At 38.6% G+C, this 56,387-nt stretch carries 70 protein-coding genes, 1 tRNA gene and 3 pseudogenes (2 of these 74 running past the window's edge); 4 read left to right on the plus strand and 70 right to left on the minus strand.

Annotated features, from left to right (window positions below):
• Positions 1–222, minus strand: the 5' portion of a protein-coding gene (locus Ami3637_RS05180) for a DUF5685 family protein (RefSeq protein WP_162361631.1). Its footprint begins 684 nt before the window's first position; only the first 222 of its 906 coding nucleotides appear in the window; its start codon is at positions 220–222; its stop codon lies beyond the left edge, outside the window.
• A gap of 204 nt (positions 223–426) precedes the next feature.
• Between Ami3637_RS05180 and Ami3637_RS05185 the strand changes: the two genes are divergently transcribed.
• Together Ami3637_RS05185 and Ami3637_RS05190 are read left to right on the plus strand one after the other, a co-directional pair.
• Positions 427–1,560: a M20 metallopeptidase family protein gene (locus Ami3637_RS05185; protein WP_162361632.1), complete on the plus strand. Its 1,134-nt coding sequence runs from the start codon at positions 427–429 to the stop codon at positions 1,558–1,560.
• Positions 1,561–1,753: 193 nt separating this feature from the next.
• Positions 1,754–2,278 carry a transcription repressor NadR gene (locus Ami3637_RS05190; protein ID WP_162361633.1) on the plus strand — a complete coding sequence of 175 codons (525 nt, stop codon included), beginning with the start codon at positions 1,754–1,756 and terminating at the stop codon, positions 2,276–2,278.
• A gap of 81 nt (positions 2,279–2,359) precedes the next feature.
• On the opposite strand, the gene Ami3637_RS05195 is transcribed toward Ami3637_RS05190, so the two are convergent.
• The 15 genes and pseudogenes from Ami3637_RS05195 to Ami3637_RS05265 all read right to left on the minus strand — a co-directional run bounded on the left by Ami3637_RS05195 (position 2,360) and on the right by Ami3637_RS05265 (position 22,898).
• Positions 2,360–4,036, minus strand: a complete 1,677-nt coding sequence (locus Ami3637_RS05195) for an MBL fold metallo-hydrolase RNA specificity domain-containing protein (RefSeq protein ID WP_162361634.1) — start codon at positions 4,034–4,036, stop codon at positions 2,360–2,362.
• 204 nt (positions 4,037–4,240) lie between these two features.
• Complete coding sequence (gene gltA / locus Ami3637_RS05200; RefSeq protein WP_162361635.1) at positions 4,241–5,632, minus strand: NADPH-dependent glutamate synthase; 1,392 nt, start codon at positions 5,630–5,632, stop codon at positions 4,241–4,243.
• Positions 5,625–6,473: a sulfide/dihydroorotate dehydrogenase-like FAD/NAD-binding protein gene (locus Ami3637_RS05205; protein WP_162361636.1), complete on the minus strand. Its 849-nt coding sequence runs from the start codon at positions 6,471–6,473 to the stop codon at positions 5,625–5,627. The genes gltA and Ami3637_RS05205 overlap by 8 nt, the downstream gene beginning before the upstream one ends.
• 1 nt (position 6,474) lies before the next feature.
• Positions 6,475–10,016, minus strand: a pseudogene (nifJ, locus tag Ami3637_RS18915) (pyruvate:ferredoxin (flavodoxin) oxidoreductase).
• Between the two features lie 18 nt (positions 10,017–10,034).
• Positions 10,035–11,114 (minus strand): 4Fe-4S binding protein, encoded by a 1,080-nt coding sequence (locus Ami3637_RS05215; protein WP_162361637.1) that lies wholly within the window; start codon positions 11,112–11,114, stop codon positions 10,035–10,037.
• A 74-nt stretch (positions 11,115–11,188) separates the two neighbouring features.
• A complete protein-coding gene (locus tag Ami3637_RS05220; protein WP_162361638.1) occupies positions 11,189–11,338 on the minus strand; it encodes a hypothetical protein in 150 nt (49 codons plus the stop codon).
• Between the two features lie 344 nt (positions 11,339–11,682).
• Positions 11,683–13,791, minus strand: a complete 2,109-nt coding sequence (locus Ami3637_RS05225; protein ID WP_162361639.1) for an EAL domain-containing protein — start codon at positions 13,789–13,791, stop codon at positions 11,683–11,685.
• Between the two features lie 93 nt (positions 13,792–13,884).
• Positions 13,885–15,069, minus strand: a complete 1,185-nt coding sequence (locus Ami3637_RS05230; RefSeq protein ID WP_162361640.1) for a M20 family metallopeptidase — start codon at positions 15,067–15,069, stop codon at positions 13,885–13,887.
• A 60-nt stretch (positions 15,070–15,129) separates the two neighbouring features.
• A complete protein-coding gene (locus Ami3637_RS05235) occupies positions 15,130–16,545 on the minus strand; it encodes a YfcC family protein (RefSeq protein WP_162361641.1) in 1,416 nt (471 codons plus the stop codon).
• Positions 16,546–16,725: 180 nt separating this feature from the next.
• Positions 16,726–18,084, minus strand: coding sequence for an amidohydrolase family protein (locus tag Ami3637_RS05240; protein ID WP_162361642.1), 1,359 nt, complete (start codon positions 18,082–18,084; stop codon positions 16,726–16,728).
• 253 nt (positions 18,085–18,337) lie between these two features.
• On the minus strand, positions 18,338–19,108 hold the full coding sequence (locus Ami3637_RS05245) for an IclR family transcriptional regulator (RefSeq protein WP_162361643.1): 771 nt from the start codon (positions 19,106–19,108) through the stop codon (positions 18,338–18,340).
• Between the two features lie 238 nt (positions 19,109–19,346).
• Positions 19,347–20,576: a copper amine oxidase N-terminal domain-containing protein gene (locus tag Ami3637_RS05250; protein ID WP_162361644.1), complete on the minus strand. Its 1,230-nt coding sequence runs from the start codon at positions 20,574–20,576 to the stop codon at positions 19,347–19,349.
• A gap of 111 nt (positions 20,577–20,687) precedes the next feature.
• Positions 20,688–20,762 (minus strand) — tRNA-Gly (locus Ami3637_RS05255).
• A gap of 138 nt (positions 20,763–20,900) precedes the next feature.
• Positions 20,901–21,653, minus strand: coding sequence for a lysophospholipid acyltransferase family protein (locus tag Ami3637_RS05260; protein ID WP_162361645.1), 753 nt, complete (start codon positions 21,651–21,653; stop codon positions 20,901–20,903).
• A 9-nt stretch (positions 21,654–21,662) separates the two neighbouring features.
• Positions 21,663–22,898 (minus strand): pyridoxal phosphate-dependent aminotransferase, encoded by a 1,236-nt coding sequence (locus Ami3637_RS05265; protein ID WP_202931092.1) that lies wholly within the window; start codon positions 22,896–22,898, stop codon positions 21,663–21,665.
• 93 nt (positions 22,899–22,991) lie between these two features.
• On the opposite strand from Ami3637_RS05265, the gene Ami3637_RS05270 reads away from it, so the two are divergent.
• A complete protein-coding gene (locus Ami3637_RS05270) occupies positions 22,992–23,666 on the plus strand; it encodes a M23 family metallopeptidase (protein WP_162361646.1) in 675 nt (224 codons plus the stop codon).
• 94 nt (positions 23,667–23,760) lie between these two features.
• On the opposite strand, the gene trmB is transcribed toward Ami3637_RS05270, so the two are convergent.
• From trmB to Ami3637_RS17325, 40 genes and pseudogenes are all read right to left on the minus strand, one after another.
• A complete protein-coding gene (trmB, locus tag Ami3637_RS05275; RefSeq protein WP_162361647.1) occupies positions 23,761–24,399 on the minus strand; it encodes a tRNA (guanosine(46)-N7)-methyltransferase TrmB in 639 nt (212 codons plus the stop codon).
• A 94-nt stretch (positions 24,400–24,493) separates the two neighbouring features.
• Positions 24,494–25,579, minus strand: a complete 1,086-nt coding sequence (locus Ami3637_RS05280) for a L,D-transpeptidase (protein WP_162361648.1) — start codon at positions 25,577–25,579, stop codon at positions 24,494–24,496.
• Between the two features lie 103 nt (positions 25,580–25,682).
• On the minus strand, positions 25,683–26,483 hold the full coding sequence (locus Ami3637_RS05285; protein WP_162361649.1) for an energy-coupling factor transporter transmembrane component T family protein: 801 nt from the start codon (positions 26,481–26,483) through the stop codon (positions 25,683–25,685).
• Positions 26,480–27,324 (minus strand): annotated as a pseudogene (locus Ami3637_RS18920) (energy-coupling factor transporter ATPase). Before Ami3637_RS18920 ends, Ami3637_RS05285 begins: the two are co-directional and overlap by 4 nt.
• Positions 27,309–28,147, minus strand: a pseudogene (locus Ami3637_RS18925) (energy-coupling factor transporter ATPase). Before Ami3637_RS18925 ends, Ami3637_RS18920 begins: the two co-directional pseudogenes overlap by 16 nt.
• A 389-nt stretch (positions 28,148–28,536) precedes the next feature.
• The gene (rplQ, locus tag Ami3637_RS05300; protein ID WP_162361650.1) at positions 28,537–28,878 is read right to left on the minus strand and encodes a 50S ribosomal protein L17; all 342 of its coding nucleotides are present in this window, start codon (positions 28,876–28,878) and stop codon (positions 28,537–28,539) included.
• Positions 28,838–29,017 (minus strand): hypothetical protein, encoded by a 180-nt coding sequence (locus Ami3637_RS05305; RefSeq protein WP_162361651.1) that lies wholly within the window; start codon positions 29,015–29,017, stop codon positions 28,838–28,840. Before Ami3637_RS05305 ends, rplQ begins: the two co-directional genes overlap by 41 nt.
• A 21-nt stretch (positions 29,018–29,038) precedes the next feature.
• Positions 29,039–29,986 carry a DNA-directed RNA polymerase subunit alpha gene (locus Ami3637_RS05310; RefSeq protein WP_162361652.1) on the minus strand — a complete coding sequence of 316 codons (948 nt, stop codon included), beginning with the start codon at positions 29,984–29,986 and terminating at the stop codon, positions 29,039–29,041.
• Positions 29,987–30,033: 47 nt separating this feature from the next.
• A complete protein-coding gene (gene rpsD / locus Ami3637_RS05315; RefSeq protein ID WP_162361653.1) occupies positions 30,034–30,654 on the minus strand; it encodes a 30S ribosomal protein S4 in 621 nt (206 codons plus the stop codon).
• A gap of 22 nt (positions 30,655–30,676) precedes the next feature.
• Entirely contained in the window at positions 30,677–31,075 is a 399-nt protein-coding gene (gene rpsK / locus Ami3637_RS05320) for a 30S ribosomal protein S11 (protein WP_128744733.1), read from the minus strand.
• A gap of 14 nt (positions 31,076–31,089) precedes the next feature.
• A complete protein-coding gene (gene rpsM / locus Ami3637_RS05325) occupies positions 31,090–31,461 on the minus strand; it encodes a 30S ribosomal protein S13 (protein WP_162361654.1) in 372 nt (123 codons plus the stop codon).
• Between the two features lie 95 nt (positions 31,462–31,556).
• Positions 31,557–31,670 (minus strand): 50S ribosomal protein L36, encoded by a 114-nt coding sequence (gene rpmJ, locus Ami3637_RS05330; RefSeq protein ID WP_128744731.1) that lies wholly within the window; start codon positions 31,668–31,670, stop codon positions 31,557–31,559.
• Between the two features lie 13 nt (positions 31,671–31,683).
• Positions 31,684–31,902 (minus strand): translation initiation factor IF-1, encoded by a 219-nt coding sequence (gene infA / locus Ami3637_RS05335; protein ID WP_162361655.1) that lies wholly within the window; start codon positions 31,900–31,902, stop codon positions 31,684–31,686.
• A 23-nt stretch (positions 31,903–31,925) separates the two neighbouring features.
• Entirely contained in the window at positions 31,926–32,672 is a 747-nt protein-coding gene (map, locus tag Ami3637_RS05340; protein ID WP_162361656.1) for a type I methionyl aminopeptidase, read from the minus strand.
• Between the two features lie 3 nt (positions 32,673–32,675).
• A complete protein-coding gene (locus Ami3637_RS05345; protein WP_162361657.1) occupies positions 32,676–33,320 on the minus strand; it encodes an adenylate kinase in 645 nt (214 codons plus the stop codon).
• 26 nt (positions 33,321–33,346) lie between these two features.
• Positions 33,347–34,621 (minus strand): preprotein translocase subunit SecY, encoded by a 1,275-nt coding sequence (secY, locus tag Ami3637_RS05350; RefSeq protein ID WP_162363672.1) that lies wholly within the window; start codon positions 34,619–34,621, stop codon positions 33,347–33,349.
• A gap of 7 nt (positions 34,622–34,628) precedes the next feature.
• Positions 34,629–35,069, minus strand: a complete 441-nt coding sequence (gene rplO / locus Ami3637_RS05355) for a 50S ribosomal protein L15 (protein WP_162361658.1) — start codon at positions 35,067–35,069, stop codon at positions 34,629–34,631.
• Positions 35,070–35,088: 19 nt separating this feature from the next.
• Complete coding sequence (rpmD, locus tag Ami3637_RS05360; protein WP_128744725.1) at positions 35,089–35,271, minus strand: 50S ribosomal protein L30; 183 nt, start codon at positions 35,269–35,271, stop codon at positions 35,089–35,091.
• Between the two features lie 13 nt (positions 35,272–35,284).
• A complete protein-coding gene (gene rpsE, locus Ami3637_RS05365; protein WP_162361659.1) occupies positions 35,285–35,791 on the minus strand; it encodes a 30S ribosomal protein S5 in 507 nt (168 codons plus the stop codon).
• A gap of 17 nt (positions 35,792–35,808) precedes the next feature.
• Positions 35,809–36,174: a 50S ribosomal protein L18 gene (rplR, locus tag Ami3637_RS05370; protein WP_162361660.1), complete on the minus strand. Its 366-nt coding sequence runs from the start codon at positions 36,172–36,174 to the stop codon at positions 35,809–35,811.
• Between the two features lie 17 nt (positions 36,175–36,191).
• A complete protein-coding gene (rplF, locus tag Ami3637_RS05375; protein WP_162361661.1) occupies positions 36,192–36,734 on the minus strand; it encodes a 50S ribosomal protein L6 in 543 nt (180 codons plus the stop codon).
• Positions 36,735–36,746: 12 nt separating this feature from the next.
• A complete protein-coding gene (rpsH, locus tag Ami3637_RS05380) occupies positions 36,747–37,145 on the minus strand; it encodes a 30S ribosomal protein S8 (RefSeq protein WP_162361662.1) in 399 nt (132 codons plus the stop codon).
• 61 nt (positions 37,146–37,206) lie between these two features.
• On the minus strand, positions 37,207–37,392 hold the full coding sequence (locus Ami3637_RS05385; protein WP_128744720.1) for a type Z 30S ribosomal protein S14: 186 nt from the start codon (positions 37,390–37,392) through the stop codon (positions 37,207–37,209).
• Between the two features lie 9 nt (positions 37,393–37,401).
• On the minus strand, positions 37,402–37,944 hold the full coding sequence (gene rplE, locus Ami3637_RS05390) for a 50S ribosomal protein L5 (protein WP_162361663.1): 543 nt from the start codon (positions 37,942–37,944) through the stop codon (positions 37,402–37,404).
• Positions 37,945–37,961: 17 nt separating this feature from the next.
• The gene (gene rplX / locus Ami3637_RS05395) at positions 37,962–38,267 is read right to left on the minus strand and encodes a 50S ribosomal protein L24 (RefSeq protein WP_162361664.1); all 306 of its coding nucleotides are present in this window, start codon (positions 38,265–38,267) and stop codon (positions 37,962–37,964) included.
• Positions 38,268–38,278: 11 nt separating this feature from the next.
• The gene (gene rplN, locus Ami3637_RS05400; RefSeq protein WP_162361665.1) at positions 38,279–38,647 is read right to left on the minus strand and encodes a 50S ribosomal protein L14; all 369 of its coding nucleotides are present in this window, start codon (positions 38,645–38,647) and stop codon (positions 38,279–38,281) included.
• Positions 38,648–38,662: 15 nt separating this feature from the next.
• Positions 38,663–38,923 (minus strand): 30S ribosomal protein S17, encoded by a 261-nt coding sequence (gene rpsQ / locus Ami3637_RS05405; protein ID WP_162361666.1) that lies wholly within the window; start codon positions 38,921–38,923, stop codon positions 38,663–38,665.
• A 19-nt stretch (positions 38,924–38,942) separates the two neighbouring features.
• Positions 38,943–39,146: a 50S ribosomal protein L29 gene (rpmC, locus tag Ami3637_RS05410; protein WP_162361667.1), complete on the minus strand. Its 204-nt coding sequence runs from the start codon at positions 39,144–39,146 to the stop codon at positions 38,943–38,945.
• The gene (gene rplP, locus Ami3637_RS05415) at positions 39,146–39,580 is read right to left on the minus strand and encodes a 50S ribosomal protein L16 (protein WP_162361668.1); all 435 of its coding nucleotides are present in this window, start codon (positions 39,578–39,580) and stop codon (positions 39,146–39,148) included. Before rplP ends, rpmC begins: the two co-directional genes overlap by 1 nt.
• Before the next feature lie 79 nt (positions 39,581–39,659).
• A complete protein-coding gene (gene rpsC / locus Ami3637_RS05420; RefSeq protein WP_162361669.1) occupies positions 39,660–40,541 on the minus strand; it encodes a 30S ribosomal protein S3 in 882 nt (293 codons plus the stop codon).
• A gap of 17 nt (positions 40,542–40,558) precedes the next feature.
• On the minus strand, positions 40,559–40,894 hold the full coding sequence (gene rplV, locus Ami3637_RS05425; RefSeq protein ID WP_162361670.1) for a 50S ribosomal protein L22: 336 nt from the start codon (positions 40,892–40,894) through the stop codon (positions 40,559–40,561).
• A gap of 19 nt (positions 40,895–40,913) precedes the next feature.
• Positions 40,914–41,192, minus strand: a complete 279-nt coding sequence (rpsS, locus tag Ami3637_RS05430; RefSeq protein WP_162361671.1) for a 30S ribosomal protein S19 — start codon at positions 41,190–41,192, stop codon at positions 40,914–40,916.
• Positions 41,193–41,207: 15 nt separating this feature from the next.
• Entirely contained in the window at positions 41,208–42,041 is an 834-nt protein-coding gene (rplB, locus tag Ami3637_RS05435) for a 50S ribosomal protein L2 (RefSeq protein ID WP_162361672.1), read from the minus strand.
• 15 nt (positions 42,042–42,056) lie between these two features.
• Positions 42,057–42,347: a 50S ribosomal protein L23 gene (gene rplW, locus Ami3637_RS05440; RefSeq protein WP_162361673.1), complete on the minus strand. Its 291-nt coding sequence runs from the start codon at positions 42,345–42,347 to the stop codon at positions 42,057–42,059.
• Entirely contained in the window at positions 42,347–42,970 is a 624-nt protein-coding gene (gene rplD / locus Ami3637_RS05445) for a 50S ribosomal protein L4 (RefSeq protein ID WP_162361674.1), read from the minus strand. The genes rplW and rplD overlap by 1 nt, the downstream gene beginning before the upstream one ends.
• A 30-nt stretch (positions 42,971–43,000) precedes the next feature.
• A complete protein-coding gene (rplC, locus tag Ami3637_RS05450) occupies positions 43,001–43,636 on the minus strand; it encodes a 50S ribosomal protein L3 (RefSeq protein ID WP_162361675.1) in 636 nt (211 codons plus the stop codon).
• Positions 43,637–43,757: 121 nt separating this feature from the next.
• Complete coding sequence (gene rpsJ / locus Ami3637_RS05455; protein WP_162363673.1) at positions 43,758–44,084, minus strand: 30S ribosomal protein S10; 327 nt, start codon at positions 44,082–44,084, stop codon at positions 43,758–43,760.
• Between the two features lie 482 nt (positions 44,085–44,566).
• Positions 44,567–45,517 carry a carbohydrate kinase family protein gene (locus Ami3637_RS05460; RefSeq protein WP_162361676.1) on the minus strand — a complete coding sequence of 317 codons (951 nt, stop codon included), beginning with the start codon at positions 45,515–45,517 and terminating at the stop codon, positions 44,567–44,569.
• Positions 45,495–46,739 carry a uridine kinase family protein gene (locus Ami3637_RS05465; protein ID WP_243158112.1) on the minus strand — a complete coding sequence of 415 codons (1,245 nt, stop codon included), beginning with the start codon at positions 46,737–46,739 and terminating at the stop codon, positions 45,495–45,497. The genes Ami3637_RS05460 and Ami3637_RS05465 overlap by 23 nt, the downstream gene beginning before the upstream one ends.
• Before the next feature lie 35 nt (positions 46,740–46,774).
• Positions 46,775–47,062 carry a hypothetical protein gene (locus Ami3637_RS17325; protein WP_243158113.1) on the minus strand — a complete coding sequence of 96 codons (288 nt, stop codon included), beginning with the start codon at positions 47,060–47,062 and terminating at the stop codon, positions 46,775–46,777.
• Between the two features lie 90 nt (positions 47,063–47,152).
• On the opposite strand from Ami3637_RS17325, the gene Ami3637_RS05470 reads away from it, so the two are divergent.
• Complete coding sequence (locus tag Ami3637_RS05470) at positions 47,153–47,347, plus strand: DUF378 domain-containing protein (protein ID WP_202931093.1); 195 nt, start codon at positions 47,153–47,155, stop codon at positions 47,345–47,347.
• 84 nt (positions 47,348–47,431) lie between these two features.
• On the opposite strand, the gene Ami3637_RS17840 is transcribed toward Ami3637_RS05470, so the two are convergent.
• The 14 genes from Ami3637_RS17840 to Ami3637_RS05530 form a co-directional block, all read right to left on the minus strand.
• On the minus strand, positions 47,432–47,566 hold the full coding sequence (locus tag Ami3637_RS17840; RefSeq protein ID WP_279286692.1) for a hypothetical protein: 135 nt from the start codon (positions 47,564–47,566) through the stop codon (positions 47,432–47,434).
• Positions 47,567–47,664: 98 nt separating this feature from the next.
• Positions 47,665–47,934 (minus strand): YdbC family protein, encoded by a 270-nt coding sequence (locus Ami3637_RS05475; RefSeq protein WP_162361678.1) that lies wholly within the window; start codon positions 47,932–47,934, stop codon positions 47,665–47,667.
• A gap of 93 nt (positions 47,935–48,027) precedes the next feature.
• Entirely contained in the window at positions 48,028–48,246 is a 219-nt protein-coding gene (locus tag Ami3637_RS05480) for a PHP domain-containing protein (protein WP_162361679.1), read from the minus strand.
• 17 nt (positions 48,247–48,263) lie between these two features.
• Positions 48,264–48,845 carry a PHP domain-containing protein gene (locus tag Ami3637_RS05485; RefSeq protein WP_162361680.1) on the minus strand — a complete coding sequence of 194 codons (582 nt, stop codon included), beginning with the start codon at positions 48,843–48,845 and terminating at the stop codon, positions 48,264–48,266.
• On the minus strand, positions 48,835–49,383 hold the full coding sequence (locus tag Ami3637_RS05490) for a DJ-1 family glyoxalase III (RefSeq protein ID WP_162361681.1): 549 nt from the start codon (positions 49,381–49,383) through the stop codon (positions 48,835–48,837). The genes Ami3637_RS05485 and Ami3637_RS05490 overlap by 11 nt, the downstream gene beginning before the upstream one ends.
• A 37-nt stretch (positions 49,384–49,420) precedes the next feature.
• The gene (locus Ami3637_RS05495) at positions 49,421–50,092 is read right to left on the minus strand and encodes a DUF1461 domain-containing protein (RefSeq protein ID WP_162361682.1); all 672 of its coding nucleotides are present in this window, start codon (positions 50,090–50,092) and stop codon (positions 49,421–49,423) included.
• Positions 50,093–50,268: 176 nt separating this feature from the next.
• Positions 50,269–51,195 (minus strand): ABC transporter permease, encoded by a 927-nt coding sequence (locus tag Ami3637_RS05500; protein WP_162361683.1) that lies wholly within the window; start codon positions 51,193–51,195, stop codon positions 50,269–50,271.
• Between the two features lie 2 nt (positions 51,196–51,197).
• Entirely contained in the window at positions 51,198–51,335 is a 138-nt protein-coding gene (locus Ami3637_RS18385; RefSeq protein WP_330586843.1) for a hypothetical protein, read from the minus strand.
• Positions 51,332–52,282: an ABC transporter permease gene (locus Ami3637_RS05505; RefSeq protein WP_330586844.1), complete on the minus strand. Its 951-nt coding sequence runs from the start codon at positions 52,280–52,282 to the stop codon at positions 51,332–51,334. The genes Ami3637_RS18385 and Ami3637_RS05505 overlap by 4 nt, the downstream gene beginning before the upstream one ends.
• A complete protein-coding gene (locus Ami3637_RS05510; RefSeq protein WP_162361684.1) occupies positions 52,269–53,810 on the minus strand; it encodes an ABC transporter ATP-binding protein in 1,542 nt (513 codons plus the stop codon). Before Ami3637_RS05510 ends, Ami3637_RS05505 begins: the two co-directional genes overlap by 14 nt.
• A gap of 153 nt (positions 53,811–53,963) precedes the next feature.
• Positions 53,964–55,079 carry a BMP family ABC transporter substrate-binding protein gene (locus Ami3637_RS05515; protein ID WP_162361685.1) on the minus strand — a complete coding sequence of 372 codons (1,116 nt, stop codon included), beginning with the start codon at positions 55,077–55,079 and terminating at the stop codon, positions 53,964–53,966.
• Positions 55,080–55,269: 190 nt separating this feature from the next.
• Positions 55,270–55,842: a xanthine phosphoribosyltransferase gene (locus tag Ami3637_RS05520; RefSeq protein ID WP_162361686.1), complete on the minus strand. Its 573-nt coding sequence runs from the start codon at positions 55,840–55,842 to the stop codon at positions 55,270–55,272.
• A 28-nt stretch (positions 55,843–55,870) separates the two neighbouring features.
• Positions 55,871–56,302 carry a hypothetical protein gene (locus Ami3637_RS05525; RefSeq protein WP_162361687.1) on the minus strand — a complete coding sequence of 144 codons (432 nt, stop codon included), beginning with the start codon at positions 56,300–56,302 and terminating at the stop codon, positions 55,871–55,873.
• 13 nt (positions 56,303–56,315) lie between these two features.
• Positions 56,316–56,387, minus strand: partial view of a flagellar export chaperone FliS gene (locus tag Ami3637_RS05530; RefSeq protein ID WP_162361688.1) — the end only. 360 nt of this gene lie beyond the right edge of the window; 72 of the gene's 432 nt are visible here — the last part of the coding sequence; its start codon lies off the right edge, out of view — the gene reads right to left on this strand; the stop codon is at positions 56,316–56,318.

A 56,387-nucleotide genomic window follows, 5' to 3' on the forward strand; every position in this document is an offset into this window, starting at 1 on the left:
TATATGATGAATAATACAATGTTCTTTTGCGATATCATCTTTTTCTCTTTCAAGGGCTGCTAACAGGACAGCCAGAAATACAAAATCATAACTTAAGGTAATTCTGGGCAGTTGGCCGTATCGTCTTCCGATACTCTTGCATATGCCGCAATAATATGCGCTATACACTTCATATTCGCGCATTTTCAGCTCTCCTTTATCAGGAACTACATATCCCAGCATGTAAAAATCTCCCCATTCACACTTTTTCTTCGTTATATACTCATATAGCGTTTATTATAACATATTTTTGTGAAGATTTTATGTTGCAATAATATTACAATTAAAAATTTTTTATAAATTTATTTGACATAATATAATAAAAGTTGTATTATAGTTGATAATTTGTTTATGGCAATATTAGGTCATGATAGGAGACACAAAAGAATGGCTGTTGAATTTAGCGACCAGGACATGCTTAATACTTTAATCAAACACCATCGTTCACTTCATAAAATACCGGAGATTGGTGATCAGCTATTTGAGACCAGGGAATATATCATGAGTGTGATAGGTGATATGAACTGTGAATTTACTAGTGTGGTAAACACAGGGATTTGCGCATTTTTTGATAAAGGAAAAGAATTTACCATTGCCTACAGAAGTGACATGGACGGACTGACTATTCCGGAAACCAACACCCATCGATTTGTATCAGAACATCCTGGTAAAATGCATGGTTGTGGCCATGATGCACACATGTCAATCCTTCTGGGTCTGGCTGAATATATAAATCATACGAACGACTTACCCTACAATGTATTACTTATATTTCAACCTGCAGAGGAAACCACTGGGGGTGCAAGACCTATTACGGAATCAGGTATTTTTGAGAAATATAAAGTGATAAGAACTTTTGGCTTACATTTATGGCCAAGTATTCCAAAGGGACAGCTTTCAACCAAGGGCGGCCCTCTCATGCCAAAATCTTCTGAAGTAAGTATAGAAATTAAGGGAAAAAGCACTCATGCTGCAACTTCCCACAAGGGTATCGATGCCCTCTATATTGCAACACAGTATATATCAGATATATATCAGATGCAGGAAACAGAAACTCCTGCGGATGAACGTACCCTCTTAAAAATCTGCCGGTTAAACAGCGGAACTGCCCGGAATGTAATAGCCGGACGGGCATCTCTGTTAGGCACTATGAGGGCTTTTAAACTGGAAACTTTCGATTTCATGGAATCCCGGTTGCAGGAAATCGCCAGAAGTTATGAAAATAAATATGGATGTCAGATAAAGGTTCATTGTTCTGACGGCTACCTTCCGGTTGTTAATGATATGAAGTTATATCAGACCATTAAGCCTCATTTGGAAAATCTTGAGTCTTATCACGAACTTCCGGAAGCAGTAATGATTTCCGAAGATTTTTCTTACTATGGCACAAAAGCTCCCGCTATTTTTACACTACTGGGAACAGGAACTAAAATTCCTCTCCACAGCAACAATTTTGATTTTGACGAGGATATTCTGCTGGCAGGCTACAACTATTTTAAATTGCTTGCCCACATTAATTAGCCTTAATCATATAATATAATATAACTCAACTTAAGGAAAAAACTGTCCTTTATCAGAAATACTGATTTGGGCAGTTTTTTCTTTTTTGACTTTAGTGGCCTTTTTCGTGTCTTTACAGTTGTATATTGACCGAAATATAAATCAATGTTATGATGTTTTTATATGAGATTTACTAGTACAAGGAGTGAGCTATATGAATGCATCAAAAAGAAGAGAACTAATAATATCCCATTTGAAATCTAGTTCTGTGCCTACAAGCGCTTCCAGCCTGGCTTCCCTGCTTAAAGTCAGCAGGCAGATTATAGTCAGTGACGTAGCATTGCTTCGTGCAGGAGGTCTGGATATCTCTGCAACTCCCAGGGGCTATATACTGTCAGAAAATGATACAGCTAAAAGCATACACAACTTTGAAGGTATTCTTGCCTGTAAACACACTGCTGCCCAGCTGCGGGAAGAACTTTATACCATAGTTGACTTTGGTGCGGAAGTAATTGATGTAACCATTGAACATTCGCTGTACGGGCAACTTTCTGGCAGGCTTAATCTGAATTCCCGATACGATATCGATTTGTTTCTGGAAAAGATCTCAAATAATTCTGATTTACCTTTAAGTTGTCTGACGGAAGGAGTTCATCTTCATAAGGTTGGCTGTCGAGATGAAAATACTTTTAATCTGATTAAACAGGCTTTGGAATCAAAGAATATGCTAATAAAATAATTGAACAGAATAATAAATTAAAAGCATATGCCTTTTATCTAGTGGCATATGCTTTTTAATATCCTATTTAATTATCTGGTCTTAATCCCTTTCCATACAGCATGGCTCTGGATTTTCCTGTTTGCCTACTGCAGATCCCAGATTCAATGACATCTTCTCCAATTCCAGTACAATATTACTTATTTCTGAAATTCTCTGAGGCGGAACATCTTCAGCCATAGCCAGCTGAGTATTATATAAAATTTGTTCCAGATTGTAATGAATATCTGAAATACGTTTCTTAACATTAACAAGACTTTCATGATTTACAGCTTCTCGTAGTGCTTGTTCTCTGTTTACAATCTTATGATTTTCCAGAACAAATTCTGAAATACCTTCAACTACTACAGCTTCATAGCCAAATTGGTCTTTTATTGACTGTGCCAGTGCATGTTTTGATTCAGATTCTCCATGAACCAGGAAAATCTCACTAGGTTTTTCACTGAAACCTCCCAGCCATGATAGCAGACCATCTCTGTCTGCATGGCCGGAAAAGCCCTGCAAGTTATATATTTCTGCATTTATGTGAATGTCTTCACCAAATAAAGTAACATCTTTCACACCATCTACAATCATTCTTCCCAGGGTACCTTCTGCCTGATAACCAACAAAGATTATGCTTGATTTAGGATTCCAAAGGTTATGTTTTAAATGATGCCTGATTCTTCCCGCTTCACACATACCGCTGGCAGAAATAATAACCTTTGGGTGCTTGTCCATATTTAAGAATATGGAATCCGCTGTACTTCTGGTAAACTTTAAATTCTTAAAGTCCAGAGGATTATCCCCTTTCAGAATGTATTCCTTGGTTTCTTCGTCAAACACCTGAGCATTTCTTCTGAATACTTCTGTTGCTGTTGTGGCCATAGGGCTGTCCACATAAATCATCAGATTTTCCAGTTGTTTCTTATACTCTGAATTGTCCTGATAAAAACGATTAAACTGGTATATCAGTTCCTGTGTTCTGCCTACTGCAAAGGAAGGTATAACAACAGTTCCCCCTCTTTGAATTGTTTTTAAAACAATCTTTATCATTTCATCAATACTAATTGAATTCTCCGGATGGAGTCGATTTCCATATGTACTCTCCATGATTACATAATCAGCCTTCTTGATTATGGTAGGATTTCTTAAGATTGGTCTGTCAGCTACTCCCAGGTCACCAGAAAAAACTATTTTTGATACATTGTCATTGTCCTCAACCCAGAGTTCCACTATGGCAGAACCCAAGATGTGGCCTGCATCATTAAAGACAACCTTCATTTCATCATTTAATTCCACCAGCTGATCATAGAGCACTGGTTTTATATATTTCAAAGAGTCAACCGCTTCGTTATAAGTATATAGCGGTTCAACAAAAGCCTTGCCCGCTCTTTCTGCTTTACGGTTTTTCCACTCTGCTTCTTTTTCATGAATGTAGCCGCTGTCTTTTAGCATTACTTCTACTAAATCAGCCGTTGCATCTGTACAATAAATTTCGCCTTTAAATCCTCTTTTCACCAGAAGCGGTATTCTTCCGCAATGGTCAATATGTGCATGACTTAATATGACATAATCAATCTCTGTGGGATCAAAAGGAAAGGGTTCATAGTTCATGGCCTCCATAGCCTTTCCACCTTGAAACTGTCCACAGTCCAACAATATCTTATGTTTTTCTGTTTTAATTAAATGACATGTTCCTGTAACTCCAGATGCTGCTCCGCAAAATTGAATCTTCATTCCCTGAACCTCCTAGTACTATATATTTTCAGAATGTATTGACAATTTAATTATACCATTTTATGAAAAAAAAACCATCTTTTATTAAATTATTCATAAAAAAACAAGAGACATATAGGTATCTTAGTCTTTCTTCTCTTGCTCTTATGGTCTACCTATATGCCTCCAAATGTTATAATTTATAGAAGTGAAATAATAAATTGTCTAGTTACTTTCTAAATATTTATCGATACTGTCTGCAGCATTTTTCCCAGCACCCATGGCAAGAATAACCGTTGCCGCACCTGTTACGGCATCACCACCGGCAAATATTCCCTCATGGCTGGTTTCCCCAGTCTTTTCGTCGGCACCTATTCCGCCTTTTTTATTTGGTTCAAGATTTTCCGTAGTCTCCAGAATAAGTTTATTTAATCTGGTGCCAATTGCCATTATAACTGCATCCACATCCAGAACAAAATTGGATCCCTTTTTCTCTACAGGTCTGCGTCTTCCTGAGCTGTCAGGCTCTCCCAGCTCCATTTCTACACATTCCAGCCCGCAAACATAGGCTTTGTCTGTGCCTTTAATGGCTACCGGATTAGTAAGCAGCTGGAACTTAATCCCCTCTTCTATAGCATGATGAATTTCCTCTTTACGGGCAGGTATTTCATCCATAGAACGGCGATATACAATATATACCTCTTCAGCACCCATACGTTTTGCACATCGGGCTGCATCCATTGCTACATTTCCTCCGCCAATTACTGCTACCCGTTTAGATATATGAATAGGAGTATCGTATTCTGGTATATATGCTTTCATTAGATTGATACGTGTTAAATATTCATTGGCAGAGTAAACCCCAAGCAGGTTCTCTCCTGGAATATTCATAAATTGAGGAAGGCCAGCACCTGTGCCTACAAATACTGCTTCATATCCATCTTCAAAGAGTTCATCCACTGTCATAGACATACCTACAACCGCGTTATTAACAAATTTAACACCCTTATCCGCTAATTTGGATACTTCCGCTGCTACAATGCTCTTTGGCAGACGGAATTCCGGAATGCCATAGGCCAGTACCCCTCCTTCTTTATGTAAGCTTTCAAACACGGTTACCTCATAACCTTTTGCAATTAAATCCCCTGCACATGCCAAACCGGCAGGTCCCGAGCCGACCACTGCAACTTTATGTCCATTGCCTTCTGCTTTTTCAATAACCTCATCTTTGAAATGCTCCCTGTGCCAGTCTGCAGCAAAACGTTCCAGCCGTCCAATTGCTACAGGTTCACCTTTTACTCCCTGTACGCATACGCCTTCACACTGGTTTTCCTGTGGACATACACGTCCGCAGATAGCAGGTAGTGAACTGGTATCGCTGATAATCTGATACGCCTCTTCAAATTCACCTTCTGCAATCTTTTCAATAAATTCAGGAATGCGTACTCTCACTGGACAACCTGTTGTGCAAGGTTTCTTTCGGCACTTTAAACATCTCATCGCTTCATTTATAGCCATATCTTCGGTATAGCCAGTAGATACTTCTTTGAAATTTTTATTACGAACCATAGGATCCTGTTCAGGCATCGGATTCTTTTCTTTAACCAGATTAATCATGGTAACGAACACCTCCTGTCAAACGGCATATATGTGACATATCTTCCTTTTCCTGTTCCTGATAAAAAGAATTACGCTGAATCAGCTCATCCCAGTCAACAAGCTGGCCATCAAACTCAGGACCATCTACACAGGCAAATTTGTTCTCATCTCCTATTACTACTCGGCATCCACCGCACATACCTGTTCCATCTACCATATAAGCTGTCAGAGAAACCACCGTCTTAATATCATACTTCTTAGTAAGCTGACATACAAATTTCATCATAATCGGAGGACCTACTGCTACAACTTCATCATAAGCATTTCCTGATTCAATAAGGTCTTTTAACTTATCTGTAGTAAAACCTTTTTCACCATAGGTGCCGTCATCAGTTGTAATATAAAGGTTTGTAGTTCCTGCACGGAATTCATCTTCCAGGATTACTACATCCTTTGTCTGAAAACCTGCAATCATGTCAACCTGAATACCCGCATCATGCATGCCCTTTGCTATAGGATAAGCTAAGGCATTGCCTGTGCCGCCACCTACAACAGCAACTCTTTTTAACCCTTCCATCTCAGTTGGTTTTCCAAGAGGCCCTACAACATCTGCCAAAGCATCTCCTACCTCAAATTGATCCAGCAACAGGGTGGTTTTTCCTACCGCCTGATATATAATGTCAATTGTTCCTTTTTCTGAATTATGTCCCGCCATAGTGAGAGGAATTCTCTCCCCATACTCATCTGTCCGCAATATTATAAATTGTCCGGGTTTTGCTTTTCTTGCTACTAATGGTGCTTCTATTTCAAGCCAGGTAATGGTTGAATTTAATCGTCGTTTTCCTACAATCTTATACATATTAATATTCCCCTCCTTCTTTTGGTTCTAAGCTCTTTTTCTGCTTAACCAGAGAATTATATCTTTCTAAAGCGATATCCTCTGCTTCAGCAAATAATTTCTTTGCTCTTTCTGGGAATTTTAATGTCAGGGAATTATATCGAACTTCTCCCATGATAAATTCATTGTAGCTTTCCGTAGGAACAGGACTATCAACAGAAAGAGGATTTTTGCCTTCTGCTTCCAGTTCAGGATTATATCGTAGCAGGTTCCAGTATCCGGCACGAACAGCCTTTTTCATTTCCAGCATAGATTTGTTCATACCCGCTTTAACACCATGATTAATGCAAGGAGCATAGGCAATGATTACGGAAGGCCCATTGTAACTCTCTGCCTCTCTTATAGCTTTCAAAGTCTGGTCTGGATTTGCGCCCATAGCAATCTGAGCTACATAAACATATCCATAGGACATAGCTATTTGTGCAAGGTTCTTTTTTCTCACAGCTTTTCCATTGGCAGCAAACTGTGCAACAGCACCTACAGGAGTTGCTTTTGATGCCTGACCACCGGTATTGGAGTATACTTCTGTATCAAACACCATGATGTTTACGTTTTCTCCTGATGCAATAACATGGTCAAGACCGCCATATCCAATATCATAAGCCCATCCATCACCACCAAACATCCAGATAGATGGTTTTGGAAGCATATCACAATTATCTGCTATATATTTTGCATCTTCGTTAGTGAGGTTTGCCTGACACAGTTCAACAAGGGCTCTTCCTGCCTCTTCTGCAACGTCAACATCATCCATACCTTTGATCCAGGCCCATGCTGTCTCTTTAAATCCAGGGTTCTCTGCCAATCTCATCACAGCTGACTTCATTGCATTGCGGCGGGCTTTCATGGATATAGCCATACCAAGACCAAACTCAGCATTATCTTCAAACAATGAATTGGCCCATGCAGGACCCCTGCCCTGAGTGTTTACAGTGTAAGGAGTACTTGGAGCACTACATCCCCATATGGAGGAACATCCTGTTGCATTTGCAATGAACATTCTGTCCCCATATAACTGGGTAATCAGTTTAGCATAAGGAGACTCCCCACATCCTGGACATGCACCTGAGAATTCAAGTAACGGTTTTATAAATTGAGAACCTTTTACGGTGTCTTCTTTAAACGGAATTACTTTACTTGTAACATGTTTAACTGCATAATCAAATACTTTCTGAGCCTCTTCGGAGCCTTCTTCTGCAGGAATCATCTCTAAAGCCTTATTTCTTGCAGGACAGACGCTTGCGCAGGATCCACAGCCTGTGCAGTCCATTGCTGAAACGGCAATCGCGAACAGCTTATCATCACTGCCCTTCATCTTAACGGCTTTTGCACCAGATGCTTCCACTTCTTCCTCATTCATCACAAACGGTCTGATAACCCATGAGGACATGAATAAGAGCACCAGTTGCACTGCATACAGTTTTCTGGAATCCACTTAGGAATTTCTACTGCAATACCTCGTTTTTCATAGGCGGCAGTTCCAGCTGGAATAAACCCGGAGACTGAATCCATAAACTTTGAGACAGGAATAGAATCACCACGCATTGCATTGCTTGGAATCAGTATTTCTTTTATATAATCTGTCAGAACCTTATCACGGCCATCAATAACTGGTTCACCAGCGTTATCTTCTGCATGCATCCAGTCAGCCGGAATTTCAACCTTGTGGATATTTTTAACTCCCGCATCAACGGCCTGAAGGTTCATATTAACAATTTTATCACCTTTGGCACCATAGGTTTTTCTGATAGCATCTTTCATGTATTCTACCGCTTCATCAATCGGTATAATATTGGCAAGTTTGAAGAAAGCCGCCTGAAGTACAGTATTGGTTCTTCTTGCTCCAAGACCTATGTTCATGGCAATGCTTACTGCATCACAGGTATAGAACTGCACTTTATTTTTAGCAATATATCTCTTTGCTTCTGCAGGAATATGTTCATTTAACTCTTCATCACTCCAAGGGCAGTTGAGCAGGAAGAATCCGCTTGGTTTAACATCCTGGACGATATCATACTTTTTCATATAAGAAGGATTATGACATGCAACAAAATCTGCCTGTTTAACATAATATGTAGACTTAATCTGATGATCTCCGAATCGAAGATGGCTTATTGTAATACCACCTGATTTCTTTGAATCATATTGGAAGTAAGCCTGAACTTTCTTGTCCGTATGGTCACCGATAATCTTAATGCTGTTCTTGTTAGCTCCAACGGTACCGTCTGCGCCCAGTCCCCAGAATTTACAGGATACAGTTCCCTCTGCTGTAGTATCCGGATTGCCTGAGACAGGTAAGGAGAGGTAAGTAACATCATCATTGATGGAGATAGTAAATTGCTTCTTTGGTTCTGGTATCCAAAGGTTTTCATATACAGACAAAATATCTCCCGGCTGTATATCTTTTGACCCCAGTCCGTAACGGCCTCCGACAATTTTAGCTTTTTCAAATTCCGTTCCTCTTAAGGCAGCCACTACATCAAGGTATAATGGCTCACCAATTGAGCCTGGCTCTTTTGTTCTGTCTAATACGGCTATGCTCTTTACCGTTTCAGGTAAAGCATTCACAAGATGCTTAGTGGAGAAAGGTCGATATAAATGAACCTTTACGATTCCCACCTTTTTTCCCCTTGCATTTAAATAGTCAACCACTTCTTCTGTGGCATCACAGACGGAGCCCATGGCCACGATAACTTCTGTGGCATCCTTTGCACCATAATAATTGAATGGTTTATAGTCCGTGCCAAGCTTTTCATTTATTTTATCCATATATTCAGAAACAACCTCTATGGTTTCTTCATATCTCTTGTTGCTGGCTTCTCTGTGCTGGAAGAAGGTTTCCGGCTGTTCTGCGGATCCCTGGCTGTGTGGATGCATTGGATGGTTGGCTCTGCGTCTGAACTCTGCCACCGCATCCCAGTTCACCATGGATTTTAATTCATCATAGTCCCACACTTCTATCTTCTGTTGTTCATGACTTGTTCTGAAACCATCAAAAAAATGTAACATAGGAACTTTACCAGCGATTGCTGAAAGATGTGCAACAGAAGCCAAGTCCATAACTTCCTGCGGATTATTTGATGCCAGCATGGCGAATCCAGTTGAACGGCATCCCATTACATCTGAATGATCGCCAAAAATGGATAATGCATGGGAAGCTAATGCCCTGGCTGCTACGTGCAAAACTGCTGGAGTTTCTTCTCCTGCAAGCTTATACATATTTGGGATCATTAAAAGCAACCCCTGTGAAGCTGTAAATGTACTGGTATAAGCGCCGGCCGCCAGTGAGCCATGTACTGCACCAGCTGCTCCACCCTCCGATTGCATCTCAAGAACTTTTACCTGTTCTCCAAAGATATTTTTTCTTCCTTCTGAAGCCCATTCATCTATATTCTCAGCCATTACCGAAGAAGGGGTAATCGGGTAAATAGCTGCAACTTCTGAAAATGCATATGCCACATGTGCAGCTGCCGTATTACCATCCATAGTTTTTAACATTCTCATATAATCACTTCCTTTCTTCTATATACCCAACGCTTTTCTCTGTAAATAATTAGCTTCTGGAACCACCATTTCCACCAAAGCAGTTCTCGAACACATATATGAGCACACAGAACAATTTTCACAAAGAGTAGTATCAATAACAGCATGTAAATCTTTTATTGTAATAGCGCCATTTGGGCAGTTGGAAGCACAGTCTCCACAGCCTATACAGCCTTCCCCGCAGACTCTCAGTTTTTCATCACAGTCATATGTAGATATGCAGGCAACTAATTTACTACCTACATAAGGTACCTCAACAATTAGTTCATTCGGACAGGCAGCAACACAATCCAGGCATCCCACACATTTTTCCGGATCTACATTTGCTGTTCCGTCAACAATTGAAATTGCATCGAAACGGCACACCTTTGTGCAGGCCCCAAGTCCTACGCAGCCAACCTGACATAAATCCATTGCCTCATTTCTGATTTTAGAAGCATCAGCGCAGGTTTCTACTCCCAGTGCCTTAAACTTGGCATTGGCTTTTTTACCACCTCTGCATCTCACAAAAGCAACATTCTCTTTTACTTTTGTTAAATCATGCAGTTCATCCACGATAATCTTTTTTCGACATTTAACGGTACAGGCCACACAGCCTACACACTTTTCATAATCAATAACTGCACAATTATCAACTATAGTAATAGCATTTTGAGGACAGACCTCCTCACAGTCCCCACATCCGATGCAGCCGCTTCCGCATATTTTTCTAGTGGTTTCCTCATCATTTTTAGATGCGCATGGAATAAAGTTGGTAGCCTCTTTCGGAATCATCACAATTATTTCCTGTGGGCACATTCCTATACACGCACCACAGCCATTACACTTTTCTTTATCTATCTTAACAATACCATCTTCCAATGACATTGCATCAAACTTACACCTCTCTATGCAGGAACCAAGTCCTATACATCCATATTTACATTCGCCGCTTATAAAGCCTTTGTTCCTGGCTTCGTCACAACTGCTGTATCCTGCAAATCTTTCTTTTCCAGCTGCATCCCCAGCACAACGTATAAAAGCAACCTTGTCAATAACCGTAACAGGCTCTACGCCCATAATCCCGGCAATGGCGGTAACTTTTTCCTGTGAACAGGCGGGACATAAGGCTATAGATGCTCCCTGAGCAATTTCTATGGCACAGGCAAGACAGCTTTCACATTTACATCCTCCATATCCGCCGCAATCTCCCCCGGCAGGAATTTTAGAATTTCTTTCGTTTTTTCGTCAACATTTTTGTTGATTGGCGCAGAAGTAGAATTATTTTCCCGAATGTTATCCATTTACCTTTCCTCCTACAATAGAATTAGTGTATTGCATAATATATTATGGATACTGTATACATAATAAAGCATACTTCCCCATTTAATATTTATACCTTTAGAATATCATAGGTCCATCAAAAATCAACCAGACTTTTTTAATTCTCCATTGCTCTTTTTCATATTTTTTACTGAAATCATTTAAAATTAAAGCCTTTATAAAATTAAAAAATTATAGGTCTTCGAATGGCTATAGGTTTCTTTTGTTGTTGGACAAATATTTTTAAATACAATTATGCTATATGCTATTAAACAAAAAGGACATTTATAACTACTATTTATTATAAATGTCCTACTTTGATGTTTTACTTTTTTAAATAATCGATAAAGTTTTCAACAGGCACAGCTGGACTATACAGATAACCCTGGTACTGCAGACAGCCTAAGTGTTCCAATTGAACCTGATTTTCTTTATTTTCTACGTATTCTGCCAGAACAGAAAACCCCAGGGAATCTGCTAAATATACAATGGAGGCCACTATGTTCCTACTTCTGCTGTTGGTGTCAATCTCTTTTACCAGACTACCATCCAGCTTCACCAGGTCAAACCGGTTGTTCTGAAGATATTTTATTGATGTAGCTCCCATGGAAAAGTCATCTATAGCCAGTAAATATCCCATTTGATGAATCTCAGCAAGAGTCTGGTGCAGATTGTCATTTAGCATAATCGTATCTTGTTCCGTTATTTCAATGCATATCTGGTCCTTTTTTATACTGCACGTTTTTGTAAACTCTCTTAAAAAAATCAGAAAGGACGGTTTCTGTATGGTCTGCGCGGAGACATTGATGCTAATCGTATATTGTATCCCCGTCTCTTTGTTAATCCGTTCTATATCACATGCTACCGTTTCAAATATGCATTCTTCCAGTTCTTCTAATATCTGCATTTCCTCTGCAAGTTTTATCACAAGAGGAGGATAGATTATTCCAAAGACCGGATGCTTCCACCTTAATAAAGCTTCTGCCCCGATGCATTCGCCCTCATTATTATGCTGAGGCTGGTAATACATATATACTTTTTTATTGTCAATGGAAGATTTTAAATAAGCAGCCAGAATTCTGGCTACAGTTCCAGCAGAATCCCGTGTTTCCGTTAATGTAACTACTCTGTTGCTTCCTTCACTTTTCTTAAACATAGCTACCAGTGAGTCAAAGCTTTTATAACCATCTTCCAGTATCTCACGGTCATATGCACATATAAAAGGCCGATATATCAATGTTCCCACTGCAATATTAATTAATTGAAGGATACTTCCTCTGATAGAACCTGTTGCCATGTACCCTCCCAGCAGAATAGGGGTAGTCCATTCCACCTGTACCGTGGGCACAGGAACAAGACCGGTTTTCATGGACACATACCCTATAATTAATGATACGATTGGTGTTAATATAAAAGGTATAAATAATAAAGAATTAAAGGCTACAGGCAAGCCGAATATCATCAATTCATTTATATTAAATATCATTGGAAATGCTGCTATTCTGGCTAGGTCTTTATTCCTCTTTCTTTTGCTGAAAAGGAATATAGCTACAAGAAGACATAGACAGGAACCACACCCTCCCATAAGTACAAAAATATCAAAAAACGTTTTGGAAAAGATTTCTGTAGCAGGTTGTCCCATCATCAGGTGTTTAATGTTTTCCTGTATGGCAGGTTCAAATAAACTCTTATTTACCCCGTCCAGAGCATCACTCCCATGAATTCCAAAGAACCATAGAATGCTCGAGGTGAGCACAAACAGAATTGCACTCTGAAAAGAACATCCCATATGGAAAAATATTTTATTAATTAATTCGGATATAAATGAGCTGAAACTTGTTACATGAAAAAAATCAACAAAAATAAGGTTACACGTTGTAAAGCATAGAACTACAAATAAGGATGGTGCAATGGCTGATACTGTATCATTAAAAACCATATCGGTTCCTTCCGTAAACAGCCTGAATTTATTATCAAGTTTTTCTTTTACAAAGAAATATAAATCAGAAGCGCTGATAGATATAAAAATAGCAATAAACATACCGTTTACGCCAAAATTGTCAAGAACAGACTTGGGTTCCATGATAAAAATTCCACTCATGATTGCAAAACAAATCAAAGACGTTAAACAGGATCCAATTGTGGCATCTTTAATATCCTTTATTCTATTTAAGCAGATGCTTATGGTTACAACCATATAAAGTGACAGTAATCCAAAAGTTGCCTGATGTATTATGGAAAATAAATCAATTAATACACCAGATTGGAACTTTTGAATAAATTGCTGATATTGTAGGATTGGAAGGGTTTTAAAAAGCAATGAAAAAGATCCCATCATTAATACGGGAATAGCCATAACCAAACCATTTCTGATAGATTGGAATGTATCTGTCTCTTCAATTTTATTAAAAATGTTTTTACAGATAAACCTCATACTTCACTACCTCTTTTGATAATTATATATTATATATAATATCCAAAGAAAAAGGAACCAGATTTTATCAAATCTGGTTCCTTTTTCTTTGGTCTACTTTTCAAAATCCCTTTTCATGGATTCAAACTTTTCTTTATCTGTAAATATTTTTAATACCTGCATAATTAAAATCTTTGCACCATTAACCATGCCTTCATAGGCTCTGTCAGATTTCACAGCATCGGCAAATTCTCTGGTATGGATGGCTACCGTGGGATCTGCGATCTGAACAATTGGATGAAAAGTTGGACAAACCATACTTACATTTCCCGCATCTGACGACCCGAACACTTTTTCTGTATCACCGATTTCAAGTCCCAGTTCCCTATAACTTTCTGCAAGCACTATTTCTCCAGTAGCATTTGGCTTTAAATTATCATAAGATTCTGCAGTAGGAGTTTTCTCATAAGTAGTCTGAGTAGCTATGGCTGCCCCTCTGGCGCAATCATCAATTTTCCGGGTCAGTTCATTTAAATATTCCCTGCTCATGGATCGGATATAAAACTCTGCGGATGCCTTTTCAGGAACAATATTGGGTGCCAGTCCTCCATCTCTTACTACCCCATGGATTCTTACGTCTGGTTTCACATGCTGTCTTAGCATATCTATTGCATGAAACATTAACTGTATGCCATTTAGGGCGTTATTTCCATCCCATGGAGCGGCTGAAGCATGGGCAGATTTCCCGTGAAATACATAAGTGTAAGAGTCCAATGCCTGAAGCTTTGGTGAGATAAGATTTTCTCCATATAGGTGGACCATTAAAGCCATATCATAATTATCAAATACGCCCTTTTTGACCATCGTGCATTTAGCCCCATCTGTTTCCTCAATAGGTGTGCCTATGATGTCTATATCTGCATCCAGCTCATCCTGCATATCTTTTATACTTAATCCTGTTAATATACTAATTGCCGCACTGGTGCAGTGCCCACAGGCATGACCTATTCCAGGCAAAGCATCATATTCTGTCATAATAGCAATTTTGCGGGTATGTTGTTTAGTGCCATATGTTGCTTTAAATGCTGTCTCATATCCTGCAAAGGGCAATTCAACTTCATAGCCATAACTTTTAAGTACATCTGCAATTTTGTGAGATGATTGAAATTCTTTCCCTGAAACTTCAGGATTATCTGCAAGAAAATCATTTAAATCTTTACACAGATTTTTATATGTTTCAATATTTAAATATGCTTTTTCTTTTAGTTGTTCATAATTATTCATGTCATTTCCTTTCATAAACCACTCTGCACAAAATTTGTTTTACAGACTGCATTCTTCTAAACCTTGCTTTGGTTTTTAGAATGGTCCGTATCCCATGATGTTTGCAATTACTACAACAACAATTGCAATTAGATATTCACCCACAACAAAAGGCCATATTTTCTTTGCCCACTGACCCCATGTAAGTCCTGCTACGGCCAGGGCCGCCATGAAGTAACCGGATGTAGGAAGAATGGTGTTACCAATTCCATCAGCCAGAGTGAAAATCAGACATGCTGTCTGACGGGTTACATGAAGCAGATCTGCTAAAGGCACCATGATTGGCATGGTAAGCATGGCCTGGCCGCTTCCGGAAGGAACCAGCAGGTGAAGGGTTGCCTGAACCACAAACATTCCTGCAGCACATACAGATGCAGAGGTATGTTCCAGAATGGTAGCGGCACCGTTCAGAATGGTATCAATAATATTTCCGTTGGTTAATACAACTACTATACCTCTTGCAAAACCACAAATCAAGGCTCCTGATAAGATTCCCTGTGCACCTTCCATAAATTTGTCAATGTATTCATTGGAAGACATTTTACCAATCACAGCGAAAAGAATGGATACGATGATAAATACACCGGAGTATTCAGCCATATAAAATCCAAATTTGATAACACCAACTACAAGACAGACAATAGCTCCTACAAAAGCTAACAGTATCAGTTTGTGACGGCCGGTAAACTTGATGTTTTCAATAACGGCTACTCCTTCATATCTTCTGTCACCCCAGATTCCAAGAGACGGGTCTTTGGCTACTTTATTTGCATGATGATATACGAAGGCCACTGCAGCTATGTACACAACGATAAACAGGCCAAGTCTTACTGGAAGACCGGAGAACAGTGGTAATTCTGCAATGCCCTGGGCAAGTCCGATAGTAAACGGATTCATAATAGCGGTGGTGAAACCAATGGACATACCCATAAGAACAATGGCACATCCGGTAAAAGCATCAAAACCTAAGGCCAGAGCAAAAGGAATGATAATAGGCAGATACATCAGACTTTCTTCTGCCATACCGATAAAGCTTCCTCCAAGTGCAAACAAGAGCATCAGTATAGCGATAAATGCCAGCCTTCGTTTTGAAAGCTTTTCTGCTGTAGTTGAAAGGAGTCCGTTCAATGCGCCGGTAGCATTCATTACATTGATCATTCCTCCAATGATGATGATATAGAAAACGATAGGTGCCGCTTCTACAAGACCCTGGTGGATGGATGTAAATAAATGAAACAGGTCTACAGGGGTTTTGTCTACAAGATGATAGGTTCCTTGTACCACAACACTTCTTCCATCTACATCTTTTCTGTCATATTGTCCGGCAGGAAGGATATATGATAATATTGCCATAACTACCAGTACTGCAAAAAGTAAAACAAACGTATTTATTCCTTTTTTCTTTCCTTTTGAATCTTCCTGAAGAAGTTCATTTGATTGTTCATTTCCCATATTGTTGTTTCCTTTCTTGTTTCGTTGATATATTTATATCAAACCAGCAAGCATCCTGTCAGCATTAACCCGCCAGATGCAACCAGTTCTGTCCCTTTCCTTTCACTATCAGAATTCATTATACTATTACCTCCTACATTAAATTGATAGCACACAGGAAAAGGTTTAATGTACCATCATTTATGAGTTATATGAAATAAATCTGCCAGCTCTGTTATCTTGAACCATGTTATGATCTACTGCGATTTTTCCGTTTACTATTACATAATCGATACCTTCTGGGGGCAGATCTGATTGCAGAAAATCTGCTTTATCCCTTATGGTATCCGGATTGAATATAGTAATATCGGCGTCACAGCCTTCAAAAATTTGTCCCTTGTTATGAAGATCCAGCCTCTTAGCCGGCTCTAACGTCATCTTTTTTAAGGCATCCATTAAAGATATGATTTTATCTTCACGTACATATTTTCCAAGTACTCTTGGAAATGTTCCTGCAGCTCTTGGGTGGCCATTTCCATTATTAATAATCCCGTCACTGGCTACCATACCATAAGGATTGGAAATAGCCTCGGCGATTTCCCCTTCACTCATTACAAAGGCCACTACCAACATTTCAGGATTTTCTTTTCGGATTTTCTCAAATAACTCTTTATCGCAATACCTATTTCTAAATTCACCATCCGTTATAAGGATGCTGTCATATGATTTTCCCCAGGTCTCGAAACAACCCTCATCAAATACGGTAGAACCGATTTCAGTGGAGAAAGCACAATAAGGGTATGTATCATAACTTAGTTTAGGATTCCTTTCAATCTCTCTGTTTATTAAATCCAGGGCTTCACTCATCTGACCCATGGCTGAACAACTGCTCAGATGTGAAATTTGAAATTTCATCTTTGATTGATCTGCTATACTCACCATTTCCTTTATAGCATCCATGGCTCGAACGGAATCGGATCTGTAATGAACAGAAACAAATAAATTTTTATCTTCAAAATTCCCCAGAATGTTCATTATTTCTTCCACATCCATTCCAGGATCATACTCAATTCCAAAAGAGAAACCAAAGGCACCTTCCTCAAGCTGCTTCTGCATAATATCCAGAAGATTTTTCTGCTGTCTGCCATCTGCTTTTAAATATGTATCTACTCCGGTTTTTTTCCGATATGCATTGTAGCCTGCTAACATAAGATAATTTACCGGGGATCCACCAAGCTTCTTAATAGTATTTTTAAACACATCTAAATCCTGATGCTGAACTCCGCAGTTTCCCCCAAGACAGGTCGTTACACCCATTTTCAGCATCATATCTGCTATAACAAATTTCTCTCCTTCATGAATAAAGTCTTCTTCGTGCATATGAATATCTATAAATCCTGGAGATACGATTTTTCCTTCAGCATTTATGTTCTTTTGCGCCTGCATGGTAATATGTCCAATTTCAACGACTTTGCCATCTTTTATTCCTATATCAGTCTGGACTAATCTTCCTTTTTCATAGTCAGGATAACTTCCTCCCTCAATTATTATATCTAACATTCCTAACCTTCCTTTATTTTAAATATTTTTTGTAAAAAACTTTGACCGTATCGGTCCATATTGTGGAATCAATTTTGTAATATGGACTATTGTAGAATTTTCTATAAGTATAGCATTGGTTTTTGTCACGGTCAACAAATTTTAGAAAATTTAGATATAAATATTTATTCACTATAGCTTTTAAAAATGTTTTATATACAAAAAAAATACTGTAGTTTTGCCTTTAACGGCCTACAGTATTTTAATAGATTCTTTATAAGATAATTTTTTTTAGTTCATTTGCACCTTTAAAAATTTCATCCAGATACCTTAGTTTCTGATTGTGAAACCTTTCAGATTTAATAGCGCCCAAAGCGATGCAGCCGGCAAGACTTCCATCCTGCTTAAACACCGGAACGCCTAATCCCACTGTTCCATCCAGATACTCATCTTCGCTTTCTCCATATCCCTTTTCTCTTATAGTTCGATATTCTTCCAGCAATTTTTTATGGTCCATGATAGCCCCGGGTGATACCTGCTTCAGTTCTATTTCAGGAAGGATTTCACATAACTCTTGATCGGTGTGGGAAAAAGTCATGAGTACCTTTCCATAACAGCCACTGTTTATAGGATAAACAGCTCCCGCTATATATCGTATCCGGGAGTCCTGCATTTGGGATTCATATATACTCACAACATTGGTACCTTCTAAAATTGCATATCCTACCTGTTCTCCAGTAACACTTGCTATTTTCTCGATGACCTTCCGTATTTCCATATATATGTCCATATTGTTGGCATATACCATACCAATCTGATAGGCTTTAAATCCTATGGCATATTTTCCGTCATAGCTTCGCCTTATATAATTCTGTTCTTCAAGGGTATTCAGTATCCTATGTACAGTAGGTTTGGTAAACTTTAACTTGTCACTCAGCTCCTTTGCAGAATACATATATGGTTTTTCAGTAAATGCATTCAGAACATTTAAAGTTTTTTCTATAGCCCCGAACTTTTTTAATGTTTCATCCCCATTATCATTCATAAAGTAAATTCCTTCTCTATCAATTTTATACACGTATAGTATAACAAATACCAATAGAAAAAACAAACCTGGTAAATTTATTTTTATATTGAGGTGTCAGGAGCGGGAGCCAGTTTGTGCATAAGTAATTTAAAACCCTGCAAATTGAATCATTACAGGGCTTTCATTGTCTCATTTGTTCAGTTTACATGCAATAGTAAGAATGATTAAACACATAACTCTTTAAAGTTTAAATGGTTTAGTTCCTCTTGGCATTGGTTACATCCGGCATCTGAACAGGCTGACCATAATCATAGAAATTCATTGTTCCTGTTACTGCTGTATTAACTAGGGTATTGTCAGCCTTCATTGATATATTTTCAGTTAAGTCAACATAGTCTGGTATCTTTGTTTCTTTATTATAATAGATACGATATGACAAATCTAAGTTCATGGAGCTCAGGGCTTTATTTATTTCATCCTGAACCTGGGAGGTAGTAATTGCGCTCTGGGTGGTGCCTCCTGTTATTGCTGAAGATGTTGTTCCAACAGAATCTGCTATCTGGCTTGTTAATTGTTGTATCATCTTCATGAATTTATCTTTATCAACTTTCACACATATAACAGTATACTGTTTTCCATCTTTAGTAACATCATTACCAAAGCTTGCAATGAAACCAAACTTTTTCATAGAATTATAGATATCCTGCGGGGTTTGGTTCGTGGAGCCGAAGCTGTCTATCATGGTTGCTAAATTAGGAACCTCTAAAGCCTTCCACTCTTGACCAGGCATTTTCATGTAAATGTTTTGTCCGTCAAAATAGGTCTCCGTTGCAATAGCTCCCGTTGTAAGTTCTGTACCTGAAGGCAATGTCATTGTCATTTTGGTGTAACTTTCTTTTGGAAGCTTATAGGCTCCGTCGATCTGCATCTGTAAATTTGATTTCTGGCCCTGAACATCTGCACTGACTGTGAATGTTCCCTTGGATTTTAACGTAGAATATTTTGTCGTAGCATTGGCGCAATCCGTAATATATTGATCTACAGTTTTTCCGTCTTTGCTATCTGCAAAAGTAATTATTGCGGCGGAACTAGTATTATTCCAACTCACCTGAGCACCAAAGTTTTCTGCAAAGAATCGTAAAGGAAGCATCAGTTTGCCATTTTGCAATGTAGCTGGAGCAGCCAAAGCTATTTTCTCACCGTTTTTATCTGCTGATTTTTCACCTAATTTAATTTTAATTATAGTGGTGTTCTTGGTGATAGTAGCCACCTTAGTGGTATTATCCCACTGAACATCTGCACCCATACAGTCTGAAATTACACGTGCAGGAACAAGCAGTGCCCCATTTATGCTAGTTGGAGATACGTCGCTGCTCACATTACTACCGTTGAACTGAATTTTTGGCTGTTCTGCTGCAAAAACAGGAAGTGCCATGCTTAAGACTATACTAACTATTAGTAAGGCTCTTAATGCGTTTCGTGTCATTATAAATCACCTCTTTAATATAATTTAAATACTTAAATATAATATCATAAAATTTTCCATAACCCCACTACCTTAAAATAAAAACCCTGCAAATTATTGCAAGGTTTTTCTTGGAGCGGAAGACGAGATTCGAACTCGCGACCCTCGCCTTGGCAAGGCGATGCTCTACCCCTGAGCCACTTCCGCATATGGAATTGACATGTATCGTTTTTTATTTTACCAAAAGGATTGTTAAATTGCAAGCACAAAGTTCAACTTATATTCAGATTTAATGTATTAGAATCCTCCAGGAACTAAACTCCCTGGAGGATTCTAATACATTCTTTAATTGTTTACAGCCATTTTATTATTATTCTGCTTGTCATTCTGTCCCTGGTTGCATTCCATTATCATATTCCGAACAGTAACGCCCAGATGCTTTGCTTCTTCCCTTGACATTGCAGCCGTCTCTATAGGCGGCAACACCGTTATTTTCACCTCTGCCGGATGAATCCACATTCCATTAGCTTCCATTACTCTATGAGAGCCATTTATTGCCACAGGGACAATAGGTGCTCCAGTTTTGGTGGCTATCTTAAAGGCGCCTTCCTTAAACTCTCCAGCTTCATCCTTTCTGCTTCTGGTGCCTTCTGGAAAAATTATTACAGACCGTCCTGCATTAATCAGCTTTTCAGCATCCCCAAAAACTCTTAAAGACTGTCTTGCATTTTCTCTGTCCAGAAAGAGGCAATCAAAAAGTTTCATCCAAGTGGATATAAAAGGAACATTCTCCAGACTATTTTTCGCAACCAAAGGATTGGTTTTATCCAATTGAGTAAGCATCAAAGGAATATCAAAATTACCCTGATGATTACTAGTAAATAAAACGGCTCTGTCCTTAGGTATGTTTTCCAATCCCTCTACCCTGCAGGTTACTCCTGCCATTTTAAGCAATCTGCCTGCCCAGTTTTGAACAACCAGATTAATTTCCTTAAGATCATCAAATCCTGCTGCTTTACGTTTTTTATAATAACGCTGCTTTGGATAAATTACCAGAAGGTATATCCAAAAATATATAAACCATATAATTGTTCGCATGTTAACACCCTATTTCATAGCTGCTAAAATTTTTGCAGGCAGCATTCTACATTCTTTTTCTGTTATGGAAGCTATCGATACTCTGAGCCCTTTTGCCAAAGGAACAAGAAATATTCCCTGTTGTTGAAGCTTTTTACTGATTTCATCCGGATTATCACATGGGATAGATGCGAAAAATCCCGCATCAAAAGGAACAATTTTCAAACCTGCTTTGGCAGCTTCTTCTTCAAATGCCTTACCCCTTTTTAAGAGTAAATCACAATAATAGCTTCTTTCTTTATCCACTCTTTCCAGAAGAGCCTTATCCTCATATATTTTAGACAGAACCACCATGGAAGCTCTTGGGCAGTTGGACCACGAAGCTCTGGATGAAAACTGACAGACACGTACAAATTCCTGTGCCACTTCTTTAACTGGTGTCATACAAATCATGGCACCACATCTCATACCATAAAGGGTAAATGTTTTTGAAGCACTGTATGAGATAACCGGAAGTATATTAGCAGGCAAATTTTCCAGCTTTGGTAAAAATTCTCTATACTTATCTGGATCACCTGCGAAATCGATGTATGCCACATCTACTAACAAAGTAACTTTCTTATCTTCTCCCGCAATTTCTTTTACTGTTTTTAACAGCTTGTCCCAGTCTTCAAGTGTAAGGGAGTATCCTGTTGGATTATGAGCGGGTGTATTTATAATGATAACTAAACTTTCCTGTTCTGAAAGCAGTTTCTCCACTTTCTCTTTAAATGCTGCAATATTAAAATTGCTCCCGTCGTCAAAAAGACTGTAAGTCGTTGCAGTCCTTCCCATTTCCTGCGCAATTGAACTGTAATTTGCCCAGTACCAGTCTGAAGTTAAAACCTGATCTCCTATTTTAGAATAATTGTCTATGGTATTTCTAATAGCTCCTGTGCCTCCAGGAGTGGCAACTGCCTCTGTAAAACATTTTGGCTGATACTTTCCAAAAGCAGCTTTTTTTATACACTGTTTAAATTCTGCTGTTCCTCCAATTGGTGCATATTCTGCATAATCTTCAGGAGCTAAATTCTTTAAAACTTCCACTACTGAAGAAAGTACTACTAATTTTCCTTCATCGTCAAGCAATGCTCCGATAGTAGCATTGGTTACTGCCTTTTCACCTTTTTCTGCAATCATTTCGTTAGCTAATCTACTAATGCCAAAAATTTTATCTTCTAATGGAATATTCCTTCCATTTTGTTGTGCCATTATAAATTCACTCATATATCCACCTCGCTTATATAAAATTACAAAACATTATACTACAAAGTATGAAAAACTGCAATAAGGCAATAATACAATAAGGAGGTGTAAATTATGCGACATAATATAAAAGATAAAAAGCCAATGGATAAAGCAGCTATAGCTTTGATACTTTGTTTCAGCGTTGTTGCTCTTGCTTCAGTTTTTACTGTAAAGTCAAGTCTGGACAAAATTAACTTATCAGATAATACGGACATCACTGTTCCTCAGAAAAATGAAACGAAAGATAAAAGTGTAGCAAAACGGGTTCCTACTGTAGATAGCCAAGATAATCCTCAATCAAACATTCAAAATCAAAACAATGGTAATTCTTCCAGTCCTTCAACTTGGGTTGTACCTGTAGATGGTCTTATAACATTAGAGTATTCCACAGAATTGCCAATTTATTCGAAAACCTTAAATCAATATATGGTTCATAATGGCGTAGACATTGCTGCACCACTTGATTCAAGAGTCCAGGCAGCAGCAGCGGGAACAGTTGTGGAAACCTACAAAGATGATCGCCTGGGTTATACGGTTAAAATTAATCATGGAAACGGATTCATAACCACTTACTCAAATCTTTCAGATAAAATTCTGGTGGAATCTGGTGATGTTGTAAAGAAAGGTGATGTTATAGGCGGTATAGGAGATACCAGCTTATTTGAATCAGCAGATGATTCACACTTACACTTTCAAATGGAAAAAGACGGCAGTCTGGTGAATCCTTCAGATTACATTGATTTTTAGTCCTTCAAATTTTTATTTTAAAGTCTCCAAGAACACTAAAAAAGTGATAGACCAATTTGGTATTATCACTTTTTTAATTTTTATTTTTATTTATCTAAACCACAAATTTTACATAATTTATACATTTATTAAACCCAGTAAACTTATCTTCATATTCTGTTGTAACCTCTTTTGAGGGAAATGCGGAGTTGTGAAGATCCCTGCTATATTCTAAAATTTCAAAACCATTTGCCTTTATTTCTCCTATAGAAAATTCGAACAGCGCATCATTGTCTGTTTTAAACTCTACTATTCCGCTATTCCTAATAACCTTTTCATATTCTTTTAAGAATCTTGTATGGGTAAGCCTTCTTTTTGCATGTCGCTCTTTAGGCCATGGATCACTAAAATTTAAATAAATCCCCGCTAATTCATCCTCGTCAAAATACTCTGTAACATCTCTTATAAATGCCTTTAAAAACTTTATATTAGGCAGCTGCACTGCTGCGGCCTTTTCTAAAGCCCTTAATATAACGGTATCCTGTCCTTCAACGGCGATGTAATTTCTGTCTGGATGGATTTCAGCCTGTTTTATTGAGAATTGCCCTTTGCCACATCCCAGTTCTACATAAATATCATTTTCATTATGGAAAAGGCCTTTCCATGACCCCTTCATTTTTTTCCCATCTGCCACAGAGTATTCTGCAAATGTAGCCAGTCGTTCTCCCACATTTTTTACTTTTCTTTGTCTCATAATTTTTTCCTATCTGGAATCCCGATTGATTCCATTTTTTGGAGTCCAAGTTTTCCTTTGTGTGCTTCTGACAAAAGGAAACATTATTAACTCTCTACTCGATTACAATTACGATAGTTTTTCCATGCTCATACCAGTCATATATAAATTTGGCATGAGAAGTATAATTTCTTACACATTTATGTGAAAGCGGCACTGTGCCTATACTATTTGAAAATTCGTTTATACCCGGATCGATTCTCGTTCCGTCTGCAGCATGTTTGTAAGTGGTGGATACACCGTGTATATATGCACCAGCATTGAAACGAACAGCATAAGGAGCATAACCTTGTATATCATTGGTTCCATCCTTTACATAAAAGAACTTTGGCTTTTTTTCTATGGCATAATAGTATCCAAGAGGTGTTGGCTGATGATATTTTCCTACTTTCCCCGTAGTTGCCATACTATAGGATGTAATGTTCCAATTACCTTCTTTTTTTTCAAATGTAGCTATATTCTGGTTGGTTCTGTCTACCACGATAACTTTCTTCAGGCTCATTAAACAATCATCCGAAGCCACATACTCCCGTGGGACAGAATACTCTAAATCTGTTCCTACAACTCCTATTAATGTATACTCTCCATCTTCTTCCAACACTTCTACTAATGTTCCATCCGTCAGGTACACAAATTCATTCAGTTTGTTTATATTTGCATATGCGGGTGCAGCTGCACTTCTTTCATTACCTAGTGCATCTACTTCTCCGCCCTTATATTTTGGGGCTTTTCCATTCTGATTTTTGTAATTATCAATATATGTGAGTCTATATTTACCTATGGCCTTTTCCGCAACCCCGATTTTTTCCCGCATTACATTAAATTGAAAGCGTCGATTTTGCCCATTTACAACATAAGTATAGGGTGCCTGAATCAGATATTTGGTATATTTTAAGTCAAAACCATATTGTAGTGGCTTCGTTTCTTCTTGTTTCTCTTCCAGGGCAGAACTCACCCTGGAATACTTTTCTGACTTATCACTTTTTTCATTTTTTTGTATCTCTGACGACACATTTGCCTTAACTGCAGCCGCTTTGTCTTTATCCACAAGCGCTTCTTCCGTGTCAGGTCCCACTATGAGAATAAACACTAAAATAACCAGCAGAGACAAAGCTACCAGCAAAAGATTTAAATGCTTCACTTAATCAACCCTTTGTATATATATTTTCTATATCATACAAGCCTGTCATAGTATGATTTTATGTTGATTTATATCAGCACTGCTGGCTTAATTTAAATCAACATTACATTATACGCGATTCAAAAATAATTAATGCCAAAAATAAAACAAGTATCACCGAAGTTCCATAGTCCCTGCCTGTCAGTTTCATTTCATGCAGCCTTGTTCTATGTTCTCCTCCTCTATAGCATCTGGCTTCCATAGCCATGGCAAGGTCTTGTGCTATACGAAAAGCACTTATAAATAATGGCACTAACAATGGGATCAGACTCTTTGCTCTGTTAATCAGATTTCCACTTTCAAAGTCTGCTCCTCTGGCCATTTGTGCCTTCATAATTTTATCCGTTTCTTCAAGTAATGTGGGAATAAACCTAAGGGCAATAGTCATCATCATAGCCAGTTCATGTGCTGGTACACCTATTTTTTTCAGAGGATTTAATATATACTCAATTCCGTCTGTTAAGCTTATGGGCTTTGTGGTCAGGGTGAGTACTGATGATCCGAATATTAATAAAACCAGTCTGATTCCCATAAAACAGGCGTTATAAAGGCCTTCCTCTGTTATGGTTAAGAATCCTATTTTAAACAAAGTGTGACCACCTGTCATAAACATATTGATAAAAAATGTAAAAGTTATAATGAGAAAAACCGGTTTTAATCCCTTTGCAATAAAGCTAAAGGGAACCTTTGAAATACCTATTACCATAGCCAGCGCTAATGCAGAAATGGCAAAACCAATAAAATCACTTACAACAAACAGCGCAACTATATATATAAACGTCCCAACAATTTTTACCCTGGGGTCCAACCTGTGAATAAGGGAGTGACCTGGATAATATTGTCCTAATGTAATGTCTCTAATCATAATCTCTTCATTAATTCCTCCACAGCCTCATCCATATTTAAAACATCTGGCTTAATTTGAAACCCCTTATCTCTGAGCTGATAAAGAATCTCCGCAACCGGTGGTACACTAAGGCCTATGGTTGTTAACTCATCTCTTCTTGCAAATACCTGCCTTGGAGTTCCTGACATAGTCAGCTTTCCCTTATCCATGACCAGAACTTTATCCGCAAGGTTTGCAATATCCCGCATATTATGAGACACTAAAATCAAGATGTTACCTTGGTCCTTATGAATCATTTTAATCTCCTGGAGTAGTTCTTTATGAGCCTTAGGGTCCAGACCTGCAGTGGGTTCATCTAAAATAAGTACTTCCGGTTTCATAGCAATAACACCTGCTATGGCAACCCTGCGTTTCTGCCCCCAGATAATTCAAAGGGCGACCTTTCAGCTATTTCTTCATAGTCAAGCCCTACGAGACTAATGGCCTCTCTTACCCGGTTCTGCACTTCCTCCTGACTAAGACCTAAATTTAAAGGCCCAAAAGCCACATCCTGCTTTACGGTTTCTTCAAACAACTGATATTCAGGATATTGAAAAACTAAACCAATCTTTTTTCTAACATCTTTCATGGAAATACCCTGGCCGGTAATATTTATTCCGTTTACAATGATATCTCCAGATTTGGGTTTTAATAACCCATTGAATTGCTGCAGTAAAGTAGATTTTCCTGAACCGGTGTGTCCAATTACTCCAACAAATTCTCCATCATTTATTTCAAAACTCACGTCATCCAAAGCTATGGATTCAAATGGCATGCCTTCATTATATACATATCTTAGATTCTTTACTTGTATTGACATAAATACTCTACCATTTCCTCTGTACGAATAATATCTTTAGGAATAGTTATTCCCTTTTTTCTTAATCGGTCTGCTAAATCAACAGCAACAGGGACATCTAATCCCAATTCCCTGATCTTTTCTACTTCAGAGAATATTTTTACGGGAGTCCCATCCAGAATCACTTCCCCCTTATCCATGATTATGACACGATTGGCATCTGCTGCTTCTTCCATAAAATGCGTTATAAGAATAACCGTAATGCCATCCTCATGCAGTCTTCTTATAATTTCCATTACCTCGGATCTTCCCTGAGGGTCCAGCATAGCCGTAGGCTCATCAAAAACAATACAATCAGGCATCATTGCTATGACCCCAGCAATTGCAATTCTTTGTTTCTGGCCTCCTGAGAGCAGATGAGGTGCTTTTTTTCTATGCTCATACATATTAACCGCTCTAAGGGCTGAATCCACCCGTTCACGGATTATCTCCGGGGGAGCCCCAGGTTTTCTGGCCCAAAGGCTACATCATCTTCAACAATGGAAGATACCAGCTGGTTATCAGGATTCTGAAAAACCATACCTGCAGCCTGTCTTATATCCCATATATGCTGGTCATCTTTTGTATCAAATCCCTTAACATATACGGCTCCACCTGTGGGCAGCAATAAGGCGTTAATATTTTTGGCTAAAGTTGATTTCCCAGAACCGTTTTTACCTATTATCGCAACAAAACTTCCTTTATCAACATCCAGACTAATATCTTTTACAGCCTCGACTAAAATCTGATCAACCTCTCTGGTATAACAAAATTTTAAATTTTCGATTTTTATGATTTGTTCCATTTATCTATTCCAATCAAGCTTTGCTTGTTATATTCAAAATCATTTTCTTTAAAATGAGATTATATACTGTTTATCGTTTATTACCATTATACAATAATCATTTTCTATTTAAAAGTATCGATCTATATTATCTTTTAATTCTGCCTTCCGTGCTAAACACTAGATAGGCAGTAAAACTCTGCAAATCAGAGATTTGTGAGCTTCTTGCATGAGACCTACCTACCATTTGCTCTCGCAAATCGGGTTAGGGCTTCATGTTACACGATGAAAATCTACAATCAACTTCGTTTCTTGTGATTTTCTAGCCTAAATTGCGCCATCAGTGCTAAAGCACTGGACACAATGTTAAAAAAGGGTGCGCAAGTAACCTGCGCACCCTCAGTTCTTAATTATACAAGCTCTAAGAATACTACTTCTGCGCAGTCTCCCTGTCTTGGTCCTAATTTTAAGATTCTTGTGTAGCCACCGTTTCTTTCAGCATACTTTGGAGCTATTTCTTCAAATAGCTTTGTTGCAACGTCTTCGTCGTATACATATGCAAGAACCTGTCTTTTAGCATGAAGATCACCACGCTTTGCAAGTGTGATTAACTTTTCAGCTTCTCTTCTAGCTTCCTTTGCTCTGCAGTCAGTTGTAGAAATACGTCCTTCTCTGAAAAGGTCAGTAACAATATTTCTAAGCATTGCTTTTCTATGAGCAGTAGGTCTGCCTAGTTTTCTGTATCCTGGCATAACTCTTCTCCTTTCCTGGCTTGTCTTTTTTGCCTATTGCTTTGTCATCCAGCTTTCTCCAGTACTCGCATACCATTTGTATGCTCCGTTCCTCGTAAACTGTTTTCCTCGCATCAGGCAAAAAATCCTTCGCCACCAATTATCGCTTATTCGTTATTGCTTATTCATCACTCGGTCTTAGACCAAGGCCTAATTCTTCAAGTTTGTGTTTTACTTCATCTAAGGATTTCTTACCCAGGTTTCTCACCTTCATCATATCCTCTTCGGATTTGTGAGTAAGTTCCTCTACTGTATTTATTGCAGCTCTCTTTAAGCAGTTGAATGAACGTACTGACAGCTCAAGCTCTTCAATAGTCATTTCAAGAGCCTTTTCCTTCTGGTCTTCTTCCTTTTCAACCATGATTTCCATAGAATCTGTTGCATCTGTAAGCTCAATAAACAGGTTCAGATGTTCCTGCATAATTTTAGCTCCAATGGACACGCCTTCTTCCGGAGTGATTGATCCGTCTGTCCAGATTTCCAGGATAAGCTTATCATAGTCTGTTACCTGGCCAACTCTTGTATTTTCAACTGTAAAGTTCACTTTTTTAACTGGTGTATATATTGAATCCACAGGAATCACTGCGATTGGTGTGTTTTCAGTCTTGTTCTGTTCAGCAGGAACATAGCCCCTGCCTCTTGCCAAGTTTATTTCCATAACCAGTGTTGCGTTTTCTTCTAGTGTTGCTATATGCAAATCGGGATTGAAGATTTCCATTTCCATATCGCCGATAATATCTGCAGCAGTTACTTCTTTTGGTCCTACAGCATTAATAATAACTCTCTTAGTATTTTCGCCATTCAGTCTGACAGCTAGTTTCTTGAGATTTAATATTATTTCTGTAACATCTTCTTTTACTCCAGGAATTGTTGAAAATTCATGAAGAATACCGTCAATTTTAACGGATGTTACAGCGGCACCTGGAAGGGAGCTAAGAAGTATCCTTCTTAAGCTGTTTCCAAGTGTAGTTCCATATCCTCTTTCAAGAGGTTCTACTACAAATTTACCATAATTCGCATCTTCTTCTGAGAATATACACTCTATTGTTGGTTTTTCGATTTCTATCACTAAAAAACCCTCCCTTTTCTTCCAAAATATCCCATAATATTAAGATATTATTTGGAATATAATTCGACGATTAGATGCTCTGCAATCGGAGTATCGATATCTTCTCTTCTAGGAATAGCAACAACCTTTCCTTCAAGCTTTTCAACATCAACAGTAATCCATGATGGTACACTGATTGCCATTTCTTTAACTTCCTTGAATTTAGGTGAGTTCTGACTCTTTTCCTTAACTCTGATCACATCTCCAGCCTTTACTTCAAGTGAAGGAATATCAACCTTATTTCCATTTAAAGTAAAGTGTCCATGTGTTACAAGCTGTCTTGCTTCTTTTCTTGATGATGCGAATCCCATTCTGAACACAACATTATCAAGTCTTGTTTCAAGCATAATCAGAAGGTTTTCACCAGTGATTCCCTTCTTCTTAGCAGCTTTATCAAATAAATTTCTAAACTGAGTTTCTAATAAACCATAGAATCTCTTAGCTTTCTGCTTTTCTCTTAACTGAAGTCCATATTCAGACATTTTCTTTCTTGCCTGACCATGTTGTCCAGGAGCGTAATTTCTTCTATCGATAGCGCATTTTGAGCTATAACATCTCTCGCCCTTTAAGAAAAGTTTCTGACCTTCTCTTCTGCATAATCTGCAGTTAGCATCTGTATATCTTGCCATTTTAAATTACTCCTCCCTTCAATTAGACTCTTCTTCTCTTTGGTGGTCTGCAACCATTATGAGGAATTGGTGTAATATCCTTAATCATATTGATTTCAAGACCAGCAGCTTGTAATGCTCTGATAGCAGCTTCACGTCCGGAACCTGGGCCCTTTACGTATACTTCTACTGTCTTCAGGCCATGTTCCATTGCAGCTTTAGCAGCTTCTTCAGCAGCCATCTGAGCTGCGAAAGGAGTTGATTTCCTTGATCCCTTGAATCCAAGAGCTCCTGCACTTGACCATGATAATGCATTTCCGTTTAAATCTGTAAGAGTAACAAGAGTATTGTTAAAGGTGGATTGGATATGTGCCTGGCCTTTTTCAATGTTCTTACGTTCTCTTCTCTTTTTTCTTACTGTTTTCTTTACAGTCTTAGCCATGATTTCCTACCTCCTTACTTCTTCTTCTTTCTACCTACAGTCTTCTTAGGACCTTTTCTAGTTCTGGCATTTGTCTTAGTTTTCTGTCCTCTAACAGGAAGACCTCTTCTATGTCTGATACCTCTGTAGCAGCCAATTTCCATAAGTCTCTTGATATTTAAAGAAACTTCTCTTCTTAAATCACCTTCTACAAGGTATTCCTGCTCAATGATTTTTCTGATCTTACCAGCCTCATCCTCAGTTAAATCTTTAACTCTTGTGTCAGGATTGATGCCTGCCTTTTCTAGAATAGCATTTGATGTCTTTCTTCCAATACCAAAAATGTAAGTCAGACCAATTTCTACTCTTTTTTCTCTAGGTAAATCTACTCCGGCTATACGAGCCATAAATTCCTCCTTCTCCCATCTTCCGTCACGCAAACCCTATGGGCAGCGTAATATAAACGGGGTAATCCATTTTAAACTTAAATTATAATTGTATTTTAACCTTGTTTCTGCTTGTGCTTTGGGTTTTCACAGATAACCATTACTTTACCGTTTCTCTTGATTATCTTGCACTTTTCGCAGATTGGTTTAACTGATGCTCTAACTTTCATCTTAAACCTCCTATTATTTATCTCTCCATGTAATTCTTCCGCGAGTCAGGTCATAAGGTGATAATTCAACCTTAACCTTATCTCCAGGAAGAATTCTGATGAAGTTCATTCTTATTTTTCCTGAAATGTGTGCAAGTACTTCGTATCCATTTTCAAGCTTAACCACAAACATTGCGTTTGGCTGAGCATCTACAACGGTACCCAATACTTCGATGACGTCTTTTTTCGCCATAATATAATTTACACCTTCCTTATTTATAAGGTAAGCAACTCAGGCTCACCATCTGTAATAACAACAGTATTTTCATAATGTGCTGATAGTTTGCCATCCACAGTAACTACCGTCCAATCGTCCAATAGTACTTCAACTTCATAATCACCCTGATTGATCATTGGTTCTATGGCAAATACCATGCCACTGGCCAACCTTGGGCCTCTGCCCGGTTTACCGTAGTTTGGAATCTGCGGCTCTTCATGCATATTTCTTCCAACACCATGACCTACAAAATCTCTTATTACAGAGAAGCCACCCTCTTCCGCTTTCATCTGAATAGCATGCGATATATCCGAAAGCCTGTATCCGACTTTACAGAATTTCAGGCCTTCAAAAAAGCTTTCTCTTGTAACTCGTATTAATTTTGCAGCTTCTTCGCTGATATTTCCTACAGCATAAGTTCTTGCAGCATCGCTTACATATCCCTTATAGGTAGAGCCTACATCTACACTGACTATGTCTCCCTCTTGAAGTATCCTTTTCTTTGAAGGAATTCCATGAACTACTTCATCGTTAACAGATACACATGCAGCCGCTGGATAATCACAATATCCTTTAAAAGTAGGGATCATATGATTTTTAAGGATGATATTTTCTACAAAGTTATTTACGTCCATAGTAGACATACCTGGCTTTATAAAATTCTCCAATTCCCTCAGAATGTAGCCTGTAACCTTACCGGATTCGCGCATTATGTCAATCTCTTGTTCTGATTTGATGATGATCATTGCTTATTCTCCTAACACGTTTACAATAGCAGTAAATACGTTGTCAAGGCCGGCTGCTCCATCAATGTGGGCAATATTTCCCTTTTTAGTGTAGTAGTCAACTAGCGGCATTGTCTGTGAATTGTAAACTTCAATCCTGTTTGCTACTGTGGCTTCTGTATCATCGCTTCTCTGATATAATTCACCACCACAAACATCACAGACCCCATCTTTTGCAGGAGGCATATTTACAACATGGTAAGTTGCCCCACATGCTCTGCAGACTCTCCTGCCAATCAATCGAACCATTAGCTCTTCTTTTTCAACTGCGATATCTAAAACTTTATCTATTTTTTTACCGTGATCAGCTAAAAACTCATCTAATTTTTCGGCCTGATAAACAGTTCTAGGGAATCCATCAAGAAGAAATCCTTCTTTACAGTCATCCTCCAGTAATCTGGTCGTCGCTATTTCTATTACTAGATCATCAGGAACAAGCTCGCCCTTGTTCATATACTCTTGAGCTTTCTTTCCAAGGGCAGTTCCTTCCTTTATATTTTTTCTGAATATATCGCCAGTAGATATATGCGGAATTCCATATTTTTCTATTATTCTGGTCGCCTGTGTGCCTTTTCCTGCACCCGGAGGGCCTAATAAAATTAAATTCATTAAATTTTCCTCCTTTATTCAATGTGCTATTTTAAGAATCCCTGGTAATTTCTCATTACCATCTGGTTTTCTAACTGTTTCATTGTATCCAATCCAACACCAACTGCAATCAGCAAAGATGTTCCGCCAAATCTGGCGTCAATCGCAGTAAAGTTGCTAAGTAATGTTGGCAGTGTAGCAATAATAGCAAGGAATATAGCACCTACAAAAGTAATTCTTGTCATTACTTTATTTAAATATTCAACAGTTGGCTTTCCAGGTCTGATACCAGGAATAAACCCACCATTTGCCTTCATATTATTTGCCACTTCAAGAGGGTTAAAAGTAACCGCAGTATAGAAGTAAGTAAAGAATATAATCAGCAGAATATTGAATGCAGTATAAATCCATACCCCCGGATCACCATGCGGTGAAAGCCATTTTGTAACAATCGCAGTAAATCCTGAGTTAGGGGCAAAGTATGTTATTGTCAGTGGGAACTGTAATAATGAAAGAGAGAAAATAACTGGAATAACACCAGCCTGATTTACTTTTAGCGGAATGTGCGTTGACTGTCCGCCGTACATCTTTCTTCCCACTACTCTTTTTGCATACTGTACAGGAATCCTTCTCTGGCCCTGTTGTATTTCAATGATTCCTACTATAACTACTGCTGCAAAAGCGAAGAACAGTAATACTGTAACCATTCCCAGTTCGCCAGCAGTAAACTTAGCCCAGTTTGTATGAATCGCACTTGGTATTCTTGCAATAATACCACCGAAGATAATCAGTGAAATACCGTTTCCAATACCATTTTCATTGATTTGTTCACCCAACCACATTAAGAATGCAGTACCAGCTGAAAGGGTAAGTACGATAACAGCTACTGAGAAGAAATCAGTGCTGATCAATGCTTTTCTGAACAAACCAATGGACAGGCCGATGGCCTGAACAAATGCAAGTACAACCGTCAGATATCTGGTGTACTGCGCAATTTTTTTCTTACCTTCTGTTCCTTCTTTAGCAAGTCTTTCCAAGGAAGGAATAGCAATGGTTAATAATTGTAAAATAATTGATGCAGTGATATAAGGAGTGATACTTAAAGCAAATATAGTAAAATTACTGAAAGATCCTCCAGAGAATAAGTCAAACAAGCCAAACAATCCTGTTCCGCCATGAAACATCTGAGAAAGAACATCTCTGTTAATGCCAGGAACCGGAATATTTGAACCCACCCTGTAAACTACCAGCATTAAAAGAGTAAAAACCATTTTTCTTCTAATATCTGCAATTTTCCATGCGTGGGCGATTGTTCCAAACATGTTCATCTTAGATCACCTCTGCCTTTCCTCCGGCAGACTCAATTTTTTCTATTGCTGTTTTGCTAAATTTGTGAGCCTTAACAGTTACTCCTTTTTCAAGAGTTCCTTCACCCAGAATCTTAATTCCGTCTTTAACCTGCTTTACCATTCCTGCTTCTTTTAAAAGTTCAGGAGTGATAACAGTACCCGCTTCAAATCTATTTAAATCATCAACGTTTAGAATTGTGTATTCTGTTCTCCAAATATTAGTAAAACCTCTTTTTGGAATTCTTCTGTATAATGGCATCTGACCGCCTTCAAAGCCAAGTCTGACACCGCCGCCACTTCTGGAGTTCTGGCCATTCATACCTCTACCGCCAGTTTTACCCTGACCTGTAGCGGTACCACGGCCTCTTCTCTTACGGTTCTTAGTTGAACCCTCGGCTGCTCTTAATTCATGCAGTTTCATATTTCCCGCACCTCCAATCCTACAGTTCTTCTACAGTCACAAGATGCTCAACCTTTTTTATAGCGCCACGTGCTTGTGGGCAATCAGGCATTTCGTTTGAACTGTGCATCTTCTTTAAACCTAAAGCTTCAACAATTTTTTTGTGCTGAGGAAGCGCTCCAATTGTACTCTTTGTTAAAGTTACTTTAATCATCTTAGCCATTTGTATCTTCCTCCTATCCTAAAATTTCTTCTTTAGTCTTTCCTCTTAATCTGCTGATCTGTTCAACAGTCTTTAAGCCTCTAAGACCCTCCAGTGTAGCATAAGCCATATTTACGGTATTACTTGAACCGATAGACTTAGCTCTAACGTCTTTCAATCCAGCAGCTTCCAGTACCATACGTACAGATGAACCTGCGATAACTCCAGTACCTGGAGCAGCCGGCATGATTAAAACATTACCTGCGCCGAATGTTCCTAAAGTTCTGTGTGGGATTGTTGTTCCTACTGTCGGAACATATACTAAATTTTTCTTTGCATCTTCGATAGCTTTTCTTACAGCTTCAGGAATTTCCTGAGCCTTTCCAAGACCTACGCCAACGTATCCTTCACCATTACCAACAACGACGGATACGCTGAATCTCATATTTCTACCACCCTTAACAGTCTTAGCAACACGTCTGATGTTAACGATAGTTTCCTTTAAGTCTAGCTTGGATGCATCAATAATATTTTGTCGCATTCCTTTTTTTCCTCCTGTTAGAATTTCAATCCTGCTTCACGTGCAGCTTCTGCTAATTCCTGTACTCTTCCGTGATATAAATATCCACCTCTGTCAAAGCATACAGTTTCGATTCCCTTAGCAATTGCTCTCTTAGCAATAGCTTCTCCAACTAACTTAGCAGCTTCCTTGTTACCACCATAAGCACACTGAGCCTTTAATTCTTTATCAGCTGTTGATGCTGCTGCAAGTGTAACACCATTTACATCATCAATTACCTGTACAGAGATATTCTTAAGGCTTCTGTAAACGCAAAGTCTTGGTCTTTCAGGAGTTCCATGTAAGTGCTTTCTTACTCTTTCATGTCTAGCTACTCGTCTATCATTTTTACTTTCTTTTGCCATTTGATTTCACTCCTTCCTTATTTTTTACCAGTCTTTCCTTCTTTACGACGGATAACTTCGCCTTCATAACGAATACCCTTAGCCTTATATGGTTCAGGACGTCTCCATTTTCTGATATTAGCAGTATAGTTTCCAACTAAGGCCTTATCAATACCCTTAACAATTACTTCAGTAGGTGAAGTAACTTCAGTAGTGATTCCTTCAGGATCTTCCATTTCAACTGGATGTGAGTATCCAAGGTTCATAACAAGAGTCTTGCCCTTCTTTTCTGCCTTATAACCAACACCAACCAATTGAAGCTTCTTTTCATATCCAGCAGTAACTCCTGTAACCATATTGTTAATAAGAGTTCTTGCCAGTCCATGCTGCTCTCTTGAGCTCTTGTTATCACCATCTCTGGTAACCGTAAGAACTCCATCAGCAATCTCAACTTTTACCAGCTTGCTAACTGGTTCTGAAAGCTGACCCTTAGGTCCCTTTACAGTAACCACATTGTTGCTGTCAACCTTAACCTCTACGCCTGAAGGAAGGTTAACAGGTAATTTACCTATTCTTGACATTTTTTATTCCTCCTACCAAACGTAACAGATTACTTCTCCGCCGATTCCAAGTCTTCTTGCTTCTTTATCACTGATTACTCCATTTGAAGTTGAAATAATAGCGATACCCAGGCCTCCCAGTACTCTTGGTACTTCGTCAGCCTTAGCATAAACTTTTAAACCTGGCTTTGAAATCTTTTTGATTCCACTAATAACTCTTTCCTTTTCAGCACCATATTTCATCTGAACTCTGATAGTGCCCTGCTTGTCGTCTTCAATAACGTCATAGCCTTTAATATATCCTTCTTCAGTTAAGATGCCTGCGATTGACTTCTTCATTTTTGATGCAGGAATATCAACTGTTGTATGTCCTACAGTATTGGCATTTCTGATTCTTGTTAGCATATCTGCTATTGGATCTGTCATTGTCATTCTGAATATTCTCCTTTCCTTGCGAGGTTCCCCGTAAGGCCTCCGCAATCAATTTAAAAATTTACCAGCTTGCTTTTTTAACGCCTGGGATTTCTCCCTTATAAGCAAGTTCTCTGAAACAGATTCGGCAGATACCATACTTTCTTAATACAGAATGTGGTCTTCCGCAAATCTTGCATCTTGTATAAGCACGAGTAGAAAACTTAGGTTTTCTAGCCTGTTTTACTTTGAGAGATGTCTTTGCCATGGTTCCCTCCTATTTCTCAAACGGCATGCCAAGTAACTGCAACAATGAAGCAGCTTCTTCATCAGTTTTAGCCGTTGTAGTGAATACAATATTCATACCCTTAGTCTTATCTACCTTATCAAATTCGATTTCAGGGAAAATCAACTGTTCTTTGATACCCATTGAGTAGTTTCCTCTGCCATCAAATGAATTCTTGCTTACTCCCTTAAAGTCTCTTACTCTTGGAAGAGCGATGTTAAATAGCTTGTCAGCAAATTCAAACATGTTGTCTCCTCTCAGAGTAACTTTTGCTCCAACAGGCATACCCTGTCTAACCTTGAAGTTTGCGATAGATTTCTTTGATTTAGTGATTACCGGTCTCTGTCCACTGATGATTGCTAATTCTTCAACGGCAGTTTCCATAATCTTAGCATTTTCCTTTGCTTCGCCAAGACCCATATTAATTGTAATCTTTTCAAGTACAGGAACTTCCATAACATTCTTATATCCATGCTTATCCATCATGGCTTTAAATACTTCACTTTTGTAAGTTTCTCTTAGTCTAGCTGTCAAAATCGTCTCCTCCTTTCTTAATCAATTACTGCCCCAGTTTTCTTAGATACTCTGACTTTTTTGCCATTTTCTTCTGTGTATCCAATTCTGGTAGGAGCTTTTGCTTTGTTGTCATAAAACATAACGTTTGAAACATGGATTGGACCTTCAACATGCTTAATCTCAGATTTAGCAGTTCTTGTCTGTTTCTGATGTTTAGTCTGGATGTTAATTCCTTCTACAACAACTCTATTTTCTTTCGGCATAGCCTTAAGGACTTTACCTTTTTTTCCTTTATCTTTACCAGTGATTACTAACACTGTATCGCCTTTTTTAATATGCATCCGAACACCTCCTATAATACTTCTGGTGCCAATGACACGATCTTCATAAAGCTCTTATCTCTAAGTTCTCTAGCTACTGGTCCGAAGATACGAGTACCCACTGGATTCTTATCTTCTTTAATAATTACAGCTGCATTCTGATCGAACTTTACATAGCTACCGTCATTTCTTCTAGCGCCAGTCTTAGTTCTTACTATTACAGCCTTTACAACGTCGCCCTTTTTTACAACGCCGCCGGGTGTTGCTTCTTTAACAGCGCAAACAATTATATCTCCAATATTCGCACACTTTCGGCTTGTACCGCCAAGAATACGGATACATAAAAGTTCCTTCGCACCTGAATTGTCAGCAACCTTTAATCTAGTTTCTGTCTGAATCATAATCTGGTGCCTCCTTTACTTAACCTTTTCAACAATGTTAACAAGTCTCCATCTCTTATCTTTTGATAGAGGTCTTGTTTCCATGATTCTTACTTTATCTCCGATATTACATTCGTTATTTTCATCGTGAGCTTTGACTTTCTTAGTTCTCTTTACGGCTTTTCCATAAAGGGAATGTCTTACGAAGTCTTCCATTGCAACAGTGATAGTCTTATCCATCTTATCACTTACCACGATACCGACCTTAGTCTTTCTTCTGTTTCTCTCAACTGTCATATTACATCCTCCTTTCTAATTAGCCCTGAACCTTCTGAAGTTCTTTTTCTCTGATAATGGTTTTAACTTTTGCAATCTGCTTTTTTGTATCTCTTAATTTTATAGGGTTTTCTAACTGTCCCGTTACATGCTGAAATCTTAAATTGAACAATTCATTCTTCATTTTCTTTAATTCAGCAGTAAGCTCAGTTTCAGTCATTTCTCTCATTTTCTTTAATTCCATTATGCTTCACCACCCTCTGCTATTTCTTGGCCTTTGATGGCAAACTTACACTTTACTGGTAGCTTGTGCATAGCAAGTCTCATTGCTTCTCTGGCCTTTTCTTCTGAAACACCTTGGATTTCAAACATTACTCTACCAGGTTTAACTACTGCTACCCAATACTCAGGAGCACCTTTACCGGAACCCATACGTACTTCAGCTGGTTTCTTTGTAACCGGCTTGTGTGGGAAAATATCAATATATACTTTACCACCTCTCTTAATAGATCTTGTCATAGCTATTCTGGCAGCCTCGATCTGGTTTGAGGTGATCCAACCACATTCCTCTGAAATTAAACCGTATTCACCATAAGCAATTTTGTTACCTTTAGTTGCAACGCCCTTCATTCTTCCTCTGTGGACTCTTCTGCGTTTAACGCGCTTTGGCATTAACATCGCTGTCTTCCTCCTTTCTCAATGCCGCAAGTACAATTTATATCATCTGCATAAATTTTGTACCCGGCTCTTCTATCTATTATTCAGTCACTTCTACGTTTTCTTCAGCAGGAGCTGTAACAGCTTCGCTTACAGGTGCAGCTTCTACCTTCGGAGTCTTTCTTACTCTTGGGTTTACTGCCTTTGGCGCTTCAGCCTTAGCATCTCTGTCTCTTCTAGGTCTTCTATCGCCATCATTTCTGTCTCTTCTAGGTCTTCTTTCGCCGTCGTTTCTGTCTCTTCTGTCTCTTCTTCCTTCTTTTTCTTCAGGAATAGGACTCTTCAGACCCTTATCAAGAATTTCGCCGTGGTTAATCCAAACCTTAACACCAATCTTACCGTAAGTAGTATCAGCTTCAGCAAAACCATAATCGATATCAGCTCTTAAAGTGTGTAGCGGAACATTACCTTCACTGTATTTTTCGCTTCTGGCAATTTCAGCACCGCCAAGTCTTCCTGCACAAAGAACTTTGATTCCCTTTGCTCCAGACTTCATTGTTCTTCCGATAGCCTGCTTCATAGCTCTTCTGAAAGAAATTCTTCTTTCCAGTGCCTGTGCAATGCTTTCAGCAGTAAGCTGTGCATCCATTTCAACCTTTTTGATTTCAACGATGCTGATTTCAACTTCCTTACCAGTCATCTTTACGATGTCTTTCTTAAGGGCGTCAATACCATCTCCAGCTCTTCCGATTACCATACCTGGTTTACCAGTCAGCACAGTAACCCTGATTTTTCCTGCTGCTGCTCTTTCGATTAAAACTTTTGAAACGCCTGCAACATATAACTTCTTCTTTGTATATTCTCTAACCTTCTGGTCTTCTACAAGAAAATCAGCGAAATTGTTCTTGTCTGCATACCATTTGGAATCCCAGTCTTTTATAATGCCCACTCTTAAACCATGTGGACTTACTTTCTGACCCATTCAATGAACCTCCTATCTTAGTTTCTTTCCTTAAGAGTTACGCCAATGTGACTGCTTCTCTTAAGAATTACTGATGCTCTACCTTGTGCTCCCGCTCTCCATCTCTTCATAGTTGGTCCCTGGTGAGCATAAACCTCAGCAACATATAGATTATCCGGATTCATGTCGAAGTTGTTTTCAGCGTTTGCAGCAGCAGACTTAACAACCTTTTCAACTATTTCAGAACCCTTACCAGGTGTAAACTTTAAAATGGTAAGTGCCTCATTTAAATCTTTTCCTCTTACTAAATCAGTAATTGGCTTTAGCTTTATAGGAGACATTCTTACATATTTTGCAATTGCTTTTGCTTCCATCTTTTTACATCTCCTTTACTTATTTTTTCTTAGTAGTTTTATCAGCAGCGTGACCTCTGTAGTTTCTTGTTGGAGCAAATTCTCCCAGTCTGTGTCCTACCATATCTTCAGTGATATATACAGGAACGTGCTTCTTACCGTCATGCACTGCAATTGTGTGCCCCACCATCTGTGGGAATATTGTAGATGGTCTTGACCATGTCTTTAATACTTTCTTTTCGTTAGCTTCGTTCATTGCTATGATAGCCTTCAAAAGCTTAGCGTTTACGAAAGGGCCCTTTTTAAGTGATCTACCCATTATCTATGCTCCTTCCTATTTTTCATTTCTTCTCTTTACGATATACTGATTAGAAGCTTTATTCTTCTTTCTAGTCTTAAGTCCAAGAGCAGGCTTACCCCAAGGAGTAACCGGACTAACTCTACCGATACCAGCCTTACCTTCACCACCGCCGTGTGGGTGATCGTTAGGGTTCATTACAGAACCTCTTACAGTAGGTCTCCAGCCCATGTGTCTCTTTCTTCCGGCTTTACCAATCTGAATGTTAGAATGTTCACCATTTCCAACTTCACCGATAGTAGCTCTGCATTCCATTCTGACTCTTCTAACTTCTCCGGAAGGAAGTCTTACCTGTGCGTAATCGCCTTCCTTAGCCATAAGCTGAGCACCGTTTCCGGCAGATCTAACCAGCTGAGCGCCTTTTCCGTGCTTCAGTTCGATGTTGTGAATAATTGTACCCACTGGAATATTAGCAAGTGGAAGAGCATTTCCTACTTTAATATCCGCATCAGCACCAGATACGATTACATCCCCAACATATAGCTTGTTAGGAGCTATGATATATCTTTTTTCGCCGTCTGCATAAACAATTAATGCAATGTTTGCACTTCTGTTTGGATCATACTCAATTGTAGCAACCTTAGCTGGAACACCGTCTTTATTTCTCTTAAAGTCGATGATTCTGTACTTAGGTCTGTATCCGCCACCTCTGTGTCTTACTGTAATTTTACCTCTCACATTTCTTCCGGAATGCTTCTTAAGAGTTACTGTAAGAGACTTTTCTGGTGTGCTTGTTGTAATTTCTTCAAATGTTGAAACCGTCATTCCTCTTAATCCAGGAGTGGTCGGATTATACTTTTTGATTCCCATATTTTTCGTCCCTCCTTATAGACCCTGGAAGAATTCGATTTCCTTACTGCTGTCAGTAAGAGTAACAATCGCCTTCTTTGAAGCCGCAGTTCTACCTACGTTTCTTCCCATTCTCTTAACTTTACCTTGAACATTCATGATGTTTACTTTTTCTACTTCTACACCAAAGATTTCTTCGATAGCTAATTTAACTTCAGTCTTATTAGCGTCTGTAGCTACTTTGAAAGTGTATTTCTTTTCCTGTGCGTTATCCATACTTGTTTCGGAGATAACCGGCTTAATAATTACGTCGTAAGCAGTTCTCATTATGAATACACCTCCTCAATCTTATTGATCGCTTCTTTCGTTACAATGAAGCTTGTGTAGTTAATGATTTCATACACATTCATTGTTCCTACTAAAGCTGTTCTTACTCCTGGAATGTTAGCAGCTGATCTGATAACGTTTTCGTCCTTTTCAGCCATAACGATTAATGCCTTTTTAGCAGCATTTACATTTCCTAACACCTTAATCATTTCCTTTGTTTTAGGAGCTTCAAAGTTTAATGTATCAAGTACGATGATTTCCTTTTCTGCAACCTTTGAGGAAAGAGCGGACTTCATTGCAAGTCTTCTCAGTTTCTTAGGAACTGTATATCTGTAATCTCTTGGCTTTGGTGCAAATACTACACCACCACCAATCTGTGATGGGTCTGTTGAACTACCCTGTCTGTGACGACCAGTACCCTTCTGTCTGAAAGGCTTTCTACCACCGCCTCTGACTTCGCCTCTATTTTTAGCTGACTGTGTACCCTGTCTTTGGTTAGCCAGATAATTTTTTACTACTGCATGAACAGCGTTCTGATTTGGTTCGATACCAAAGATTGCATCGCTTAAATCAATGCTTCCAACTTCTGCTCCTGCCATGTTTAGCATAGTTACTTTTGCCATTTTCTACTTCCTCCTTTCTGAAGTCTTTATCTATTTGTCCTGACCTTTTACTGCGTACTGAATGCGTAGTAAGCCGCCCTTAGGACCAGGCACAGCACCTCTTACAAGCATCAGGTTTCTTTCTTCGATAACCTTTACTAATACAACGTTCTGTACTGTCACTGTATCACGACCCATTCTACCAGGGCCCTGATTACCCTTAAATACTCTTGAAGGATAAGTACCCGCAGCCAGTGCACCAGCAAGTCTCTTGTGCTTTGAACCGTGAGTTGTCGGACCTCTCTGATGTCCATGTCTCTTAATGTTACCCTGAGTTCCTTTACCCTTTGAAGTACCAGTTACGTCCAGCTTCTTTCCGATTTCGAATTCAGCTGCTGTGATAGTCTGTCCAACTTCGTAAGCTTCACCGTCTTCAAGTCTGAACTCAGCCAGATGTTTCTTTAATCCAAGACCATTCTTATTGAAGTGTCCAGTCAAAGGCTTAGTTACTCTGTGAGCTTTAGTATCTTCGAATCCGATCTGAACTGCTTCGTAACCATCAGTTTCAGTTGTCTTAACCTGAGTTACTACTACAGGACCAGCTTCGATAACTGTTACAGGAATGACTTCTCCTGCTTCTGAGAAAATCTGAGTCATTCCGATTTTCTTTCCTAAGATAGTTTTCATATTTTTCTCCTTTTCTACTTACAGCGGATTGCCCTGGTTTTGAACTCCTAACCTCTTGCAACGTAATAATCGGTTAGCATCACTCTCATGCAATCTTTCTAAGGGAGTACCCTTATCACTATTAAAGTTTGATTTCAATGTCTACGCCAGCTGGTAAGTCAAGCTTCATTAAAGCATCAACTGTCTTTGGAGTAGTGTTTGTGATATCAATCAGTCTCTTGTGAGTTCTCTGTTCGAACTGCTCTCTGCTGTCCTTATACTTATGAACTGCTCTCAAGATTGTTACCACTTCTTTTTCTGTTGGAAGCGGAATAGGGCCTGATACATCAGCACCTGTCTTCTTAGCTGTCTCAACAATTTTAGCTGCAGACACATCCAATGACTTGTGGTCATATGCCTTAAGCTTAATTCTGATTTTTGTTGTTCGCTCATTTTTCTTTCCTCCTATTTTTTGTACGTTTTCGCTACGCCTGTACAAGGGGTTCAAAAGCCCGCTTTTTCAACGCATGCCATAAACAGCTTACTTTGCACACGTGTCCGTGTGTTTCATTTTATCAGCACAGACAAAAAGCTGACGAATCCCTTCGCCCCCATCTTGTGGGGACAATTCTCTGTAGAAATTACCTGATAGCTCAGCAACTTCCTACTTCATCGCCTTAAGCAAGCCTTTATACTATATAACACTTTTAGCCTAATTGCAATACTTTTTTAAAAAATAATTGAGTAGTTTTTCGATTTTTTTGCAACGTCTTTCACACTCATTTCAAGGTTTATAAATGCCAACCTCTGTACACCGTCCCTAGTGTTTCATAATTCCTATTTTTAACTTTTTTCTCCATTCTATTCTTTTTATTTATTTAAAACAAAAATTTTTTTATAAAAGTAAAAGCCCTGTTAATTTCAACATTATCAGGACTTTGAATTACCATATTATATTGTTTTACTCACCATGTTGATTTTTTCTTCTATTTTTCTCATACACATTTGAGGATTCACTGCGGTTTTCGTTTGCATGGCAACTTGCGCAGCTGCCATTCCGTAAAAAGATGTTTCCGCAATATTCTTTCCCCGTATAAAACTGTCAATGATTGCAGCCGAAAAAGCATCTCCCGCTCCAGTAGCACTAACAATGGAGATACAATCCCATAGCCTTAAGATACCTTCCTCCCGCGTGTCTTTATAATATACGCCTCTTGCGTTTAAAGTAATAAACACCTGCTTTACTCCACGGGTAATAAAATATGCCCCAGCTTTGGCAAGACTCTTTTCGTCTGTAATTTCTATTCCAGATAATACTTCTGCCTCACCTATATTGGGTTTTATTGTATGAAACCTCCCTATATATTTCTTCGAACGTTCTGCTTTAGGAGCTGAAACAGGATCCAGAAACAAAGGAATTCCCTGAAGTTTATCCATAATATAAAGTTGTACATCTTCCGTCAGATTGGCATCCATTGCAACCATTTTTGAGGATTGTAAAAGGGGCATAGCCTGGTTTATAATGTCAACGGAAATCCGTTCCAGCACATCCATATTGCAAAGTGCCAGTTCCATATCTCCTACGTTGTTTAAAATGGACAAATACATAGCAGTATTTTCATCTTCAATCAGATGAATATTTTCTACTCCTACTCCAAGAGCCGCCAGCTCCTGCACCGCCATTCTGCCTACAAAGTCATTTCCGGCAGCAGATACAAAAGAAACTCCAGCCCCCATCCTGGCTAAATTTTCAGTAATATTTCTTCCAACTCCACCATATGAAACAGATATTTTTCCAGGATTAGATTCACTTCTTTTAAGATCATCATAGGGATGTCCCTCTATATCTGCCGCAATGCCCCAATAACAGTTATGCTCCTCATACCAAAATGCTTCCTCCAATAAATTCCCTTAAAATTGAATTGTTTGCAATGATGGAATCATCCTCAATTGCATCAAAGAAACCTAAAAGTTTTAAAATTCTTTTTGCTTCACTATACTCTGGTTCTTCTTTTTTAATTTCCTTCAGTAAGGGCTCTGCATATTTCTTCAGCACAGAAATTTCATATAAGTGTACCGAATTAAAAAAGGCATCTGCTTCATTACTAAAAGGGAATATATTTTTATCTTCTCCTGCTCTCACTTTCGGCCAGGCATTAATAGTGCTTTTAGCTGAGTGCCCTCTGAAATTGTAATCCCTTACCATTCTTCTCAGCATACGGGCATCCGTAACAGGAATTCGATTGTGCTCGTCTATATTTAACTGGGTTAATGGACTGATATAAATTTTAAACTTTTCTGCATCAGGAATCAGGGCTGTCAGGTCTTTATTTAACGCATGGATCCCCTCAATAATAATAGGCTGTTTTGAAGTAATCTTCATCAGTCTGTTTCCAAATTTCTTATGGCCATCCATAAAATCGAAACTAGGCAGATCCACTTCCTGCCCGGCAAGGAGCGCATTCATATTAGCATTAAATAACTGTATATCAATGGCTTCCAAATCTTCAAAATTAGGTTCACCATTTTCATCAAGAGGTGTATCCTCACGCTCTACAAAATAGTCGTCTGTTCCCATATATATAGGTTTTAATCCATTGACCTTCAGCTGAATCAGAAGCCTTTTTGCAAAGGTAGTTTTTCCAGAGGAAGAAGGTCCCGCTATTAAAATAATTCTCTTTTTTTCACGTTTAATAATATCTGCAAGCTCCGCAACTTTTTTCTCATGCAAGGCCTCTGAAAGTTGTATCAGTTCTTTGTACTGACCATTTCTTACCTTTGCATTCAAATCTTTTGCATAGGATACTTCCATAAGTTTTCCCCAGTTTGTTACTTCCCCAAAAGCACCATAAAGTTTAACCTCATCAACATATTCAGGTATCACATTTGGATTTTTAGGATGAGGAAATCTCAGCAGTACTCCCCTTCTATACTTCCTAAGTTCAAAAAATTTAATATATCCGGTAGACGGTACCATCCGCCCACAGAAAAATTCTTTATGTTCCTCCAGTGTATAAAGACGTCCTTCCTTTCCAAAGGGAATATCTGCAGCAATTAATTCCCGCATTCGTTTTTCTATACCATCCACTTCAGCCTGGGTAACAGGCGTCTCTCTTCTGATCATGGTATAAACGCCTTTATTAATGGAGTTTTGTATTTCTACAGGAACATCCCCAATACATCCTTCACCGCTTTCAAATAAATCAATATGAGGCTGTTCTGATAAATCATATTTGCCGATGGATTTCTCATATCAAGCAATTCTATTTTACAGGAATCTGTTATTTCTTGCGTCAGTTCGATAATTTCATTGTCCACCCGGGCTACTAAAATCGTGTAGGGTAGTTTTTCCTGAATTCCTTTTACAATATCTTCAATAGTACAAAATTTTTCGATTTCGATCTTGTTTTCTATTTCTCTTGGTCCAGTTTTTAGAATAATTTCCATAATTTTCATACCTCCCTTTAGCAATGATGTTTATTATATCATATATTTTTTAAAAGTGGTTAAAATACTCTTTAGAAAGGAGTGATAGCTTTGAGAAAAATCGTACTTGCACTTATAATCATCGGAGCTATAAATTGGGGACTTATTGGATTTTTCAGATATGACCTGATTTCTAGTATTTTCGGTACTAATCTTGAATTAATAAGCAGAATAATTTTTGCACTTGTTGGAATCTCCGGACTTTATGCAATCACATTCTTTAAAGGTCAGCGCACTCATGTATAATCTGAATTGATGAAAACAAAGGGACAGCATCCCTGCCCTTCAAGGGGAGATGCTGTCCTTTTTGTTTGCTGTTATTTAATTTTCCTAGCAGCTTCCACATGTATCGCCGCCGCATCCAAATACACTTGGCATACAGAACAACAAAACCAGAATTAAGAAGAAGAATAGTAAACTAGCGTCTATTCCTCCTTTATCATAATTACATCCACAATTTCCCATTTTGTTACCTCCTTTATAATGCATTGTCAAAATAAAACCCACAAATAGAATTTGCGATTTTCTTTCTTATACTATATGCATCAGCCTTTAATAACGTTCTACACCACCTGTTTATCCAATTGTGTTTTTGGTAAATTGTCTCTTAATAAATCATATAAAATCTGCATTTCATCTTCTCGCAATGTAATTCCTCTGGACATATGCTCATGATGTTCATCCCAGTCTCTGATATCAAACTTGGGATTGCTTCCATTCCATGAGATTTTGTTAAGTTCTTTTGTCCATCGATTACTGTACTTTGCAATAACCCCCATATGCTGGATAATTTCATAGGTCACTTCTTCGCTTTTCTTTTCATTTCCCGCCATCATTAATCTCCTTTCAAATCTATATTTTCTATATTTTAATATAAATGTAAAATAATGTCAATCTTTTTGTAAAAAATAAGACGGATTGACCGTCTATTTTTCAAATTCTGGACCATGATAGTCTGAGCCTTCCGTGATATGCAAATGGTATTTTTCAGCAATTTCAACCAGTTTCATGCTTTCTTCCTTTGTGTGATCTGTATGGAAACATTCCATACCCTTTAACCCCATCAGCTTAAGTTTCCGCATCAGCAGCTCCAGTCTTTCATAAAACTCTGCAGACCCTCTGTCTCCCAGTTTTTTTATTTTCATAGGATGAGCCAATACCGCTATCCCCCAGCCCCGCTGATAAGTTCTATGGCTTTTTGTGCTGAAATTTTATCTTTTTTCACTGCCTTAGCCTCTGGAGATTCCAAAAATTTTCCCGGCTCAAAAGCTTCTTTTGCATCCTGGATGTAGCCCCGCTTCAACATAGCTCTGGCAATAACAGGTTTTCCTATATAATCCTGTTCTTCGTTCAGGTGAAGATCTTCCTGGGATAATTCATATCCCATATCTTTCAGAACAGCCAGCAGTTTTTCATTCCTTCTGTGACGGTTCTCTTTTATATTTTCAAGTTCTGCATTTAATTCTTTGTTCTTTATGTCTATACGATATCCCAGAATGTGCAGATTAATTTCTTCACTAAAATCTTGCCCTTTTAGGGCTGTAGATAGTTCTATGCCGGATATCACTTTAATTTCAAGTGCATTGCCTGCAATCTGAGCCTCTTTGACACCATCTATCCCATCGTGATCTGTTATAGCAATTTCCGTATATTCCAGATCTTTCGCCCTTCTCACGATTTCAGTGGGCGACATGGAGCCATCCGAGTAATATGTGTGTAAATGATAGTCCACTTTATTTTTCATACATCACCAAGTCCTTTTTTAAGTCTTCTGCCACTCTTTGTCCTTTTAAAACCTCAACTATGGCAGCAGCGAATTCCATAGCCGTCCCCGGTCCCTTTGAAGTTATAATATTTTTGTCAGTGACAACCCGATCCTTTACTGTAACTGCCCCGGCTAAATGGGCTTCCATCCCCGGAAAAATAGTAGCGTGTCGGCCTTTTAAAAGGCCCTCACGGCCTAAAATCATTGGAGCTGCGCAAATAGCAGCAATCCATTTATTCTTTTCTGCAAACTCTTTGATATTCTTTATCAGTTCTTTATGTTCACCCAGATTTTTGGCTCCCGGCATCCCTCCCGGAAGTACAATCATCTCACAATCATTATAATCTGCTTCTTCAAATAAAAGATCCGCTTCTACCGCCAGGCCTCTGACACTTTTTACAAGTTTTTGCCCAGTTATGCTTACAGTAACGGCTTCAATCCCGGCTCTTCTCATTAAATCCACACATGTAACCGCTTCAATTTCTTCAAAGCCTTCAGCTAAATGAACGTATACCATAAATCTCTCCTTCTGAAAAAACAAACCACTTATCTGTTTAATAATAATTTCTGGAAAATATTCTCTTTGGCTCAGTAATCTTATATATGATATATCCCAGTATACCCATAATAATTGTGGAGACCACCGCTGTAGAATAAAACAAACGCCTTTTAAGTCCATCCGTAATAATCTGTGGCAGCAAATCATCTTCATGCGGTATATATCCCAGTAAATCTCCTAAAGAATGTCCCGTCTTTGCAGCAATAAAATAGCCTGCCACATAAGCCACTATCAGGCACCCATATATAATGGCACCAAGTTTAAATTGTCTGCGTATTTCTTTATCAAATTCATATTTTTTAAGCATGATAAAAGATACCACCATAAAAATCAAAGCCATGATTCCTATAGCAGCCAGAATGTTCATATATTTCCGGGCATTAGCTGCAGCCAACATTTCATTTTTAGTAAAAACCGATTGGGGCCTGTCATCATCTTCTTTAATAATCTGTAATTTGGCTATTTTTCCAGTCATAAAATCAGAAATGAACTCACCCATCTGATCGTCATTTTTATTTAAATCAAAGTTCTTCAGTACATCAGTAGCCTTAAATTCATACTGGTATACATCAGGCATCCTTGTAACAATATTAGCACCTAAACAAAATGATGTTATCGGTATAGTCACTGCTAATGCAATGGAAAATGTTTTAATTAAAATTCTCATATTTCAATTCCCCTAATTATTTCCCCCATATACAAGTGCGTATATTTTTTATTATATCTGTAATATTAATTTAAAACAACCCCCAATAAAACGAGGCCTGTCAATATATTTATATGGAAATTTTCATATAATATTAGTCAGCCTCGCTTGTTATTATCTTTTTTGTATTTAAATTATTAACGTTCTTCTCTGAAATAATTATTTCCCAAATCAGCTGGCGGCTGATTTTCTTTCTTTTTCTTATGGGAACTGATAATTACGATAATCACTGTTGCCACATAAGGAATCATATCCACCAGATACTGGGAAACTGTAAAGCCCATGGCCTGAAGTCTGAGCCCCAATATGCTTAATCCTCCAAAGAAAATTGCACCAACCAATGCCTTTACAGGGTTCCATGATGCAAATATAACAAGAGCTACTGCTATCCACCCTCTGCCTGTAACAACATCTGACTGCCAGATAGGAACACGGATCAGGGACAGATAAGCACCACCAAGCCCACACAGAGCCCCACCCATAACAATATGTGCATATTTATAAAGGGTAACATTGATACCTGATGCATCTGCTGCTGCCGCATTTTCTCCCACAGCCCTCATATTCAGGCCCAGACGGGTTTTATACATATATACGCAGGATACCATTACAATAACATAAGCAAAGTATACAAATATATCCTGTTTAAACAATACAGGTCCTAAAAAAGGAATGTTTCCAAGCCCAGGTATTGAGGTTTTAGTAAAAAATGTACTTACTGAATTTGGCACTGAAAAACCAATCATAGGTTGTCCCACAAAACTTGCAAAGCCAGTTCCGAAAATGGTTAAGGTTAACCCTGTAACAGTCTGATTAGCCCTTAAAGTAACCGTAACAAGGGCAAATATCAGTGCCCCGCCTGCTCCTGCAAGAGCTGCACATAAAATTGCCAGCACCGGATTACCTGTATTATAGGCTGCAACAAACCCCATTACTGCACCCATAAGCATCATACCTTCTACACCCAGATTAAGACTTCCGGACTTTTCAGTAATTAATTCACCTACAGTAGCCAGTACCAGCGGAGTTCCCGCTACTACGCATGCTGCTAAGAAAGCTTCCATGATTATGCCACCTCCTTTTCAGCCTGAGGGCCCCGTTTACCAGAGAACCCCACCTTGTATTGAAGGAAAAACTCACTTCCAAGAACAAAGAACAAAATTGTTCCTTCTACAACGCTGGCAACGGCACTGGGTACATTCATAGCCAGCTGGATATAAGCGCCCCCTGAATAAGCATAGCAAAAGCCAGGCAGGCAAACAAAGTTGCAACCGCATTTAATCTTGCCAGCCATGCCGTAATAATGGCAGTAAATCCATACCCGCACGAAATGCCGGCTACAAGAGTTTTTTCAATGGCTGAAGCCTGAATCATGCCTACCAGCCCGCAAAGTCCTCCTGATATCATCATGGCCACAATGATTATTTTGTTAATATTCATACCAGCATATCTTGCCGTCTCAAAGCTTTCACCTACAACAGTTATTTCGTATCCCAGTTTTGTATACTTCATAAGGAAGTATATGAAAGCAGTGCACATTATCGCCATAATCCATCCTGCATGCACCCCAAATACCGAGGGTAGAATAGCATTTTCAGGAAAAGGCGCTATCTTAGGAAACCCATTTGCATTTGGGTCCATCCATGGGCCATATTGAAGATAGGTGACAAATTTTATGGCAATATAGTTCATCATCAGGGTAAATATGGTTTCGTTTGTTCCCATTTTAGCTTTAAATATTGCTGGTATAAATGCCCAGAATCCTCCTGCAATCATGGAAGCAACTGCCATCAGCAGAAGCATAAGAGGTTTTGGCATATCACCAAAATTAAGGGCCACAAAAGTTGCTGCAAGAGCTCCCATCACAATCTGCCCTTCTCCTCCGATATTCCAGAATTTCATCTTAAAAGCAACCAGTATTCCAAGAGAAGTTATAATTAATGGAACTGCTTTGATTATAGTCTGTTGTATCCTCAGGTCTGTACCAAGAGAACCATCTATAATAGCTCTGAATATACTTACGGGATCCAGTCCAAAAATCACCAGAATCAATCCAGAGCAAACAATTGACAGAACAATGGCAAGTATTCTTATGAGAAGTTCCTGTTTTTTATTAAGGTTGTCTCTTTTTGTTATTTTAAGCAAGTTCATTAAATCCAACCTCCTCTTCTTCCAGTAACGTACCTGTCATAAGCAGACCCAGTTCCTCTTTGGTCACCTGATCTGCATTTACAATGCCTGTAATCCGGCCTCCGCACATAACCATAATCCTGTCACAAAGTTCAAGAAGAACATCCAGGTCTTCACCAATAAATAAGACACCTACCCCATTTTTCTTTTGCTCATTCAGCAAATCATAAATTTTATATGATGCCCCAATATCAAGACCTCTTACCGGATATGCAGTAATAAGCACCTTGGGATTCAGATCTATTTCTCTTCCTAAAAGAACCTTCTGTATATTCCCTCCAGACATTTTCTTTACTGGTGCATATATGCTTGGAGTCTGGATGTCCAGCTCTTTTACAATCTGTTTTGCTTTTTCAATGCAAGGACCCCTCTTCAGAAGGATCCCCGGACGGTTCTGATAATCCTTCAAAATCAGATTATGAACAATATCCATACTGCCTACCAGGCCCATACCTAATCTGTCTTCTGGGATAAAGCCCATACTGATACCCAGTTTTATAATATCTTTAGGGGTTTTGCCTGTAAGACTTTCTCCTTCAAAGTAGATTTTCCCTTTTTCCGCTGAAGCAAGACCTGCAATGGCTTCACAGAGTTCCTTCTGTCCACTTCCTGCAACCCCTGCAACCCCCAGGATTTCTCCACTACGCAGGCTGAAGGTAGCATCTGCTAAAGCCGGCTTCTTTTCACGATCTAACACAGTAACATCTTCCAGTTCCAGAAGCACCTTTTTATCCGGAATGATTTCTCTTTCTAAAGAAAGGTCCATTTTCTTTCCAACCATCATTTCAATCAGACTGGAGACCTCTACCTCATCTGTTTTTACCGTTTCTACAGAATGTCCCTTTCGCAGTACTGTAATTCTGTCGCTTATCTCCATAACCTCATTTAATTTATGAGTGATAATGACAACGGCACAACCCTGTGCTTTCATATTCCGTATAATGTTAAACAGTTTTTCTATTTCCTGAGGAGTCAGTACGGCTGTTGGTTCATCCAGAATCAGAATTTTTGCCCCCCGAAACAATACCTTTATAATTTCCAGGGTCTGCTTCTCTCCAACAGACATATCATAAACCTTTTTATCTGGATTAATATCAAGTCCGTATTTATCAGAAATGTCCATTACTTTTTTAGCCAGAACTTTTCCCCTGTTAAAGAAACCTGTTTTCTGACCCAGTACCACATTATCTTTTGCTGATAAAACATCGATTAACTTAAAATGCTGGTGAATCATTCCGATACCCATATTGATGGAATCCTTAGGTGATGTGAAATGCACCTCTTCACCATAAATATAAATACTGCCACCATCAGGAGTATAAATACCTGACAGCATATTCATCAGTGTACTCTTGCCTGCACCGTTTTCACCAAGAAGTGCATGGACCTCACCCTCATAAACAGTAAGGTTCACATCTTCATTTGCCTTCAGTGCGCCAAAAGTTTTCGTAATACTATTCATTTGTATAGCTATTCGCTTTTCGCTCATGAATTCCTCCGCTACTGTGATTAAATAAAATTATATAAACAATACCTTTTAGTATAACATGACTTATAAATAAAATAAAGAGGGTATGTCACGTATGACATACCCATAAAGATAATTTTCATTGTATACCTTAAAATTCAAGGTTTCAAAGGATTATTTTGTTCCGTTGGCACCTTTTACCAATCCATCTATGCTCCAGATTGCAGCTCTGTCAAGAGTCTGTCCTTCTTTACAAAGAACTCTTCCATCGTTGTAGTATATCTGTCCGGAGAATGGACTGAATTCGCCTGAAACCATCTTAGCCTTCACTTCATTAACTTTTGCCTGTACATCTGCAGGAACTAAATCTGTCATTGGTGCGATATCAACATAACCATCTGCCAAAGTACCGTAGTATGATTCAGGAGTCCATGTACCAGCCATGATTTTCTCAATTGTAGGAATCAGGAACTTTTCATGATGCCAGATAGGTGATGTCAGATATGATTTCTTTACAGCATCCACCTTGCTGTTGTCTAAGTTATAACCAATAGCGTATTTTCCTGCTTCAGCAGCAGCAACCTGAGGTCCTGTAGTATCACTATGCTGTGTGATAATGTCACAACCCTGAGCTAACAATTCATCTGCAGCACTTCTTTCCTTTTCAGGATCATACCAGCTGTTGATATAAACAACCTTAACTTCAACATTTGGATTAACGGACTGAGCACCAAGAGTAAATGCGTTAATACCAATCTGTACTTCAGTGTAAGGATATGCTGCAACATAACCAAGCTTATTTGATTTTGTCATCATACCAGCAATGATTCCAGTCAGGTATCTAGGCTGTTCTGTAGCTCCGAAATAATTTCCGAAGTTCTTATCATTCATTTTATTTCCAGAGAAATGAAGGAACTTAATATCTTTATATTGATCTGAGTTAGCTAATTCATCAAGAGCATCCATAAAGCCATAGCTTGTTCCTACAATTACTTTACAACCCTGATCAATCAGGTTTGTAGCAGCAGTCATTACAGCAGATTTATCCTGATCATTTACATTTTCCTGATAGAGAGCTTTAACCTTGCCTTTAAAATGTTTTTCCATGGCAACTGTTCCCTGATGCTGTGCCTGAGTATATCCACCGTCATTAATACTTCCGATGTAAATAAAGCCTACCTTCAATACGTCATCAGCCGCTTTGTCTTTTGGAGCTTCTGTTTTGCCACAAGCAACAACGCTGAATGCCATAACTAATGTCAATAAAATAGCTAAAAACTTTTTCATCATTTTTCTCCTTCTTTGTAATCAATTTGAATTTGTATTATCATTATAATAACCAAAATTATCATAGTAAAGTCATTTTCTGCAAATTTACGTAAAAGAATTGACAAAAAAAGATTAAAGTTCGCAAAAGGGCGAACTTTAATCTTTTTTATTTATGTTATAATTCGTGATACAACATCACGCTGCAGATAAATTAAGCAAATACTATTTTACCCTTTTCAAATTTTTCTATAACTACAAGAGATTCTACTCTGCATCCTATCTCCCGAAGCTTGGCACCACCGCCCTGAAATTCTTTTTCAATCACTGCGCCTACGCCGACCACTTCTGCTCCAGCCTTCCTAACCATTTTGGCGAGAGCAACGGAAGCTTCTCCAAAAGCCAGAAAATCATCCACAATAAGGACTTTATCTCCTGGCTGTAAAAATCTCTTTGCCACTCTGAGGTTTGAAACGGTCCCCTTTGTAAAAGACCTGGCCTCCGCACTGTAACATCCTTCTGCCATAGTGTTTGGTGCCACTTTTTTAGCAAATACTACAGGAACATAATCAAAATATCTAGATGCTTCACAAGCAATCGCAATACCGCTGGATTCAACAGTTAAAATCCGGTCTACCTTAACATCATTAAAACGGGCTCTGAATTCTTTTCCTATCTCCTCCATAAACTTTACGTCAATCTGGTGATTTAAAAATCCATCGACCTTTACAATATCTTCTCCTAAAACCTGACCTTCAGCTAATATCTTCTGCTTTAAACTTTCCATGTTCTCTCCTTGGTATCTATGATTTTAATTATCCTCTCATATTCCTCAGTCTGGAGGGCTGATTCTGCCCTTTTATCTTTTGGTTTATTTCATTATCCAGCTTTATGATTTTTGATAATAGTGCCGCTATTCTTTTATTTGTATCATAAATATTGGTTTCCAGAGGATTATCAAGGGTAAGTGATTCTCCTGTGTATTCCCGTTTAGGCATTATTATCGCTGTGATCCGTTCTTTAAGAGGATTAGGCAGATGGCTGATAATTTCTCTGTTTTCCTGATCCAGCTTGTCTACTAAAATCATCACATCGCCTCTCATATCAAGAATCGACCCAAAAGATAAGGAATCATCTGCCATCATAGCTCTTTCCATGTCCTTTGTCAAGTTCATTATATTATCTATATATCTGTATTTTACCTTCAGATTTTCTAAAATCTTATTTGTCGCTGTAAAACTGTCCACTTCTTCGCCCCCATCAACCTACTCCCAAATTGATGCTGGTAGTAGTGGTTCCGATACCTGCCCCAACACTTGGATCTTTTTTAGT

It is taken from the genome of Aminipila terrae, from assembly GCF_010120715.1.
Lineage (GTDB): Bacteria > Bacillota > Clostridia > Peptostreptococcales > Anaerovoracaceae > Aminipila > Aminipila terrae.

Coding starts and splice junctions, on each gene's coding strand:
- rpmD (WP_128744725.1), bottom strand. CDS start 35,271: ATGGCTAAGATGATTAAAGTAACTTTAACAAAGAGTACAATTGGAGCG.
- Ami3637_RS17840 (WP_279286692.1), bottom strand. CDS start 47,566: ATGGGAAATTGTGGATGTAATTATGATAAAGGAGGAATAGACGCTAGT.
- Ami3637_RS05270 (WP_162361646.1), top strand. CDS start 22,992: ATGCGACATAATATAAAAGATAAAAAGCCAATGGATAAAGCAGCTATA.
- rpsE (WP_162361659.1), bottom strand. CDS start 35,791: ATGCGACAAAATATTATTGATGCATCCAAGCTAGACTTAAAGGAAACT.
- rpsD (WP_162361653.1), bottom strand. CDS start 30,654: ATGGCAAGATATACAGATGCTAACTGCAGATTATGCAGAAGAGAAGGT.
- rpmJ (WP_128744731.1), bottom strand. CDS start 31,670: ATGAAAGTTAGAGCATCAGTTAAACCAATCTGCGAAAAGTGCAAGATA.
- Ami3637_RS05205 (WP_162361636.1), bottom strand. CDS start 6,473: ATGTATAAGATTGTAGGAAAACGACGATTAAATTCAACCATTACCTGG.
- rplN (WP_162361665.1), bottom strand. CDS start 38,647: ATGATTCAGACAGAAACTAGATTAAAGGTTGCTGACAATTCAGGTGCG.
- rplP (WP_162361668.1), bottom strand. CDS start 39,580: ATGTTAATGCCAAAGCGCGTTAAACGCAGAAGAGTCCACAGAGGAAGA.
- rplX (WP_162361664.1), bottom strand. CDS start 38,267: ATGCATATTAAAAAAGGCGATACAGTGTTAGTAATCACTGGTAAAGAT.
- rplF (WP_162361661.1), bottom strand. CDS start 36,734: ATGTCAAGAATAGGTAAATTACCTGTTAACCTTCCTTCAGGCGTAGAG.
- Ami3637_RS05260 (WP_162361645.1), bottom strand. CDS start 21,653: ATGCGAACAATTATATGGTTTATATATTTTTGGATATACCTTCTGGTA.
- rpsS (WP_162361671.1), bottom strand. CDS start 41,192: ATGGGTAGATCACTTAAAAAGGGCCCTTTCGTAAACGCTAAGCTTTTG.
- Ami3637_RS05215 (WP_162361637.1), bottom strand. CDS start 11,114: ATGGGCGTAGAGCCTGTTACGGTTATTGACAAGGTTGCTTTTATACGT.
- rpsK (WP_128744733.1), bottom strand. CDS start 31,075: ATGGCTAAGACTGTAAAGAAAACAGTAAGAAAAAAGAGAAGAGAACGT.
- rpsH (WP_162361662.1), bottom strand. CDS start 37,145: ATGACAATGACAGATCCAATAGCAGATATGCTAACAAGAATCAGAAAT.
- map (WP_162361656.1), bottom strand. CDS start 32,672: ATGATCATCATCAAATCAGAACAAGAGATTGACATAATGCGCGAATCC.
- Ami3637_RS18385 (WP_330586843.1), bottom strand. CDS start 51,335: ATGAATGTACCCAGTGCCGTTGCCAGCGTTGTAGAAGGAACAATTTTG.
- rpsC (WP_162361669.1), bottom strand. CDS start 40,541: ATGGGTCAGAAAGTAAGTCCACATGGTTTAAGAGTGGGCATTATAAAA.
- rplR (WP_162361660.1), bottom strand. CDS start 36,174: ATGGCAAAAGAAAGTAAAAATGATAGACGAGTAGCTAGACATGAAAGA.
- Ami3637_RS05250 (WP_162361644.1), bottom strand. CDS start 20,576: ATGACACGAAACGCATTAAGAGCCTTACTAATAGTTAGTATAGTCTTA.
- Ami3637_RS05245 (WP_162361643.1), bottom strand. CDS start 19,108: ATGAATGATAATGGGGATGAAACATTAAAAAAGTTCGGGGCTATAGAA.
- Ami3637_RS05475 (WP_162361678.1), bottom strand. CDS start 47,934: ATGGCGGGAAATGAAAAGAAAAGCGAAGAAGTGACCTATGAAATTATC.
- rpsM (WP_162361654.1), bottom strand. CDS start 31,461: ATGGCTCGTATAGCCGGAGTAGATTTACCTAGAGAAAAAAGAGTAGAA.
- Ami3637_RS05265 (WP_202931092.1), bottom strand. CDS start 22,898: ATGAGTGAATTTATAATGGCACAACAAAATGGAAGGAATATTCCATTA.
- Ami3637_RS05520 (WP_162361686.1), bottom strand. CDS start 55,842: ATGGAAAGTTTAAAGCAGAAGATATTAGCTGAAGGTCAGGTTTTAGGA.
- Ami3637_RS05240 (WP_162361642.1), bottom strand. CDS start 18,084: ATGTTAGATATAATAATTGAGGGAGGAAGTTATCCTGACTATGAAAAA.
- rplW (WP_162361673.1), bottom strand. CDS start 42,347: ATGAGAACTGCTTACGACGTAATTATTAAGCCGGTTATCTCCGAAACA.
- infA (WP_162361655.1), bottom strand. CDS start 31,902: ATGGCGAAAAAAGACGTCATCGAAGTATTGGGTACCGTTGTAGATGCT.
- Ami3637_RS05515 (WP_162361685.1), bottom strand. CDS start 55,079: ATGATGAAAAAGTTTTTAGCTATTTTATTGACATTAGTTATGGCATTC.
- Ami3637_RS05495 (WP_162361682.1), bottom strand. CDS start 50,092: ATGAGAATTTTAATTAAAACATTTTCCATTGCATTAGCAGTGACTATA.
- Ami3637_RS05345 (WP_162361657.1), bottom strand. CDS start 33,320: ATGAATTTAATTTTATTAGGCCCTCCGGGTGCAGGAAAAGGCACACAG.
- Ami3637_RS05465 (WP_243158112.1), bottom strand. CDS start 46,739: ATGATCAGAAGAGAGACGCCTGTTACCCAGGCTGAAGTGGATGGTATA.
- secY (WP_162363672.1), bottom strand. CDS start 34,621: ATGTTTGGAACAATCGCCCACGCATGGAAAATTGCAGATATTAGAAGA.
- rplB (WP_162361672.1), bottom strand. CDS start 42,041: ATGGGAATCAAAAAGTATAATCCGACCACTCCTGGATTAAGAGGAATG.
- Ami3637_RS05490 (WP_162361681.1), bottom strand. CDS start 49,383: ATGGTATACGTTCATTTAGCTGAAGGCTTTGAAGAAATTGAAGCGGTT.
- rpmC (WP_162361667.1), bottom strand. CDS start 39,146: ATGGAATTAAAGAAAATGAGAGAAATGACTGAAACTGAGCTTACTGCT.
- Ami3637_RS05510 (WP_162361684.1), bottom strand. CDS start 53,810: ATGAGCGAAAAGCGAATAGCTATACAAATGAATAGTATTACGAAAACT.
- Ami3637_RS05230 (WP_162361640.1), bottom strand. CDS start 15,069: ATGAAAGGAAATGACATGAATAATTATGAACAACTAAAAGAAAAAGCA.
- rplQ (WP_162361650.1), bottom strand. CDS start 28,878: ATGCCAGGATACAGAAAACTAGGCAGACCTACTGCTCATAGAAAAGCA.
- Ami3637_RS05225 (WP_162361639.1), bottom strand. CDS start 13,791: ATGAGGTTTATCTGTAAAAACATTTTTAATAAAATTGAAGAGACAGAT.
- rplC (WP_162361675.1), bottom strand. CDS start 43,636: ATGAAAACTATCTTAGGAAAGAAAATCGGAATGACTCAGATTTTCTCA.
- Ami3637_RS05485 (WP_162361680.1), bottom strand. CDS start 48,845: ATGAAAAATAAAGTGGACTATCATTTACACACATATTACTCGGATGGC.
- gltA (WP_162361635.1), bottom strand. CDS start 5,632: ATGATTAATCTGGTTAAAGAAAAGAATCCGATGCCTGAACAGGATCCT.
- Ami3637_RS05285 (WP_162361649.1), bottom strand. CDS start 26,483: ATGATTAGAGACATTACATTAGGACAATATTATCCAGGTCACTCCCTT.
- Ami3637_RS05185 (WP_162361632.1), top strand. CDS start 427: ATGGCTGTTGAATTTAGCGACCAGGACATGCTTAATACTTTAATCAAA.
- Ami3637_RS05195 (WP_162361634.1), bottom strand. CDS start 4,036: ATGAAGATTCAATTTTGCGGAGCAGCATCTGGAGTTACAGGAACATGT.
- Ami3637_RS05480 (WP_162361679.1), bottom strand. CDS start 48,246: ATGAAAATAAAAAAACTGGGAGACAGAGGGTCTGCAGAGTTTTATGAA.
- Ami3637_RS05235 (WP_162361641.1), bottom strand. CDS start 16,545: ATGGGAAATGAACAATCAAATGAACTTCTTCAGGAAGATTCAAAAGGA.
- Ami3637_RS05385 (WP_128744720.1), bottom strand. CDS start 37,392: ATGGCAAAGACATCTCTCAAAGTAAAACAGGCTAGAAAACCTAAGTTT.
- Ami3637_RS17325 (WP_243158113.1), bottom strand. CDS start 47,062: ATGGAAATTATTCTAAAAACTGGACCAAGAGAAATAGAAAACAAGATC.
- rplV (WP_162361670.1), bottom strand. CDS start 40,894: ATGGAAGCAAAAGCAATTGCAAAATATGTAAGAATGTCTCCTATAAAG.
- trmB (WP_162361647.1), bottom strand. CDS start 24,399: ATGAGACAAAGAAAAGTAAAAAATGTGGGAGAACGACTGGCTACATTT.
- Ami3637_RS05220 (WP_162361638.1), bottom strand. CDS start 11,338: ATGGATAACATTCGGGAAAATAATTCTACTTCTGCGCCAATCAACAAA.
- rplD (WP_162361674.1), bottom strand. CDS start 42,970: ATGGCAAAAGTAACTATGCTAAACATGGCAGGAGCAGAAGTTGGAAGC.
- rplO (WP_162361658.1), bottom strand. CDS start 35,069: ATGAAACTGCATGAATTAAGAGCAGCCGAGGGTTCAACTAAGAACCGT.
- Ami3637_RS05190 (WP_162361633.1), top strand. CDS start 1,754: ATGAATGCATCAAAAAGAAGAGAACTAATAATATCCCATTTGAAATCT.
- Ami3637_RS05505 (WP_330586844.1), bottom strand. CDS start 52,282: ATGAACTTGCTTAAAATAACAAAAAGAGACAACCTTAATAAAAAACAG.
- Ami3637_RS05500 (WP_162361683.1), bottom strand. CDS start 51,195: ATGGAAGCTTTCTTAGCAGCATGCGTAGTAGCGGGAACTCCGCTGGTA.
- rpsQ (WP_162361666.1), bottom strand. CDS start 38,923: ATGACAGTTGAGAGAAACAGAAGAAAGACTAAGGTCGGTATCGTGGTA.